Source organism: Rhizobium mongolense subsp. loessense (genome assembly GCF_900099775.1).
Lineage (GTDB): Bacteria > Pseudomonadota > Alphaproteobacteria > Rhizobiales > Rhizobiaceae > Rhizobium > Rhizobium loessense.
Window position 1 is genome coordinate 228,833 of record NZ_FMTM01000004.1, and the last position, 55,919, is coordinate 284,751.

Consider the following 55,919-nt stretch of genomic DNA (forward strand, 5'->3'; position numbering starts at 1 on the left):
GAGTCGTGCTGCTTCCGCCAGTCCCACAGGGACATGTTGCCGGGCTCGCGATTGCCAACGCCCTGATCGAAGACGTCACCATCGAGCTTTGCGCGCTTCGCAACATTTCTATTGTCGCACCGCACACGGCCGAGCAAATTCGTCGCGACTCCGACAAAGCCCAGGTCGTTGCGCGCCATTCGATCTCCTATCTCCTTGAAACGCGGCTTTCGCCTGAGGGGCTCTATGCCCAGCTTATCTATTTTCCCACCGACGAGGTCATTTGGGCCACGCGCTTTGCGATGACATCGGATGCGCTGCCGACACAGAGGCGGCTCATTGCTCAGAGGCTGACCTTTTCGCTTGTGCAGGAGCTGGCGAAGAACGAGCGGGCCAGATTGAACATCGAGGCAGATCCTCAAGCGTACCATTCCTATCTCGTTGGCGCGAGCTTGATGGGCAAACTGACGTTGCCTCACATCCGCAAGGCACGTAGCGCCTTCAAGGAGGCTCTTCGGCACAATTCCAACTTCTCGCCAGCACTTGCCGGCCTTGCCCGCACCTATACGAGCGAGTGGCTGGTGACCGCGCAGGGAAACGAAGAGCTGCTGCGCCTGGCGGAAACGAGCGCTGAGAAGGCCATCGAAGGGGATTCGGTATTTGCCGGCGGACATCGAGAACTGGGGGTCACCAAGCTTTATCTCGGCGACGTCGATCACAGCGTTTCCGCCCTCAGTCTGGCAGAGGAATTGAGTCCGCATTTTGCCGACGTCATCTATAGCCATGCTGACACACTCGTACATGCGTCTCGCCCGGGCGACGCGCTGTCGAAGATCAAAAAGGCGATCTCGCTCAACCCGATATCGCCCGACGCCTATCTCTGGTGCGCGGCAGGGGCATGTTACTTTCTTGAGCAGTATGAAGACGCAATCGATTACGTGGAGGCAATGAAAGACAAAGCACCGGCTCACCGGATCGCGGCGGCGAGCTTTGCGATGATCGGCGATCGAAAGCGGGCACAGTTTTACCGGCAGCGCGCCGAAGCACTGAATCCTGTTTTCGATGTCGAGAAATGGCTCTCTGTCGTTCCTTTCAAGGAACAATGGCAGAAGGACCTTTATCGGGAAGGCCTTTTAAAGGCCGGATTTTAAAACAACCCTTATGGAGAAAATTCATGGAAAAAGCTGTCGTATTCGGTGTTGCGGGACAGGCGGATCTCTGGATTGCGGATCTTGACGCGGGCACGGTGAAGCCGCTTGGATCGCCGGTTGGAGAGCTGGCACAAGTTGTTGCGGATGTCCGCAAGACCGGAGGCACCTTTGTGAAGAAGGTGGACTTCGCCATCGCGGTTTCTTCGGCGCAAGCGGTGTTTTCCGGTCACGTCGACGGTTGAGATGCTGCTCTGACAGCCGCTCAAGTCCTTTCATATTCCGATCGGGCCATCATGCCGTCAGAGACGCTCACTCGTGTCGCGCCGTTTCTGGTTGACTTCGGCGTTACCCGTGTCGCACGTCACACCGGTCTTGATCGTGTCGGCATACCAGTCTGGTGTGCCTATTCTCCCAACGCCCGTTCGATCGTCGTCGCTCAAGGCAAGGGCCTGAGCGACGACGATGCGAAGGTATCGGCCGTCATGGAGGCCCTGGAACGGGCCGTTGCCGGCAATCCTTCCGTCGATACTGTCCAAGCAAGCGCCCGTCGCCTTCAAGGATCCGGCTACAAGGTCGAAAAGCTGAACTGTCTGATTGGTCGCCACAAGAACGACATAGGCGACGACGAAGAGATCGAATGGGCCCTCGGAAGGGAGCTCCTGTCGGGGACCGAGATCTATATTCCTTTCGAGGCTGCGATCCTCGACCGGACACGCGATTGCCGTTTCTGGATGTCCTCCGATGGCTTGGCGTCCGGAAATACGCTCGAGGAGGCAATGCTGCATGGCATTCTCGAGCGCATAGAACGGGATGCCTATGTCCTGTGGCAGATAGGCAATGACAGAGACCGCCACTCGCGTTGCATCGATCCACGCGGTCTCAAGGACCCGGCCCTGGATCAACTGGTCGAAAAGATAAAAACCGCCGGGTTGGCACTTCGGCTTTTCGACATAATGAGCGATATCGCCGTTCCGTGCTTCACCGCAATTTTAGGCCCAGGCAATATTCATGACGACGCAAATGTCCGTTTTGTCGAAGTGACGGCAGGAAGCGGGGCTCATCCGTCGCCCGTTCGCGCGGCCATACGGGCTGTAACCGAAGCAGCTCAATCCCGGTTGACCTATATCAGCGGTGCACGGGATGACATATTGCCCGATACCTTCCTTGCACCTCTCCCGTTGCAGACGCGCACTGCTTTCCAGGCGGTTCCGGCGATGCCGGCGACGATTGCGCCGGCGCATCCGCAATCGCTCTCTCAACATCTCGACTACACACTGAGTGCCTTGCGGGAAAAGCAAATAGATCGGGTCATCGTCCTGGCCCTCAGCGATCCCGCACTTCCTTTTAGCGTCGCGAAAATCTTTATTCCTGCGCTCGAAAATCCGGAGGGAGAACGCGCACGCCGCTTTGGAAACCGGGCGGTTTCAAAGGCCATCATGTCATGAAGGTGATCTTTGTCGGTCCGAGCCTTCCAGATGCGGCATCCTTCGCTGGAGATGAGGTCTTCGTCTGCCCACCGGCTGTTCAGGGCGATGTTCTTGCCGCCGTGAGGCGTGGCGCGAGTGTCATCGGGCTAATCGACGGTGGGTTCGAATATACGGCGCCGGTCTGGCACAAGGAGATCCTCTACGCGCTTTCTCACAATGTAGCTGTGCTGGGCGCTGCCAGCATGGGAGCACTGCGCGCTGCAGAATGCCAGCTCTTTGGAATGGTTGGCATCGGCCGTGTCTTCCGTGAATACGAAAAGGGCGCGACCGTCGATGACGCTGACGTCGCTTTGCTCCACGGCCCGATGGAATATGGATACACACCCCTGACGGTGCCGCTCGTGAATGTCAGGGCCACGCTCGACAAGTTGGAAAGCGAGAAGCGACTTGCATCTGCCATGCGGGCAAGGCTTGAGGAGAGTGCTGCTCGAATCTTCTTCAAGGAACGGACCTGGCAATCGATCATCGCCAGTTGTGGCGTAGCCAACATTGCGGCACCGCGGGAGTTGCTTTCGCTGCTGGTCTCGAACGCCGTCGATCAGAAACGGATTGATGCTCTTGCTCTTCTGGAAGCGGTTCGCGCCATCAGTGACTTCCCCGTTGATAGAGAGATTTCCTGGCATATGAACGAGACATTTGTTTCGCCCATTTAACAAGCGTATGCGCCACTCAGTACAATTACCGATTGTGTCACGCGTTTTTCACGGGCTCTTCGCCGTCATCCCCAATATGGTCTTTAGAGATTTTGGAGATTGACATGAGCGCCACTTCCGCAAGTAATCCAGATGGCTCAAGCCACAATGCAAGATCCATTGAGGAATTGGATGAGCTCATCGCGCTCGCCCGAATGATCACTTACGCCAGATACGCCGCACAGGACGTTGAACTTGTCGACGCGACGCATTGGCTTGACCTGGCCCTGAAGGCCGTTACCCGCGAGATCGGGGATGGGGCCGAAATGGGGCTGCCCGACCTGGCGCTGTCCGTGGACGCCATTAATCTGCACAAGCACTAGCCCGGCCGGCAAGCTCGGCCATGGCTCATTGCTTCATCATCGCGGTTAGCGAAGTCGTTTGGAATAAACGCCAAGCCTGTTCGACGGCTCATACCCGTTACCCGTGTAATAGTCCGCAACGCGGCCGCTCTGCTGGGAAACGAGCCAGATCTGCAGATAACCCATAGTTCGGGCTTCGATTTGGAGGCGGCTCAGCAGACCCGTGCCAACTCCCTTTCTTTGATGCTTGGGCAATACGGCTATCTCAGCAAGGTGCAGGCCGCGGCCTATCACCGAGGTATGCGGAAGGGCAAAGGCGAACCCGATGGCTTCTTTCGCCTCGAACGCTGCCACACCAAGGCAGCCAGGTGTTGTGGCCAATTCATCCAGTCGCCAAGCTGCATTTTCGATCGACCACTTTTCATTCCAAGGCGGCTCGGCGTAAGCCTCAACCATAATGGCTGCGCTTTGCGCGGCTTCGACATGCGTTATCCGTCTGAATTCGATGGGCATCTACACCTGCTATTGAAACGCCGCAGAGAAGAAACCGGCTTGTCGACTAAATCCTGCTTGAAGAGCATCAAGGCTGCATTGCAATCTCATTTCCTTCAATGTTCTCCAAACCGCGAAATGATGCGCTCCATGGCGATCCTGTTTCCATTGGATCCGCTCCATGGCGCCTTCGAGAGAACTAAGCACAGGCTTGCACAAAGATGTCGTGACTTTATCGTGACACTCTCAATGAGGGAATCGCAATGAAAGTATACAATTAAAGGCAGTGAATATGAAAGGGTGCCGTTTCGTGGCGGCTGCACCAGCCGGTTCGAGCCTTGAGGAGCGCTGCAAGTGCAGTCACACCCGCGAGATCTGCGGCGTCCATTGTGCCAGACAGGCGGCAAGCTGATCGCTGTTAGGTGCACCGGTGCGTCCGCCGAAGACCTGACACTTAAGTGCTGCCGCCGCCGATGAGATGCGTATGGCATCTTCGATTTGCAATTGCTGTGCGACGGCAAAGGCAAATGCGCCGTGGAAGATGTCGCCTGCCGCAAGCGTATCGACTGTTTTGGCGGGTCGCGCGGTCATATGCATGACGCAACCGTTGACATCGTCATGCCAATAGGCGCCGGTTTCACCCGCCGTGACGCTGATAAATGCCAGCGGGAAACGCTGCTTGAGCACCCCGATCGCCGCAGCACAATCTTCCGTTCCCGCCAGCTTGCCTGCTGCAGGGTGCGAAAAGACGATGTGGCTCGCTGCCGGCCCCAGCCGCTCGATCACCCCATCGGCGGCGACGTCGCCATCCAAGATCGCCGGCTTGCCCAGGCTCCGCGCCGTTTCCAGGACCTTAAGAGCAAGCTCTGGCCATCGAACATCAACCAAAACAGCGTCGAAAATGGCGATTTCAGTTGTCGAAATGTGCTTGGCGGATCGATGCAGTTCAGGGTCGTAAAAGGGGACAATGAGACGCTCGCCGCCGTCGTCAACCAGGATGGTCGAAATAGCAGATCTTGCGCCTTGCACGATTTGCATTCCGCTCATGTCGATGCCGGCCAGAGAGAGATCCGCGATAATGCGCTTGCCTGTTTCGTCATCCCCAACAGCGCCCCACAGGCTTGCTTTGCCCCCAAGCCTGACAACAGCGTAAGCCGCACTCGAGGCCATGCCCTCGGCTATCTGCAGCATGTCATATGGCAGAATCTTGCCTTGTCCCGCCGGCATTTTACGGACGCGAAACAGAGTATCCAGCACAGCTGCGCCAACGCACAAGACGTGCGGCTGTCGGTCTTTTGCCTTTGAAACCCTCTCCCTCGTCAAAACAGCATGCCCACCACTCAGCTGCCTTTGACGGCGCCGGCCGTCAAACCAGCAACGATCTGCTTCTGGGCAAACATTGTCAGCACCAGCACCGGCAACGTGACGATCAGCGCTGCTGCCGCAAGCGGTCCCCAACTGACCTGCTCGAAGGAAAGCATGTTGTAGACTGCCACCGGCAACGTCCGGGTTTCGCGGCTCGCAAGCACGATACCGAACACGAAATTGTTCCACGAGAAGATCACGGAGAGGATGAAGGCAACGACAATGCCGGGCTTGGCGATCGGCAGTGCCACCAGGCGGAAGACCTGCCATGGCGTTGCCCCGTCGATACTTGCCGCCTCTTCGAGCTCCATCGGCGTCGTTTCGAAATAGCCGATCATGATCCAGACGACGATCGGCACGGTCACGACCAGATGGATGATGATCTGTGGCCAGAGCGTGCCGAGGAGATTCAGCCATTGGAACAGCAAGAAGAGCGGGATCAGAAAGGAAAGCCCTGGTGTCATTCGCGCGATCATGATGACCATTGCCGAACGCTCGGCCTTGAGCCGGGCAATTCCATAGCCTGCCGGCACGCCAATCAGAAGCGCCAGAAATGTCGCCGTCCCCGTCACAAGGATGGAATTCCAGAAATACAGGAAGAAATTGTTTTCCTCGAAGACTTTGACGTAGTTCGACCAGGCAAATCGCTCTGGGATGAAGATCGGCGGATAGGCTCCATTGTCGATTTCGTATTTGAGGGACAGCGAGATCATCCACAGAAAGAACAGGATGACCGGCGAGACCATCACCAGGGCGACGAAGAAAAGGCCGATGCGATCGAGCGTCTTGCGCTTCATCAGCGTGTCTCCGTGTCTGACCAGTTCGTCCGCGCGCGCACCATCATCAAGACGAAGGAGAGCGCGACGATGACGACGAAGAAGACGACGGCCATCGCAGATCCGTAGCCGATGTCGTAATAGGAAAAGGCCGTATTGTAGAGATAGATATTGATCGTCTCCGAGGCCGTTCCCGGTCCGCCTTGCGTCATCGCATAAATGATGTCGAAGCTCTTTACGGCGTCGATGCTGCGGATGATGACGCCGACCATCAGGAAGGGGGCAATCATCGGCAGCGTGAGATACCGAAACTTCTGCCAGGTATTGGCGCCATCGATTTCGGCGCTTTCATACGGCTCGCGCGGCAGAGCCGCAAGGCCGCCAAGCACGATCAGCATGATCAGCGGCGTCCACTGCCAGGTTTCCACCAGAACCAGAGAGGGAATGACGCTCGTCTGATTGTAGATCCACTCCTGAGGCGAAATTCCGACCAGTGAGAGAAGATAATTGAGGACGCCGAGCTGCGGATGAAACATCATCGTCCAGACGAGCGCGATGGCAACAGGTGTCGCCATCATCGGCATGACGAATATGCCGCGCAGGAGTCCGCGCAGGGGGAACTGCGCGTCAAATATGAGGGCGGCAAGCGTTCCCAGAAACAGAGGTCCGATCACCGCAAGCACGGTATAAAGGACGGTGTGCCAAAGGGAATCCCAAAAACGCGTGTCGGTCGCGAGACGGAGATAGTTGTCCCAGCCTGAAAAGGCCTGTGCCTGGCCGAGCGTCCAGCTGTTCACGCTCATCCACAGGGTGAAGACCCATGGAAAAACGATGACGGCAGCGATTACGATCAGCGCAGGAACGACGAAGGGCCAGTAGTTCGGAGCAAGCCCACTGGGCTTGCTCCTTGGACTGGTTGCCGTCGCTTTCGCGGCTTCAATGCTCACCGAAGACATCATCCCTCGCTTCGGGCCAGCACTGGCTCGAACTGAGCCGTGGCGGACTTGAGTTCGGCGGCCGGATCTGCGCCGCCGATCATGTTCGTCAGGCCGACGCCATAGATGTCCCGGAATTCGGTGACCGGGATGATGACCGGCAGGGCGAGCTTCGAAATCTTGCCGGAGCCGACGACCGCGTCGACCCATGCACTCGGCATGGTAACGCCTTCGCGCACCTTGGGATCTTCAAGGACAGACTGGCGGAAGGGAACGCCGGCACCGGCCTGCAGGAGCCGGGCGCCCATGTCATGGGAAACCACCCATTGGCAGAAAAGATAGGCCGCTTCCTTGTTCTTGCTTGCTGCCGTTACGCCGATACCGTCGCCAAATGTTGCGGCGGCCTGCGCTTTCGGGCCCTTCGGCATGATCCCGTAACCCACCTGGCCCACGACGCGGGATTTTTCTGGGTTTTCGATCGGCGGCGCAAAGCCGACGCCATCGAGCCACATGCCGACCTTTCCCTGCAGGAATGCCGATTGCGCTTCTGCCCAATTGAATCCGGAGACGCCGACAGGTGCTGCCTTCGTCATCAGTCGCTGGTAGAGCGTTGCCGCCTGGACGGCCTCATCGGAGGTGGTGCGCAGTTTGCCGTCAGGCCCGAGGGGCGTCATGCCGTAACCGAGCATGAGGGCCGTCCAGACGGGGACATTGGCGTTTTTCAGTCCGCGGGCAACGAAGCCGTAGGTGTTGCTCGACGCGTCGGTCAGGGCCTCTGCGGCGTTCGCCATCTCGTCGAAGGTTGTGGGATACGAAAGGCCTTTCTTCTCGAAGAGCTGCTTGTTCCAGTAGACGATCCAGTAGTCGACGGAGAAGGGCAGGGAGCGCAGGAGGCCGTCGGAATCCTTGGCGAATTGCAGGCCCGCATCGGCGAAATCACCCTCGACCAGAGACGGATCGGTAAGGGACGGATCCTTGAGAAATCCGCTTATATCGGCAAGCCAGCCGCCCTTTTCGAACTGCCGTTTCTGCACGTGATAGCTCATGTGAACGACGTCGAAGCTCGGCTTTCCGGAGCTGAGTTCGATCGTTGTCTTTTGGCGCTGCTGCTGTTCGGGCGTCGCCTCGGCATTGACCTTTATACCGGTCAGCTCCTCGAACTCGCCGAGATATTTGAGGATGATCTCACTGCGTGGGCTCTTGACGAGATTGACTTCGAGCGTCGTGCCGGCAAACCGTTTCCAGTCAACGGCGGCCGATGCCGCCCGGACGCCAAGAAAGCCGGCGGCGCCAAGAGCGGCGGAACCAGCCAGAAAGCTCCGGCGAGTTGGATTCCAAATTGAAGATGACATTCCATTCCTCCTCTTCTTGCCGGAGATCTCCTCACCGCCGGCTTGCTTTGCCTATAATCTGAGTGCGCGGTCCCTCGCGTGATGGATATGTGCGACGAGCGCGCTGACCGCATCTTCCGCAGACCTTCGCTCGATGGCTTCGAGAACCTTCAGATGCTCTCCCATGACCGGTCCGACACGGCCGTCGATACGAAAGCGTTCCTGGCTTATAAGGCGCATCTTGATCGAATTCACCCGGTAGACATTCGAGATGATGGTGTTGCCGAGCGCGTCGATGAAGGCGTCATGCATTCCCCAGTCCACGGCCTGGGCGTGAAGCTCAAGATCATGCGAATTGTTGCCGCCATTGATGGCGTCGGCGATGTCCCGGTGCATTTTCAGGAGGCCCGCGATCGTTTCGTCGGAAGCCGATCGGGTAAAAAGCGCAACTGCTTCCTTCTCCAGGAACACGCGAAGCTGGAAGGCTTCACGGATCAGGTTGAGATCGATATGAGCAATCTGCAGGCCGCGCTGTGGCACCGTCTTGATAAGGCCTTCGGCTTCGAGCCTTGGAATGAGTTCACGGATTGCGCCGAGCGTCAGCCCGGTCAGTTCGACGAGACGGCGTTGGGAGACGAACTGACCGGGGCGGACATCGCGCGCCAGCAGATGTCGGGTAAAGCTTTCATAAGCTCTTTCCCGCAAGGTCGGCTGTTCGTCCAGTCCATCCATGGATCCCCCTTCGTACATGACGATTAAGCGGCCTTTTTTCGAAACAGGGCGTCGAAGGCGAGGGCAAGCTTATTGCATCCTTCGCCGGTTATTGAAACGAGCGGTGGGCGGACCGCAAGCCACATTTCATCGCCGCTCAGATGCGCGATCATCGCCTTTACGGCGGGGGTCACGGGATACTTCAGGAGCTCGGCCACGAAAGCGACCACGCGCGGATCATCCTTTCCCTCTTCGGCCATGCGCTTGATCTCGGGGGCGATGAAATTCGCCATGCCGGAGATTGCGCCCTGGCCGCCCAGGCGCGTGCCTTGTGCCAGATGACGCTCATCGCCGATCAGGATGATGAGATCGTGATGGGCCTCGAGCAGCTTTTCGGTAAAGGCCCAATCGCCGGAGGAATCCTTGACGCCCGTTACAATTGCCGGAAAGGCCTGACGTAGGCGGCCGATCAGCGCAACGCTCAAGGGCACCATCGTGACGGAGGGAATGTTATAGACGATGATGTCACGGGCTTGGTGCCCGAGAATGCGGAATACGCCATAAAACCAGCGGAAAATGCCTTCGTCACTGACATTCTTGAAATAGCAAGGCGGGGCCAGGAGAACGTTTCGGACACCCATGGACAGGGCATGGCCCGTCTGGGCGGCAGCATCCTCGGCGGCATCGACCAGGACGCCCACGACGATTCGGGAGGGATCAATACCGGCTTCGATGAATGCGGCAAGCACCCTCTGGCGCTCAGCGCTGCCGATCGACGATCCTTCGCCAGTCGTCCCAAACAGCGTGACGCTTGAGCAGCCGGCCGCAAAGCTGCGCTTTGCCTGCGCGATCATCGCGGAAACTGCAATGTTATCGTCGCCGTCGAAAGGTGTCGCCAGCGCGACCGATAATCCAAAACGCCCCACGAACCTGCATCCCACAATCTGACTGTTCAGTATCGATTGACTAACATGTTAGTTGTGACTCAGCAAGTGGAATCCTGGCCTTGTGCAGCCATGGCTTGTCAAAGACCGATCTGCCTCGAAGGCAGCGTCATGCGTAGGTGCGGGGGCGCTACTGCCAAAACCAGGATTTCGACGCTTCGGCCGGGCCGCTTCTGGCGTGACGCCGATATCGTTCAGCTGCGCGGCTGTCAGTTCCAGGAGGCTGCGCCACGTCTTGCGCTTTTCGAAATAGCGCACAAAGGCATTCTGCCGAGGAAGCAATGATGCCTCATCGAGACGGCCTCTCGGGCCGGATCCGTATCGGCAGCGGAGGCACTGCATCCATTCATTTGCTGCCGAAGGCAATCGCAGTCGTCAAGCGACGAATGCCCGACCTCGATATCACCGTTCGTATCGGCAATACGCAGGACATCCTCCGCGATCGCGAATCAAACCTCCTCGACCTGGCGGTCGTCACATTGCCTGCGTCCGGTCGCGCATTCGAGGTTGAATCATTCTATCGGGACGAATTGCTGGCGGTCGCTCCGAAGGGGAAGCGAACTGCCCGATGGCGGCCCGGATGCCGCATTTCTGGCGGAGCAGACGCTGCTTTTCTACGAAGGCGGCAATAGGCGCCGTGCAACGGACGATTGGATGGCGGCAGCAGGACACAAGGCGCGGCCGGCCATGGAATTTGGGAGCGTCGAAGCAATCAAGGAACTGGTCGCAGCCGGCCTTGGATGGTCGATTCTTCCGGGGCTCGCCTTGAAGCGTGATCGCGCCGATCGCATTGCTGTGTCATCTCTCAGCCCGCGCCTCGAACGCGAGCTTGGGATGGTCCTTCGCCGAGACAAGCATCTGACGCGCGGGCTTCGGGAAGTGATGAAGTGCCTCAGGGACACCCAAGGATAAGGGAGCAGGCTCCGGTCAAAGGAGTGTAGTTCCGTCGAGCCACGGCGTGCGTCGGCATCGGAAAACGCAGGATTTAATCTGGCTGCATTTGTCGCCGGTTATTCTCAAAGACGCGCCGGAGAGCGTTTCAGACCTGCAGTCTCGTCGCTGCCGAGGCTTTGACGCTCATGCCCTTGCACTCTTCAGTGGCAACGACATCATGACCGTTTTTGGTGCGGGTAAGTGACGAATGGTTGTTAAGCGGTTCAGGCCAGTTTCCCGCCTGCGCAATCAGGTTCGTGGGTCGGGCGCAGGCAGCTTCGAGGCGGTGATGATGCTTAAGGCAGCGCCGCACGCCCTCTTCGATACCGATCTTCGGCGTCAGTCCGAACGACTTTTGAAGCGCAACGTCGCCGCAGCGGAAGAATACTCCCTCTGGACGGCTTGCCGTTCCTCGCACCTGCGGTGTCCAGCCGAGCTCGCGGCTGACAAGCTCGGCAAGCGCAATGAAAGAGGTTGCCTTGCCCGTCGAGAGGTTGAGGCTTGCGCCTGATGCCAGCACGTCCATCGTTTTCCAGATGAAATCGACGCAATCGGAAATGTGGATGAAGTCGCGGCATTGGTGTCCGCTCCCCCAGACAGAGACTTCCGGCGCGCCGCGCTCCTTGATAAGCCTGCTGCAGATGGCCGGGAGGGGATAGGCGAGGTCCTGGTCCTCGCCATAGCCGCTGAATGGCCGGTAGGCAACGGCCCGGCCGCCATAGCGCTCGACATAGAGCTTCATCAAGTACTCGCCGGTAAGCTTGGTCCAGCCGTAGCTGAGGTCGGGCACACCGAGCGGGCGCTCGAAAGAGATCATGTCTTCGCAGAGCCTCGTCTGCATCGCCTCAGTCTGCAACGCCACGGGATAGGCCGCACTGGAGCTGAAATAGACGACGGTTCCGGGGCGGCATTCGCCTGCCCACCGCCAGAGCGCTGCGTCGACGGCGAGATCTTCGGCAACGAGCAGCGTCTGGTTCTCGAGCGTCATGCGCCCGCCGACGAGCGCGGCGAGGTGAAACACATAGTCGAAATGCTCGTGGGCGCTTTCGAAAAATGCCCGGCAATCCTGCTCGTTCAAGGTGAACTGACGATGCAAGCGCTGCCTTGAAACCGGTGGCCTTGCGCCCGTTCCCGGTTTCATCAAATCGACGCAGACCACATCGAAGCCCTCGGCCAAAAGCCGGTCACAGAGATGCCGGCCGACAAAGCCGCATCCGCCAGTCACGAGTGCACGCGTCATGATCCCCCCTAAGCAGCGAGAAATGCAGTCTCCCCCGTATAGATCGCGATCATCCGGCGTTCCCATTCCGGGCGGCTGGGCGCAATCTTCTTGCCAAAGGCGCGGGCGCCTTCGGCGAGCTTTTGCACAAGGCTGTCGCTCTTGACCTTCAGCAGCGCTTCGGCGAGTGAGGCGGCATCGCCGCTCTTGAACACCAGCCCTGCGCCGTTTTGCTCAACCTCGTCAGCAATGAGGGCGTTGCTGCTTATGATTACCGGGATTCCGCTCATGATCGCCTCTGCGGCCACCAGCCCGTAAGGCTCCGGCATCCTAGACGGCATCACGAATATCCGTGCCTGGTCGGCAAGCTCGGACACGCTCGCATCATCGAGCCAGCCGGGGACCCAGCAATGGGGAAGCGTCACCCGCATTTCTTCGAGAAGCGGCCCGCGGCCGATCAGCGTTGCTGCCTGACCGGTCATGCGCAGCGCTTCGCAAAGCGTACGCACGCCCTTTTCCCAGGTCATGCGGCCGAGGAACATGATGCGTTCGCGCCGCCAAGGTTCCGTCGGCCGCCACGTGAAAGGCTCGGTGGGTGTGCGCAAAGTCTGGAAGTTCCTGATTGGCCCGGGGGTCAAATAGGCTTCCATTTTCTCATGCGCGAGGATCACCTCGATGCGCTCCCAGAAGGCGTCGCCCACGCCAATCTGCCCCAGCATGCGCCGGAAGCGCCAGAGCTTGTGCAGATAGTTGCGCTTATCGCAGTTGGTTGCCAGGCACTCGAATGACATCGGTTTGACCGGGCAGATTTCGCCGCTCTTGTAATTGAGCCGGCCACCATTCGGGCAGTTCAGGAAAAAGTCGTGGGCTGTTACAATGACGCGGGCCCGGTTCTCGGCCAATGCATGGAAAATCGAAGGCGACAGGATCTGGTTCCAGCCGTGCACATGAACCACGGTCTCTTCGCAGGATTGCCCCAACAGCATCGCTAGCGCCTCGTATGCCCGCTTATTGAAGTGACGGTCGAAGACATTGGCAATGACAGGCCCGTCTCGAAGCGGCTTCTCGCCAAGCGCGATCGTGGGTACGCGTAGGCCGCACTCTTCCAGGCCGGTCCCGTCGTCGCCGACCAAGAAAGTGCAATCCACGGCGGCCCGTACACAAGCCTGCAGACACTGGATCGCGACTTTCGTGGCTCCACCTCGGACAACGGAAACGTCGTTCACAACAACAAGGCGCATGGTCGAACCCCAAATTACGCAAGGGCCAAGCGGGGACCAGTATCGGCAGGTAAACACAAAATCCCCGCTTTCAATGAGGCGATTTATCACGTCCGATTGCAATTCATCCAATGGTATTAGTCCGGAGAAAGCGAGGCGGAATTGCTATTTAAAAACAATCTGCTGGTGCGCGACCAATAAGTTATTAACCTCCTGTCGGACGTTTTCTTCAACCCGCCGACCGGAATTGCTGGCGGCCGGCGGTGGACAAAAGCAACGTTTCGTAGACTGCAGGCTGACCGACATGACACGCAAGTTGTGACTGCGCGCCGCATCCGGCGCGTCACAGTGTGAAGTGACTTCGAGCCCTGTCGGATGTACGCTATTTGATAGCGCGCAATTGCGAGAGCAAAGGGTGCAAGATGACCATTGGAACTGTTCTGCTTCTTGAGGACGAGCCGATCATCGCTCTCGACGTCGAGAAGCTTCTGCAGGAAAACGGCGCCGACAAGGTAGTCACCCTGTCGACCTGCGCCGAGGCTGTCGGGTGGCTGGATGTCAACACCCCGAATATCGCGATCGTCGATCCGCGCCTCAGCGATGGAGTCTGCTCGTTTGCCGTGAAGACCCTTGCAGAGCGCAGTGTCCCCTTCATTCTCTATTCTGGCGAACCAGATGCGGCAATCGAGAGCGAACCCGCCTTCTCGGCAGGCCAGCTGCTTTATAAGCCATGTGAGCCCGACAGACTGATCGCCGCTCTCTCGCGGGCTGCTATGAGGTCGTTTGAACACTCCGCCCGCAAGCGTTAACCCACTCTGTTGAGACACCAACCGGACCACCGGTTTATGATGACGCGGCTAGCCGAACCCAAGTACAACCACCGTGCTTTGCGATGAGTTGGGACCTTAGTCCAAGTTGACGGCAAGCCCCTCCAAGCTAAACTAGGCTTACTCGTCCACTCTGCGGCGATTTCGCATTTCTCAATGCCCCGCCGCTTGCGGGGCATTTTTCTACGCGGTCGCACTGGAGTTTGCCGCAGGTGGCTGGAATACCTTGTTTCCGGGATCGGCATAGCGCGGCTGTATGGCATCCTTCGCCTTGGACGGATACCGGACTGACTGCGCACCGGCACCGCTCAAGCTACCTACGTGCCGTAGATTTACCTGCTGCGGCGCGAGATGCGACGGGGCTCGCCCCGACCCCCAGACCCTCAGGGGCGAGCCCTTGTCGCATCGCACGAACTGGGTGTCCGCCCAACGGAGTGGCAAGAGGGACAACTGCTCGCTTGAACGGACCTGTCCCGCTTGCGAAAACACCATTCGTCACTCGGCCGACCCGCTCGCGCAAATTCCTCGCGGGGGTAAAACGACTACCTCAAAGCGTCGATTGGCTTGCTGGAGGCTGGCCGGTAATAAGCTGCTGTCGCAAAAGAATGGGCCGCTGGTAGTTGCGGCCCATGAGATGTGAAGGTGTGAACCTCCAGAGGGGAACAGCTGGCGGCACCGGGAGGAACGGGTACACGCGGCAGCTGTTTCTATATAGGGTCAAGACAGGCATTTAGCAACCCGGGATTGCTTAGCCGGAAACTTCGGGATAGGCCCTGTTCTTCCGGCTCTTCATTGAAGACCTGCTCAAGCCGCTCAAAGTACGCAGCACGGTGGGGCTAACGGGATGCGGGACCCGGGCGATCTTGCTCACTTGCAGCGGAGGAATGCCGTCAGGGCAAGCATCACCCGGGAAGATTTGGCGGACTGCTGCGCTCGAACGCCTCAGAAACCAGATTGAAGCCACGACCCGGTATGTGATTGATGCTGTAGCCGGGCGGGGAGAACAATGTGCCTCGGTTCTGCTTCCCGTCTGAAATCTACTTGACCGGTACGACGAGTGGCGTCCCTTTCTTGACGATATATGTGGCGAGTTCCGAGGCCTTGCCGCTGCCGACATTTTTCGCCGTGTGGGCCACTCCGGCGGGAATGAACAAAGTTTCGCCGGCCTTGAGCGTGACGGGTGTCCTATCCCCGAGCTGGTATTCCAGCGAGCCTTCCAGGACAAAGGCGATCTCTTCGCCGGGATGAGAATGCTTGGCGGCAACTGCGCCAGGTTCGAAGTCGACGCGCACCTGAACAAGTTCGCGTCCGGGCACGTCGAGATCGTGCTGCAGAAGATCGGTGCGCTGAATTCCCAGTTGTTGAGCCTGCGCCATGTGCGGCGTCATTCCGCTCCCGGCGATCAGCAGGGCAGCTGCTAGGAGTTTGATCGTTTTCATATGGTCATCCTTTCGTGCTGAGACCGAGCCGTCACCTTCCAGGACGGTACTGCCAATTTAAGCGAGAGCATGTATCGTCGATGTGTCCGCGGGGCTGCGGGTTTGTAACGCCATGTAGAGGAACAAGGGGCTTTCATGTCGAGGGACGGCAGCGCCATTCTTCATGAGGCAACGGCTCGCCGCCTGCTCCCGGACCATGTATTCGGCGTACACAGGTAGCCAGTCCTGGTGGCCGAGCTCGACGAACGCAGCGATCTCAATCGTGTCGTGCGTTCCTGGGCGAATCCGACCCTCACGTGCGAAGCTCCCTGCCGGCGGCTCAGGATTTTGCTGCCGCGGCCCGCATGCCGCGATACTCTACGGTCGGAAGGCCACCCCAGCCCCAATTGTCGAGATCGACCTCCTCGATCACCACGTAGGTCGACTCAAGGGGTTTGTTCAGCACGTTGAGCAGCACTTCGCTGACGCCCTTGATAATGGCGGCCTTTTCCTCGGCGGTGACCGAATTGCGGTCAGGAGTGGTCCCCTCGCGGGTAACCTGTACGGTGACGATAGGCATTGTGGTCTTCCTTCGAGAAGGTTACCAGCGACCGGCGTTCTGGCCGCCATCGACGTGGAGGATCTCGCCGGTCACGAAACCAGCGGTTTCGAGGTAAAGGACGGCATCGACGATGTCGCGGATTTCACCCATTCGGCCAACTGGATGCAATTCGGCGAGCGCCGAGTGCGTCTCCACCGGATGCATCGGCGTCTTGATCACGCCTGGAGACACCGCGTTGACGCGAACGCCGCTCTTCGAGAACTCCATCGCCAGAGACCGGGTCACGGCGTTCAGGCCGCCCTTGGTCAAGGAGGCGAGCGCCGAGGGCATCCCGACCATTGGCTGATCGGCAAGGCTCGTCGTGATGCTGACGATATGGCCCGAACCCTGTTTCAGCATCTCGGCGGCTGCGCGCTGGGTAATGTGAAAGAAGCCGGCCACATTGACCCCGAGGTTGAGGTCATAGTCTTCCTGGGTCATTTCGATGAAGGGCTTGGCGAGGAAGACGCCGGCATTGTTGACCAGTGAATCGATGCGGCCAAAGCGCTCAATCCCTTCGCGCACGATCCGTTCTGCAGTCGCCGGCTGACTGATGTCGCCGGGCACGGCGTGAACATCCGGGTCTGGGCTGGGCTTGATCGAGCGGGAAGTGGCGATGACACGGAAGTTCCGGTCGCGGTAGGCGCGAACCAATTCAGCGCCGATACCTTGTGAAGCGCCGGTGATGATGACGACATTTCGGTCAGTATTCATGGACCTGGATCCTTTTTGATTGCAGCTGGCGCTTTATCTGCGCCCAGCCCTTCGCCCTCGGCGTTGGTGCAATTGATTTAGATCCATCCGGACAACGGGAGAATTGCCGGCGTTTGGGTGACACTCGTTCGGAAATCGGCATAATCACCCGAGCGTATTTGCCTGCGCTGCCAAGCGTGCAAATTCCGAGCGCAGACGCGGCGTCGCGAAATCGACAAAGGCGCGGACCTTCGGCACGGACATGCGGCCCTGTGGTGCGAGGAGATGAACCGGCAGCGGTGGGTGTTCGGCATCTGCGAGCACGATCGTCAGCCGACCGTCCCTGACATAGTCCGCGACATGATACGAATAGAGCCTGGTCAAACCGCGCCCCGCAGCGGCCGAAGCGGCCGCAGCCCGCACGCTGTTGACGACGCACCTCGGTGTGAAATGGACTGTTCGGGGAATGGATGAGCCTTGTGCCGGTGTGAAGTTCCACGAGTCGAGACCGAAATTCGTAAACGCGACGATTTGGTGCTTCGTGAGATCTGCGAGTTCTTCGACGCGGGGATGAGTGGCAAGATAGCTGGGAGATGCAACGACTACGCGCCGCACATCGCCGCCGATCCGGGTGGAGATGTGCGATGAATCGGCGAGATGGCCGATGCGCAAGGCAATGTCGACACCTTCGTCCACCAGATTGACGAACCGGTCCAGCAGGAGAAGCCGCACTGACACGGCCGGGTGTAGGTCAAGGAAATCGTCCAGAATGGGACGCACGACTTCTTCCCCGACGATTGGCGGCGCCGAAATCGTCAGCATCCCACGAGGGGCGGAACGCTCACCGCCGGCGAGTATGTCAGCCTCCTCGAGATCGACGAGGACCCGCCGGCAGGCTGCGGCGTAACGCTGACCCGCGTCGCTCAGCTTGAGGGTGCGGGTCGTTCGATGCAGCAGTTCAACGCCGACATGGGCTTCCAGGAAGCTCAGCGCCCGGCTGACCGCAGTCGGCGATCGCTTTAGCCGCCGGGCGGCACCTGCCAGGCTGCCTTCGTCGATTGCGGTGACGAACACTTTCATTGCATCGATACGATCCATTTTTGTTCTGCCGATCTTCGGGATAGTGAAGGCCAATCGGCAAGTGTTCACCCGGAAATAGCAGGAAGTAAACAGCCGACGTCACCGGGACAGGTTGAAGAAACCCACTTCCGACCAGAAGTCCTCGAATGGTGCCGCTCTACAAGCGGCGAAAGGAGACAGTCAAAAGCACCTTCGCCGATGCCAATCAGCTTCGTTGGAACCCCTATGCCCGCTTTCGAAGTTGCATCCGGGTCCGATGCCAGTGCCTCATGGCCGCGCCGCCCAAGACCGCAGGGGCAATCCGCCAATGCCCCCAACCAAGCCCCGTATGAGGAGACGCGCCCGTCTGCACCCATTCACCACCGAAATCTAAACGCATGCCAAAGGATCAATACAAAACCCCGCCAGATCTTGACCGTGTTTTAGAGGTTGAGCCGGCCAAACGCCGAGTTTTTTCTTACCGCTGCACAAGTATAAACGACGTGGCGTCCGCACCTCGCGCCGCAGGAACTTCTCCATTCCCGAAGTGCTGGAGCTGCGCTCTTTCTGCACACCAATCTTTGAGGACCGGCTCGGCCAACCAAGCTTTGGAGTTTTGTCGCAAACTTTGGGTGGCCAGGGCGCTCGCGGGCGAATGCCTCCCTCACATCTACGATGTGGTCCCGCCGATTAATCGCACTTGTCTTGCTCAGCCTTCGCAGCAGCGGTTTTATCGCCATGTTGCTGCGCCACCACGTCCTGTTCAGATGTCGCAAGATTTGGGCTCTTAGCCAACGGCAATGTTCCACCCTCTTTCTGAGGTGCATTGGCGCCAGCCTTGTTCATTTGCGCTTGCGTGGTTTCACTGCCTTCCATCGGAGCATGAGTACCATCTTTGGCGATGCCGCTACGGTCCTCCGTCTTTGTGGACCCGGTAATGTCCACGCAGTCGGCAAAGCTCGGTTGGGATGTCAAAGCTGCCATGCCAATGGCAACCAGAGCCAACGACGTGAGTTTCATGACGCTTCTCCTATTGTTGTTATTGATTAATCCTAACGAGGCAGCACACTCGAGGTTCCCACGTATCCTCCCTGAAGTAATCGGAGATCGCGTGGCAAGGCCCGAAAGGTCCAGATCATAGCCAGCGCCGTCCCGAACGATGCGATCAGCAGGTGGTCCGAAGGGCCGGCGGCGGCAGACCGCGACGTCGGATATTCCCCAATCTTCGGCATCACGGCCTCTACCCGACAAGCGGTGCACATCGGCTTGGCGCAGAATGATATCCAGCCAGAAGGGCAGCTACCTGGGAGGCCGGCGTCATGGGCCCGCCTCCAAAGAAGGAAGAGGCAAGCCCTTGGCCGCACATGCTGCTGGATATGTTGCCTTCCAATCTGCAGCATTAACGCGGTCGGTGGCTTCAACTACCAGAGCGATAAAAAAGTTCCTCTACCAGCAAAATTGCCGAGGACGCTGACCATCGACCCTTACTGGAGGGGCTCGCCGACAAACCTCGCCGTGTCAATTCACGACCGGCAGGTCTTCCTTGCGAAGGTCGTCGATGGCATCTATCGCTTCCTCGGCGGACCAACCTGCACGGAGTGCTGCGGCAACTAGGCGTACTTCGGCCTCCTGCTGAAGTTTCAGATAAAGCCCCTCGAGCGCCTCTCTTGCTGTGACGACATGTTCATCGTGGAGCGGAATGGCTGGAATTCTATCTAGCTCGGGCATTTTCATCTCCCCTGTTAACGATGGTTTTTTCTCGGGGCGTCGCCATTCGAGCTGCGCGAAGGCGTTCTTCGTCGATGATATTCTTCGCTGTCTGCGTCGTGCGCTCGGCACGGTCCATGCGTTCTTGCTGGAGCACTTGCCATCCTTTCGGTGTTGATGCGCCCGGACTGCAGCTAGCGTTTGCGCTCGATGCGTCAACCCCGAGTGTCAGCAGAGGAACGACCAAGTGCGGGTCTGGGGTAACAGCTACCCAAGTTGTCAGGCCCCAATCAACAAACCGACAGTGCGCCGCATTGCAGCTCGTCGGTTCCCGGGCCATGAACATTGACCGCCCGCAAAAAAAGAACACTGCCGACATATTCATGCGTGCCCGCGAGAGAAACGACGTCGATGCGCAGAGGAACCGCAACGCTTCCCGGCCGTTTATGGGAACGATCAGCGTGGAGGTAGCAAATGGCGTCCAGGTTCTTTTCCAAGTTCGCAACAGGAGTGGCCGACCTTTCCGGCCGACCGGGGACCTTCATTCTTGCAGTATCTTTAGTTCTGATTTGGGCGATGTCCGGCCCGTTCTTCAACTTCTCGGAGACGTGGCAGCTCGTCATCAACACATCCACCACCATAATCACTTTCCTGATGGTCTTCGTCCTGCAGAACTCGCAAAATCGCGACGGGAAAGCTCTTCAGGCGAAGCTCGATGAACTCATCTTGACATCCCAGGCACAGAATAAATTCGTCGGAATTGAAAAACTTGGCGAGAACGAGCTTCGAGCAATGAGCAAGATGCTGGCGGAAAAAGCCGAGTGCGTCGATCGGAAGGCGGAGGAGAAGACGGCAGTTCAGCAGGACACTCCGGGCGTCGACTGACCAGCGTGGTGAGGAAAGCGCTCATGCGCACCCCAGTAGCCTATCAGCTCGTTGGTCGCCTGTCGGATCACTGCGCACGTATCGTCGGAAGCAGGCTTGCCCTGATGGGGGTTGCCGCAGTCATCGCAGTCTGGGTCATGTTCGGTTTGGCGACGGGTCCAACCAAGCAATGGCTAATGGCCACAAACATGCTGGGAACGCTGGCAACCTGCCTCATCCTCGTTCTTCTCCAGCATTCCCAGAACCGGGACATGCGGGCGCTTCAGACCAAACTCGAAGAACTCATCAGGTCGAGTGGCGCGCCAAACCACATGATTGGTGTGGAACGCTGGAAAGGGACGAGGACGCTCCGGTTGTGGGAGGGTGATCCTGGTCGCGGCCCGCAGACGAACCGCGCCAGAACGACGACGGCCGCTGCGAGCAAAGTACTTGGCAAGCTAGAATCTCTCCTGCGTTTCCTCTTCCGGCAAACCGGGTCCGCATTGCGCCCACCGCAGGCGGCTTTCGACGCCATAGTGCCCCGCCGGTCGAACCCCCTCGGGATGATCGAGAGACCCGGCGGTAAGCCGTATCAATTCGTCCCCGTCGTACTGGAGAAAGAGCGGCGTCCCGCAGTTGGCACAGAATCCACGCGTTGCAATCGGCGAAGACCTGTAGACGGATGGCTTTCCGGTCGTCCAAACCAAACCCGAAAGCCTCGCCTGGACAAGAACCGCGAACGGGCCGCCCGTTGCCCGCTTGCACATGTTGCAATGGCAATAGCCTGAACGGGGCGGATCGCCCTGGAACTCATACCGGCATCCTCCACAGAGGCATCCGCCCGTCCATTTTACTTGGTTGCTCATAATTTGCGAACTGCGATCAGCAAAGTTTGTTCCAGTGTGGGCTTTCGAGGCCATGTGGCCGATCGCAGTTCGGTAAGGCAGGACGAACATTTCGAGCTCCGATTTCGGCCGGCCAGCACTGGTTGCACGCACGAGTCTGCGTAATTCAGCTTCAAATCGTCCGGGACCCGATGAACTGCGGCGCAGCCTCACGCACGTAAAGGTTCATGCCCCCGGGGGGGTGCCACGATCGACTGACACAGCCAGGGCCACGAACTGTTGCCCGGTGCGGACAGAACGCGCGAAGGTCGGTCGTTGGATCGCCGGAACATTGAACAGGCGTCAGCGTTAAGTCTCCGCAATAACTTCAAAACCTCAGGATCGGAGGCAACGCCATGGGTCGCGGTATTCTTCTTTGGCTTCTCGGCATTCCACTGCCAATCGTCATTCTCCTTGTTCTCTTCATGCGATAGGAGGTGTCCATGTCCATGACAAGTCCAGACGTCGCGGCCACTCCTGTCGAATCGTCCAAGTCCGCGATGTCGTGGGGACCGATCCTCGGTGGCGCTTTTGCCGCCACAGGCGTTACCCTGATCCTTCTGCTTCTCGGATCTGGTGTCGGGCTGACGATGATATCTCCCTGGACGGGACAGAGCGCTTCGGCAGAATCCATTGGCGTAACCGCTGCGATTTGGCTTGTGGTCGTGCAGTGGTTGTCGGCAGCGTTAGGGGGCTACCTCACGGGCCGGCTGCGCACCAGATGGGCAGCTGTTCACACCGACGAGGTCTTCTTCCGGGACACCGCTCATGGTTTGATCAGTTGGGCGGTTGCCACGATTTTCGTGGTGGGTTTCCTGACGTCATCTTTGACCTCGCTTGCTGGGGCCGGCGCGCAGGCAGTCGGCCAGGCGGCGACCACTGCAAGCCTTGCTGGCGCTGTCGCAGCAGGATCTTCCCAGTCGCCGGCGATCGATCTCACAGCGTCCTATTTCACCGATGCTTTGCTTCGACCAGACCGAAACCGCGCGCAGGCCACGACCGACCAGGGTGCAGCCACGGCTGAAGTCTCGAGAATTCTTCTTCAGGGCGCCGCTCAAGGCGGAATCCCAGATGAGGACAAAAACTATCTCGCAACGATCGTGGCATCGCATGCAGGCCTTTCGGAGGCCGATGCCAAGACGCGTGTTGAGGCCATCTTAAAGCGTGTGGAGGATGCCAAGGTCGCTGCTCAAAGAGCTGCAGACGAGGCACGTGAGGCAGCGGCAACGACAGCGATGCTCGGCGCTCTTTCTCTCTTGATAGGTGCTTTCATTGCCTCTGCTGCCGCAGCTCTCGGAGGCCGACAGCGGGACGAGGAAGAAGATGTAATCCTGAATCGGACGTGAGACCGACATCCGCCGCATGCCCGTCAAATGCTCTGCAGTCCTGGACCTCTGGCGGCTTTGAGGTAGAGAGTCCAAGACGAGAGCATGCGCAATAGACAGTGCTAGGATTACCGTGGCGTTTGTGACCTCGTCGGCAGGTGATGAGCGCTTTGGTATTCGTCGAGAACTGCCCGCACCGCGTCGATCAGCAACGCCTGCGGTTCAAGCGGCTTTCCGGCGTACCTCACCAAAGCGGGCAGATGCTGCCGCAAGAGAGGTGCGGGGATGATCCGGCCGTCGAGCGCGTTTGTGAGCCGCGAGACCGCCGCCTCTGCCGCGGGGTGATTCCAGTAGTAGCGAATACGATCGGAATAGGAGTAGTGCCGCAGGATATGCTGCTTGGCCAGCGAACCCTGATAATGGCCTCTCCAGTGGCCTGGGTGCTCCCTCATCAACCCCTCCATCACGGCCATGAGGTTTCGGCTCGGATAACCGGGGATGGAGTCGCTTGCGATCAGGTCGAGTCCGTAGAGCGCTTCTCGAAGTGCGAAGGTCAATTCCGGCCCGACCTTGAGGATAGCGAACCCGTCCTCGACGAGTTCGCGAAGCGCTTCCGCGCCCTGATAGTCCGTCGAATGGGCCTCATAGACAAGGGCGGGCTCCTCGTCGAGCAGCGCGGAAAGGGTTTGTGCTCTTGCCCGGTCGTAGACAACGACATTTTCATTGCCGAACTCGACTCCGGGCTGGACGACAAGCGCCAGCACGCGGTCGAAGGCCTTGCTAAGGCCCGCTTCGTCAAACCGGGTCCGGTGCAGTGCAATCGTCTTGCGCGCCGCGTCGACGCCCGTCGGTTCGAGCGTGGTGATCACATGATGCGCGCCGCCAGGCGGCGGCACTTCGGTTCCGATGACATAGACCGGTGGCTCGCCGCCTGATGAGGCCGCGCACCGTTCCGCCACAGCCGCCAGCCTCACCGCCCGCCCGGCTGTCGTCGCGTCGTCGAGCGCGACCGGTTCACCCGCGCAGCCCATGGACGTATCGAGATGGAGCTTGCGGAAGCCAGCCTCGACAAAGGCGGCGATCATGTCTTCCGCTTTGGTCATGGCGACCTCGGCAGGTTCTGCGCGCCATGGATTGGGGCCTAGATGATCGCCCCCGAGGATGACCTTGTTTCGCGCCAGACGCTCTTCGCCGGCGATCTTTTCCACCAGCGCCACAAAATCACGGGGCTTCAAGCCCGTGTACCCACCGAACTGGTTGACCTGGTTGCAGGTCGCCTCGATCAATACCGGACCATCGCATGCCACGGCATGTCGAAGGGCAGCGCGGATCACGATGGGATGACCCGAGCAAACGGAAGTGATGCCGGCCATGCCGCCCGTGCGTCGGCTGCGAGCCAGGCTGTCGAGTACGGATGTCATGTGCTGCGCCCCGGTGTCATCGCAATGAAGGCGTCAAGTTCGGCGCGGGTACCGGCCCCCTCCATCGGCCCCTTGGCCGTGACATTGCGGGCGCCGGCCGCATTGGCATAGGTGAGCGCCTGTTCGATCGGCATACCGAGCCGGCGGCACGCGACATAGGCGCCTCCGAAGCAGTCTCCGGCGCCTGTCGGATCGATTTCTTCGACTGCGAAGGCCGGGCAGTCGATGCGTCTGCCTTCCCGTGTGAAGACGGTCGAGCCATTGGCGCCGCGCTTGAGTGCCACTTCGCTGGCGTTGCGGGCAAAGAGCGCATGGACCGCCTCGCTTTCGCCCGCAACGCCAGCTGCTACGAACAGCTCTTCTCCGGATGGGAGGATCAGGTCGGCGATATCGACAAGCCTTGCGAAGCGGGCGCGGGTTTCAGATTGCCCGAGCAACTCCTTGCGGACGTTCGGGTCGAAGGAGATGCTGCCGCCGCGAGCCTTGATCGCCGCAATCGCGTGTTCGATGATCTCGATCGCGCCAGGTATTGCAAACGCGGTTCCCATGACATGCAGGTGGCCCGATCGGGAAATGAGCGCGCGCGCCGCGGCGGTAAGGTCAATCTGGGCGGCGGCGGATCTTGCTATGTTGAACACGAAATCGCGCGAACCGTCTTTCCGGTAGCGCACGAAGGCGCTGCCGGTTGGAAACTCTGGGCTGGTCGAAATAGCCGAGACGTCGGCGCCGTCTGCGCGCAGCCGCTCGACATTGACGCGGCCGAAGTCGTCGTCGCCCACGCAGGCGATGATGCCGGCCGAACCGCCCAGTCTGGCGCATTGATCGATGAAGATCGCCGGAGCCCCGCTGGGGTAAGGGCCGATGAGAGTGATCGGCTCGAGAAAGCCCGTGCCGCGATCCGTAGCCATGATCTCGACGAGGATCTCGCCGATCGTTATTGTTGGTCCAAGGGCATCAGGAGCTAAGCCGGTCGGTGTCATGCAGCATCCTCGGCAGGGCGCGCGCTGTCGGTCAGGAGAAAGCGCTGGTGAAGCATGCAGGCAGCGCCGAAGGCCGGCCCCACCGTCTCATCGTCATTTGTTTCGATCAAGGGCAGCGGAAAGCTTTCCTCCTGCATCGAGCGAATGTGATGCAGGACGCGCGCGGCCATCAGCGGATAGAGCGCGGCGACCGAACCGCCAAGGACGACCCTGTCGGCATCGATGATCCTGCAGGCCTGAATCAGGCCGTAAGCCAGCGCACGCGCCCAGTCTTCCGCTATGGCGACGGCGCCGGGCACGCGGTCGCGCACATCGGCCAGAAAAGTCGCGAAGTTCGGTCGTGGCTGCATCGAGACGGAACGATAGATGCTCAAGATGCACTCCAGACCGAGGACGCTTTCAAGGCTGCGGCCGGGCGCATCGGCACCATCGACGCGCAGATGCCCGATTTCGCCGGCAAGTCCCCGCGCGCCGCGAAGCACGATCCCGTCGACGACGATGCCGCCGCCAACGCCGCTTTCCATGACGAGATAGAGCGTGACCCCCGAATGGACCTCCCGAGCGCCGTAGCTTGCTCCGGTCGCGAAGGCGTTTGCGTCATTCTCCACAATGACCGGCATTTGTGCCGGCACGGCGGCTCGCACGAGATCGGCAAGCTGTATGTTCTGCCAGCCGAGCAGGGGGGCAGTGTTGATCAACCCCTTTTTGTCCATTTGCGCCGGCACGGCGACGCCGAGCCCCTCGCAGCGGCCGCGGTGTTCGGCCGGCAATGTGTCGAAGGCGATCGCGATCGCGCGCGAAACAGCAGTCTCGACATCGACGGATGGGCCGTCGAAAGGCTCCATGCGGTTGTTGACGATGCGGCAGGCGAGATCGACCTCAACCACCGTGATATGTTCGACGCCGATCTCGATGCCGAGAAAAAAGGCGGCTTCGGGCATAAGTTCGAGCATGATGCCCGGCCGCCCCGCGTGGGTCGTCTGTGCCTGCTCGGCGGTTCCCACCTCGCGCACGAGGCCATCGGCGGTTAGTCCGGTGATGATATGGCCGGAAGAGGAGCGATTGAGGCCTAAGATGCGCGCAAGCTCCGCCCGGCTCAATCGGCCGTGGCGATAGAGCGCCCGCATCGCCGCGAGTTCATTGCGCTGGCGGATCCCGCTCGGAGACGCGATTGGACCCACTTCAACCACGGGCGATTCTCCCTGCCTCTCTTTTTCGACCACTGACACAACATCACGGGGCCGCAAACACCCGGTTTTTACTGACCGGGCCTTTCCCCCATGTTTCGCCGCTACGGCCGCGCAACGGTCGCGCGACGGCGTTTCGCCTCGTCCATCTTGAGGTCGATGAATTGCTTTGCATGCTGCGCGAGCGGCATGTTTTCGGTCCAGGTGTCGCGCCAGATCGCGCAGGCAAGCGACAGACCTTCATCGACGACAGCGCCCGAGAAGGATTCGAAAGTGATGTCACGCCCGTAGTCGATGTCGAGCAATGCATCGAAGATCAAATCGAAATTGATGACGCCGTCGCCGAGATAGCCGCGATTGCTTTCGCCGATATGAAAATAGCCGATCTTATCGCCTGCAAGCCGGATGGCCGCCGCCGGGTTCGCTTCCTCGATGTTCATGTGGAAGGTGTCGAGGTGCAGCCGCACCTGTTCGGAGCCTACCTGCTCGATGAAGGCGAGGCCCTGGGCGGTGGTGTTGAGAAGATTGGTCTCGAAACGATTTACCACTTCGAGAACAAGGTCGATCCCTGCAGACTGGGCAAGGCCAGCGGTCTTGGCGATGGCAGCGACGCTGCTGTCCCATCCCTTTCTGGTCGGCATCCGGGAGTATTTCGCGTGGGCGGAATAAAGGATGCCACCGAGCTTGCTCCCGCCTATGTCGCGCACGGCGCGCACGGCGTCGGCCAGCATGTCTTCGCCCGCTCGCACCGCCTGCGCATCTTCGCTCGACACGTCGTGGCTGACCGGAAGGCCCATGGTGACAGCAATATCGAGTTTAAGCGCCGCAGCTCGCTTGGCGAGTGCGTCGAGGTCGAATTTCTCCGGTCGCAGGTAGGCGAACTCGATGAGGTTGTAACCGCAGGAGGCGGATTTCTCCATGGCTTCCTCAAGCATCGACTGGGTTTGGCCGCCCGTCCACACGAAAGAATGAATACCTAACCGGCCCATGTCTCCCCCTATCAAAAAGTATGTTGCATTGCGCAACAAATAAAGCTTCATTTGCGCCTGTCAAGCGGATTTCCAGATCGATGGTGGTCGAGCATTCGATGTCAAAATGAGCAAATGCTTTTTCAGGCGTGCAAATGCCGCAATTATGAACTGCACCTGCTGGGAACTCGGCGCCGATGAGATAGGTGTTGACAGCTTTCTCAAATGAACTAATTTGTTTTTTCAGACAACATATAAGGCGAAAACCAGCGCCAACGGAAGGCGGACGTGCAGGGTGAACCAATGGCTCGCTTGCTCTTGAGCTGCGGCTGGCCAAGGGAGCCGAACGACGAAAAGCTCTTTTGGCGTGCATGCCGATATAGCCGCCTGGGGAACCACGGCTTGCCTGTCGGGAGGAGGTTATTTCCATGAAAGCCGATTTGCGGATCGTACCCGATTTCGAGATGATCATCTGCCCGCCAGCAGAGTCCTTTCGCTGGAACACGCATGACTACCCCTATTTCCGGGCAAAGTGGCACTATCATCCTGAATACGAACTGCATCTCACCCGCACGACGTCGGGCGTCATGATGGTGGGCGACTATATCGGCGAATTCGAGCCTGGCTGCCTGGTGCTGACTGGTCCGAACGTGCCGCACAATTGGGTCAGCGATATCGAGCCCGGCAAGCTGATCCGCAATCGCGACGTGCTGATCCAATTCACCCCCGAATGGGCCGATCGCGTCGCTTCATTTTGTCCCGAGCTCGGCACGATAAAGCCGCTTTATGAGGATGCGATCTACGGCGTGCAATTCTTGGGTACCACGGCGCTTGAAGGCCGGCGGCTGCTAGCGCAGATGGGCTCCGCCCACGGCGCCGAGCGCGTCGTGCTCTTCCTGCAACTGATGATCGCGCTGGCACGCAATCCCGCCGAACGGCGCAGGCTGTCGCGGCTGGCGCCAGCCTCTTCGCAGATGGAACTGCCCCATGAGCTGGACGTCGCCATGCGCTATGTGCTGGAGCACTACAGCGACGACATCGATCTGGCCGCGGTCGCAAAAGTCTGCGGTCTCGAGCCGCAAGCCTTCTCGCGCTTTTTCAAGCGCCAGACCGGTCATACCTTCGCGCGCTACGTCATCCTTGCGCGCATCTATGCCGCCTGCTCGTTGCTCACCCAGACCTATCGTCCGATTACCGAGATTTGTTTTGAGGTCGGCTTCAACAACATCGCCAATTTCAACAGGCAGTTCTTCAAGATCTGCGGGCGCACGCCCTCGGATTACCGGCGCAACGCACACAAGATCGGAACGCAAGCGCGAAGCGATCCCTTTCGGGAAATCCGTGCCTATTCGGCCATGGCAGTCGGCGAAAAAGTATAGGTCGCCAGCAAACCACGCGTGGCGGAGCAAAAGACCGCGCACTAAGCTCTTCTCGCGCCAATAGGAACGAAGCCGGGAAAGCAGCCGGGTCGCGATCCTGTGAAGGCGAACCTTAATCTGGAAGCCGGGAGGAGCCGTGCTGCCGGAACCTGGGAGGAGCCGACCCCAGTCGGTCGTGGGAACGCACTTGCCGGCCAGCGCCCGCAAGTGGTGCAAAGGCACAAGGAGGAGGAATTATGATCAGGAAAAGTGGAATTGGAATCGCCGCGCTTGCGATCGGTGTTCTTGCGAGCGTCATGCCCGCAAGGGCCGATTTCTGGTCGGATGCCGGCGCGAAATACAAGGGTGTTGTCCTGCACGGCGTGACCGAAAGCACGCCGCCGTCCAACTACATCAAGGACGTGCTTGCGCCAGAATTCGAAAAAAAGACCGGTATCAAGGTCCAGATCGAGACCACCTCCTGGGACCAGATGTACGACAAGGCCATCAAGGACATGGAAGCCAAGACCGGCATCTATGACATGGTCTATATCGAGCAGGACATCATCTACGCCTATCTGGCGCGCAGCTTCCTGATCGACATTTCGAAATCGCTGAAGGACGATCCGTCGCTGAAGGCGCCCGAATTCGATGAAACCCATTTCACGACATTCGCCAACTACTTCAAGAACGCCGACGGCGATCTCTTCGGTATTCCGATGGAAGCCTTCATCAAGGTCTATCTCTATCGCACCGACCTCTTCAATGATCCGAAAATCCAGGAAGCTTTCAAGAAGGAGACCGGCAAGGATCTGGCTCCGGCCAAGACCCATGAGGAATATACGCAGATTGCTGAGTTCTTCACCAAGTACGGCAAGGACAACGGGATGGAGCTTTGGGGAACGACGGCCCAGGCGCACACAGGTCACCCGGCCTCCTGGTACGAATTCTTCGAGTCGATCGCTCCGACATTCGGCGTCTACAACTGGGGTATCGACGCCAACAACAACTATGCCGCCTCCGTCGAGAATGGCGGCCAGATGAACAGCGACAAGGCCAAGGCCGCCATCAAGTACTGGCTGCATCTGCGGGACATCGCTCCGCCTGAATCTGCTGCTTCAACCTGGACGGAAGTCGGCACGACATTCGCCGCCGGCCGCGTCGCACAGGGTCTGGTTTATGGCGAGAACGCCGCCTGGATCGCGTCGGATGCAGAAAAGTCCAAGGTAGTCGGCAATGTCGGCGTCGCGCTTCCGCCCACCGAACCCGATGTCCTCAAGGAGGTCGAGGGCGGCAAAGGCTATCTCGGCTACTATGACGGCGGTGCCTTCGGCTTGCCGGTGACGTCGAAGAACAAGGAAGCGTCCTTGCTCTTCCTGCAGTTCATCGGCCAGGACTCTGTGCAGCCCGACTGGGCGATTGCCGCACCCCGCATCACCAATACGGCGACCTATGACGATCCCAAGGTCCTCGACATGGATAAGAAGCTGAATGGCTACTACACCATGCTCAAGGACCAGGGAAAGCTCTTCGCCGGCGCGCCGCCTTTCCCCTTCCATGCGCAGGTGCGTGAAGCCACGGCGCCGATCTTCTACAAGATCCTCTTAGGCGAAGTAGGTCCGGACGAGGGCCTCGACCAGATGGCGGCGGCGGCCGAAGCAGAGCTGAAGAATCTCGGCTATCGCAAATAACACCGACAAGAGCCTGCGTCCGGGTGGCCTCTCCCAGGACCGCCACCCGGGCGCAGTTGCCGGTTAGTGCAGGCTGTTGATCTGCACGGATATCTTTCGGGAGCACGAATTCATGCGTTCAAATACTGTCGGCTGGCTGATGCTCGCCCCGACGATCGCGATCCTCGGCATCTTCGGCATCATTCCTTTCATATACGTGCTTTACGTGGCATTCCACCAGTGGAACCCGTTCGGCGCCAGCCCCGACATGATCTATAACGGCGCCAACAATTTCCGCCGCCTTGTCTTCGACGCCGAATTCCTGACCTCCATCGCCTTTACCATGAAATTCGCATTCTTCGCCGTGCTGAGCGAGATCGCGCTGGGCTATCTCCTCGCCCAGCTCTTCATGAAGGAATTTCCCGGACGTGGCTTCTTCCGCACGATCCACACACTGCCCCTGATCGTCGCGCCCATCGTCGTCGGCTCGGTCTGGCGCCTGATGACGACGCCGAGCATCGGCATCATCCCCTATCTCCTGAGAAACTGGTTCGGCTACGATCTCAACATCGGCCGCGACGCCACCACCGCTTTCACCCTGACCGTCATCATGGACATCTGGCATTGGACGCCGCTGGTGACGCTGACACTGCTTGCCGCACTGCTCGCCCTGCCGAAAGAGCCGTTCGAACAGGCGCAGATCGATGGCGCCAACCGCCGCCAGATCTTCTGGCACGTCACACTGCCAATGATCCGACCGGCAATACTCGCAACGGTCTTTATCCGCCTGATGGATGCGCTGCGCACCGTCGACGAAGTCTGGATGCTGACCTCCGGCGGGCCGGGCGCCGCAACCCGTTATGTCGGGCTGCACATCTGGAAGATCGTCTTTCCAAAGACCGACTACGGCTATGGCGCCGCGATCTCGGTGATCGTCCTCTACCTCACCCTAGTGATGTGCTGGCTGCTCTATGTCGCCCTCGTGGCTCGACGCGAACGGAAGAGGACATTCTGATGCAGGGCCGCAATCCCCTTCTTTACCTGGCGCTTTGGCTGTTCCTGAGCCTGCTGACGCTTTTCCCGATCTATTGGCTTTTCGTCATTTCGGTGAAGCCGGCGGTCGATCTCTTCACGACGCCGAGCCTGTTTCTCGACGCGATCTACTGGAAAAATTACGTCAACGTCTTGGGCAATGAGACGCTGCGCGGCTACATGCTCAATTCGATGATCATATCCAGCGGCAACGCTGTGCTGGTCACAGTGCTGGCTTTCATGGCTTGCTATGCGCTGTCGCGCTTCGACCTTGCAGGCAAGGAGAACATCTTCTTCTGGACGATCACCAACCGCATGGCGCCGGCGGCGGTGTTTCTTTTGCCGTTCTTCCTGCTCTTCACCCAGATCATCACGTTCGGCGACTGGAAGCTTTACGACACCAAGATCGGCATGATCCTGCTCTATTGCACGTTCAACCTGCCTTTCGCGATCTGGACGCTGAGGCCGACCATCGACGGAATTCCCAAGGAACTCGATGAGGCCGCAACCGTCGATGGTGCCTCGACATGGCAGGTTATCCACGAAGTCATCTTCCCGCTTGCACGGCCGGGCCTTGCCGTCACGCTGATCCTCACCTGGGTCTTCGCCTGGAACGAGTTCCTGCTCGCCGCGACCCTGACCAGCTTCAACGCGCGCACCATCACCACAGGCCTTTCGGAATATGTGACGACAACCGGAACCGAATGGGGAGCGATGGCGGCGATCGCCGTGATCACGCTCATCCCCGCGCTCATCATATTCGCAGTGGTCCAGAGGCATATCGTGGCGGGTCTCACCTTCGGCGCAGTCAAGGAGTAGAGCGATGCAAGAGCCATTCGACCCCGGGCAGATCGATGCCGAACCGGAAGTGGCGGGCCGCCGCAAAACCGAGCGGACAGGCTTCCTGCCGATCACCACCAACTGGTTCGACCGCGTCTTCGTCGGCATCTACCTGTTCGTCGCGCTCGAACTCTTCTGGATGCGATTCCTCGAACAATCGATTCCGCTAACCGTTTGCCACGTCCTTGCCATCGGGCTCGGGGTCCTGATCGTATGGCGCGGCTGATGCTTCTTCAGACAATAGGACAGAGACGATGAAAGCGCTGGTACTGGAAGAGAAGATGAAGCTGTCGCTGCGCGATTTCCCGATCGAGCGTGACGAGGTGCTCGGCCCACGCGACGTGCGCATCAAGCTCCACACCGTGGGCATCTGCGGCTCCGACGTGCATTACTATACACATGGCGGCACCGGCGTATTCCAAGTGAAAGCGCCGATGATCCTCGGCCACGAGGCGTCCGGCACCGTGATCGAGACCGGTGCCGAGGTCACGTCGCTCAAGGTGGGCGATCGGGTCTGCATGGAGCCGGGCATTCCCGATCCCAATAGCCGTGCGACGCGCCTGGGCCTTTACAATATTGATCCGGCAGTCCGCTTTTGGGCGACGCCGCCCATCCATGGCGTACTCAGGCCGACGGTCGTCCACCCGGCCGACTTCTCCTACAAACTGCCCGACAACGTGTCCTTCGCCGAAGCCGCCATGGTCGAACCGCTGGCAGTGGGTGTGCATGCGGCCACCAAGGCGCAGGTCAGGCCAGGCGACATAGCGTTGGTGATCGGCGCTGGTCCGATCGGCCTGGTGACAGCGCTGTCGGCTGTCGCGGCCGGCTGCGCGCGGGTGTTCGTGAGCGATATCGATGACGCCAAGCTGGAGCTTGCCGCAAAGCTCGGTCCAATCTCGCCCGTCAACGTTGCGCGGCAGGAACTGGCCAGGGAGATCCTTGCCGCCACCGGCGGCTGGGGCGTGGAGATCGTTTTCGAGTGCTCGGGCCATCCCGGAGGGGCCGAGGGCGTATTTGACCCGCTGGCACCCGGCGGTCGTGTGGTCTTCATCGGTTCGCAGGTCCATCCGATCCACTACGATGTCGGCAAGGCCATGGTGCGCGAAGCGCGCGTGGAGCATGTCTTCCGCTATGCGCATGTCTTTCCGCGCTGCGTGGCCATGCTGTCATCGGGCGCGATCGATGTGAAACCGCTCATCACGCGCACATTCGATTTCGACGAAAGCGTTCGGGCTTTCGAGATCGCGGCTTCGGCTGCCAAGGGCGAAGTCAAGATGCAGATCGCACTGCCGCAATAGAGGAACTCATATGGCACACGTCACCGTCACGAACGTTACAAAGAATTATGGTGCGCTGCCGGTCATTCACGGTGTCGGCATCGACATCGCCGATGGCGAATTCGTCGTGCTGGTCGGGCCGTCCGGCTGCGGCAAGTCTACTCTGCTTCGGATGATCGCGGGGCTTGAGACGATTTCCGGCGGCACGGTCGCCATCGGCGGCAGGGTCGTCAACGACGTCCTTCCAAAGGACCGTGACATCGCCATGGTGTTTCAGAACTACGCGCTCTATCCGCACAAGACCGTGGCGGACAATATGGGTTTTCCTCTCAAGCTCAAGGGCGCGCCGAAAAGCGAGATCGAAGCGAAGGTCCGCAGGGCGGCCGAAATCCTCGATCTCGGTAAATTGCTTGATCGCTACCCGAAGCAGCTCTCTGGCGGCCAGCGCCAGCGCGTCGCCATGGGACGCGCGATCGTCCGTGATCCGCAGGTCTTCCTGTTCGACGAGCCGCTTTCCAATCTCGACGCCAAGCTACGCGTGACCATGCGCGTCGAGATCAAGGAACTTCACCAGCGGCTGAAGACGACCACCATCTATGTCACGCATGACCAGATCGAGGCCATGACCATGGCCGACAAGATCGTCGTGATGCGCGACGGACGGGTGGAGCAGATCGGCGCGCCGCTCGATCTCTATGATCGTCCGGCCAATATCTTCGTGGCAGGTTTCATCGGCTCGCCGTCGATGAACTTCGTTCCCGGCAGATTGTCGACGGAAAGCGGCCGGCTCGCCTTTGTCAGCGACAAGGGCACCGTGCTGCCGGTGCCAGAGGGAACGCCGAGCCACAGCCAGCCTGTCATCTACGGCATCCGTCCAGAACATATCGATGTGCGGCCCGACGGAATGCCTGCGACGATCTCGGTGCTCGAACCCACCGGTTCGGAAACACAGATCTTTGCACATCTCGGCGGCGATGCCATCATGGCGGCCGTCCGCGACCGCATCGACGCGCCGCCGGGCGAGGCTATCTCGCTGCGGATCGACCTCGCCCGGGTGCATCTGTTTGATGCAAAGGGCGGCCGGCGTCTCTAATTCTGCATCGCCACGGAGCAAGACATGTTCTTCGAGAAATTCCGGATGGATGGCCAAACCGCTGTGGTGACCGGCGGCGGACGGGGTATTGGCCTTGCCTGCGCCGAAGCGCTTGGCGAGGCGGGCGCTCGAATCGTCATCCTCGATCGCGACGAAGCGGTGGCCGAATCGGGCAGGCAGGTCTTGGCCGGCAAGGGTGTCGAAGCCGATGCGCTGATCCTCGATGTCACTCATTCCGCGGCCGTCGAAAAAGCGGCTGCGGATATCTTCGCAAAGCTGGGTCGCATCGATGCGCTGGTCGCCAACGCAGGCATTGCCCGGACCGGCACGGCCGCAGAGGATACGCCGGACGAACTCTGGCTCAATGTCAACGATGTGAACTACAACGGCGTCTTCTGGTGCAATCGCGCCTTCGGCCGCTACATGCTGAAGGCCGGCCGTGGTGCAATCGTCAATATCGGATCGATGTCCGGCTATATCGTCAACCGTCCACAGCTGCAGACCTATTACAACGCCTCGAAGGCCGCCGTCCACCACCTGACCGCGTCACTCGCCGTGGAATGGGCCGAGCGTGGCGTTCGCGTCAACGCCGTCGCACCAACCTACATCGAAACCGAAATGACGAAGACTGTGGTCGACAAGAAGATGATGGACATCTGGATCCGTGACACACCGATGGGCCGGATGGGCCAGCCCCATGAGATTGCGTCGGTGGTGCATTTTCTCGCCTGCGACGCATCGAGCCTGATCACTGGCGCGACCGTCAAGGCTGACGGCGGCTTCACTTGCTGGTAGGAGGTATTGGCGATGGATTTCTCGAACAGGCATGTGGTGGTGACCGGCGCCGGCAAGGGTATCGGGCGGGCGACCGCCGTCATGCTGGCGCAGCGTGGGGCCAAGGTGACCGCGCTATCGCGCTCGGCGGCCGATCTTGAGGAACTGAAGAATGAAATCGGATGTATCCCAATTGCAGTCGATCTTGCCGATCCGGACGCGACGCGCGCTGCAGCCCTTAAGGCCCTACCGGCCGATTTTCTGATCAATTGTGCGGGTACGACCGAGCTTGAGTCCTTTCTCGAACTCAAGGTCGAGAACTTCGATCTGCTCTACGCCGTCAATACGAGGGCACCGATGATCATGTCGCAGGAATATGCCCGCGACATGGTGAAGAACAGCCGCAAAGGCGCAATCGTCAACGTCTCGAGCGTCGCCGCCTTTGTCGGTATTCCCGATCACGCGGCCTATTGCGCTTCCAAGTCCGCGCTCGACGGGCTGACCCGGGTAATGGCCAAGGAGCTTGCGCCAAAGGGCATCCGCGTCAACGGCGTGCATCCCACCGTGACGCTCACGCCCATGGCCATCAAGGCCTGGAGCGATCCAGAAAAGGCAGCCGGCATGCTCAACCGCATTCCGGTCGGCCGTTTCGCCGAACCCCAAGACATTGCCGAGGTCATTCTTTTCCTGCTCTCTGACGAGGCAGCAATGGTCAACGGCCTGTCGATGCCTGTGGATGGTGGCTACATGATCGCCTGACGGCTTTGCGAGGCAGATGCCTCAAATTGTAACCTTCCCGCCGCCGGTCTGGCGGCCTCATAGATTTTCAAGGATCAGCGCATGACACGCTTTGACGCAAAAATCGCCAAGATCAGGGCCGGCAACTACAAGCGAACGGATTTCATCATCGCGGACGCGAAGGACGGCGACATGGGGCCAAGCATTCCATCCTGCGGCCCGAAGCTCGAGAAGGACTGCTCCTACACACGCTACCGGACGCGGGCGGAATTCCTCGACCAGATCAAGGCCGTGATCACCCAAGACATCATCGATATCATGCTGACTTCCGCCTCCAATCTTGAACTGCTGACGGAAAGCGGCGCTTACGCAGGCAGCAATGTAAAACCCGCAATTCGAGCCAATGATGCGACGGATATCTGGGTGGGGCGCGGCGCGACCTATGCCTCTCAGCCGTCACGGCCTTATCGCACTGCTTCTCTGTCGGTCAACCGGCGCCATACCGATCTCGGCCTGTATTCGATCACCTTTAACAACGATCTCGACGCGGACTACAATTCGCTGCTCGCCTTTTTGGATTTCGTAGAGGACGCGCACGACAACGGCTTCAATTATTTCCTCGAAGTCTTCAATCCGAACGTCGACACCGGTATTTTGCCCGACCTCCAGCCACATTTCGTAAATGATTGCATATGCCGGGCGCTGGCGGGGCTGACACGTGCGCAGCGGCCGCAATTTCTGAAGATTCCCTTCAATGGCCCGAAGGCGCTGGAGGAACTCACGTCCTACGACCCGAGCCTGATCGTCGGCGTGCTGGGCGGCGGTGCGGGTACGGCGCGCGATACGTTCGAACTCATCCACCAGGCGGAGAAATACGGCGCCCGCGTGGCGCTTTTCGGTCGCAAGATCAATCTCGCCGAAGACCCGCTCGCCATGGTGAAATTCATGCGTGCCGTAGCGGATGGTGATCTCAGACCAGAGGAGGCGGTCAAGGCCTATCACGGCGCGCTGCAGGCAGGCGGGCAGACGCCGATGCGGACACTCTCCGACGACACGGTCATCACCGAAAAGGTTCTGATGAATTGACACCGCCAAGGGAGGAGAGCATGGCCGGAACGAGCAGGCGCGGCTTCATCGCCGGCGGGACCTGGTGCCTCGACCGAAATCGCAGGATAGACGCATGGCCTAGGGAAGACAGCGTCGGTATCGCCTGGGGGCTCGAGGAACGTGGCGGCGGCCCGGCCTGCAATCTTGCCATCGACATCAAGAGGCTCGACCCGGCAATCCCGGTCGAAACCATCGGATTGGTGGGCGATGACGAGGCCGGGCGAAAGCTCATCGCCGAAGCCGAGCGTGCTGGCCTCGACCATCGGCAGATGCATGTCAGCGACCAGGCGACCACTCATACGACCGAGGCCTTCATCTCGCAGGCAAGTGGCCTGCGCACGCATATTTCCGAGATCGGCGTTTCGGCGCTGCTTTCGCCGGATCATTTCGATTTTTCCGGAACCACCGCGCGCTTCTTGCATCTCGGACTTCCCGGCATCCATCCCACGATGGATGCACCTTGGGGCGACAATGCCAACGGCTGGGTGGCAGTGCTCAAAGCCGCTCGCGCCGCTCGTCTTGAGACCAATCTCGAACTTTGCACGGTCACGCCGGAACGCCTGCGCGGCCTGATCCTGCCTTGTCTACCGCATCTCGATACGCTCATTGTCAACGACAAAGAGATCGGGGCGCTTGCCGAGATGGAAACCACTCGGGACGGCAGGACTGACGTTGATGCCTGCGCGGCGGCCCCGGCCGTCATTCTCCCACAGGGCGCGATGCGGCTTATCGCCATCCACTTTCCGGAAGGCGCGATCACCGTCACGCGCTCAGGAGAGAAGATCTTCGTGCCCTCCTTCAAAATACCTCGAAATGCGATTGTCGGACCGAACGGTGCCGGCGATGCCTTCGCGGCAGGCTTCATGTACGGCCTGCACGAAGACTGGGCAGTCAAGGACTGTCTTTGGCTCGGCCATGCCGCGGCCGCCTGTTCGCTGCGCAGCGCGGGCACGACTGACGGTGTCGTTGAGTGGAAGCAATGCCTCGAAACGGCACGCCGGTGGGGAAGCCATTGAGTCAGGTGGCGGCCGGATTTGCAGAATTTGATCTGACGCAGAAGGAGACGAGCATGGTCAAGCAATTAGAAGGCATGGTGGCGGCGGTCACGGGTGCGGCCTCCGGCATCGGACTGGCGAGCACGAGGGCAATGGTTGCGGAGGGCGCGCGCGTGGTGCTCGTCGATCGCGACCAGAAGGCTCTGGACGCAGTTTGTGCGGAACTCGGCAATGTCGCAATCCCCCTGGTGATCGATCTTCTCGATCCCGCCAGTTGCGCGACCCTGATGCCGTCTATCGAGAAATTAACCGGCCAGCTCGATATTTTTCATGCCAATGCCGGCACCTACATCGGGGGTGACCTGATCGAGGCCGACACTGCCGTCATCGACCGGATGCTCAACCTCAACATCAACGCAGTCATGAAGAACGTCCATGATGTTCTGCCGCACATGATCGCGCGCGGCTCGGGAGACATTATCGTCACAAGTTCAGTGGCGGGGCATTATCCCGTTCCATGGGAGCCTGTCTATTCGGCGTCGAAATGGGCCATGACCTGCTTCGTTCAGACCGTGCGGCGCCAGGTCAACAAGCAGGGCATCCGCGTGGGCTCGGTTTCGCCCGGACCGGTGATCAGCGGGCTGCTTGCCGACTGGCCAGAAGAAAATCTCCAAAAGGCGAAGGAATCGGGAAGCCTCATCGAACCGTCGGAGGTGGCCGATGCCATCATCTTCATGCTGACCAGGCCGCGAAATGTCACAATTCGCGATGTCGTTGTGCTGCCGACCAATTTCGATATCTGACTGCGCGGTTTAGGGAGATAGTTCGCGCGATGAGACCCCGCCCAGGATGCCGAAGCTCGAACCGGGACCGGGTTGATTTCCAGTCCTATCCGGGGCTTTCTGCATCGCTCGACGGCTCGAACAAGTCGTTGACGCGTCTCACGCCGACGGGCGCGATAGCGACGCGCGTCCGGTGGAACTGCGTCATGCCAGCCATTGAGGAGGAGACCGGCGTCGGCAATGTCGTCGCCTGACCTCCGTTCAGGTCTCTGTCAGGTTCTTCAGCCACTAGGCGCAACCCACTCTGGAAGCGCGATGCCTGAACTCCTTAGCACGAAAGTCCAATCTCTTGCATCGCGCCAGGACATTAAGCGCGTTGGATGCACTAGGATGAACAAAGTCTTGCATACCTATCGGCCCACGGTCGGAAGCGTGACAATTTGCGCGGTCACGACCCTTTATCTGCTTCTTGTCACGAACTCGACATTCTGGACCAAGGCGTTTGGCTATTTGGCAAAGGATCACTTTGCGTTCATTCTTTTTGCCGTTGGCATCTCGGCGATGAGCATGGCCATCATCACGGCCTTTTCTGCGAAATACGTAACCAGGATATTCTTAATCTTCTTTATCATCACCGCGTCTGCGGCGTCCTGGTTCACCGATCAGTTCGGTGTGGTCTTTGATCGCGAGATGATCCGAAACGCCGCCGTCTCAACGGGTGCTGAAGCGGGGCACCTCTTAACCTTGCGCTTCGCCACACATCTCCTTCTGACCGGAATCCTTCCATCGCTGGTCGTCGTTTGGGTAAGGGTCGCGCATCGCCCATTCTTGGCGAAACTGGCGCACAACAGCGCAATCATCGTCGGATGCATCGGGATCTGCGCTCTGGCGGCCGCCTGCGACTATCGAACCTTTGCCGGGGTCGGCCGGGCGCACCGGGACATCCTCGATCCACTCAACCCCTTCTTTCCGATATCGAGCGCCGTTCGGTTCATAATAGACGCGACCCAGAACGGCGAGGTTACCGCGCACCCACTGGGAGTGGACGCACATCCCACCGGGTTGGGGCAAAAGCCGCGGGTGACGGTCATCGTCGCAGGAGAAACCGCTCGGGCAGACGATTTTTCGTTAGGCGGATATGTCCGGGATACGAATCCGGAGCTCCGCGAGCGCGGCGTCGTCTACTTTCCAAACACCACGAGTTGCGGCACGTCCACGGCTGTCTCGATACCGTGTATGTTTTCGGTCTATCCGCGCCGCGCCTACACACATCGCAAGGGCCTTGAGACAGAGAACGTACTCGACGTCCTAACGCATGCAAACGTATCAGTGTCATGGTTTGACAATGATACCGGCAGTTATCACGTTACCGACCGCGTCGCTTACCAATTCCTCCCGAGTTCTGCCGATCCAAGGTTTTGCAAGGACGGCGAATGCCTGGACGCCATTCTTCTCGATCGCATGGATTCCTGGCTTAGCACCGTCAAGGGCGATAGTCTTTTGGTCCTGCATCAGCTGGGAAGCCACGGCCCGGCCTATTTCTCGAGATATCCAAACGATTTCAGGCACTTTGTGCCAGATTGCCGGGCAAATGACTTCGGCGCTTGCTCCGCGCAGGAAATCAAGAACGCCTATGACAATTCGATCCTTTATACCGATCACATCGTGTCGCAGGTCATCGATAAACTGAAGGCGCGCTCCTCCACGATTGCCGGATCGGTCATCTATCTTTCAGATCACGGCGAGTCGCTTGGCGAGCACGGCCTTTATTTGCACGGCGCGCCATATATGTTCGCGCCGTCGCAGCAAACCCATGTCCCATTCCTTGTCTGGATTGCGGATGACCTGCAGCGCTCGGGTGGGTTTGACATGGGGTGCCTGGATCGCAGGGCAGCGCTCCCCAACTCTCATGACAATTTGTTTCACAGTGTTCTCGGTCTCATGGACGTGTCGACGAAGATTTATGATCCCGCACTCGACATCTTCGCGAAATGTCGTCGACCAGGCACCAACCTCGCTGATGTACGGTGGGTTTCCATGGCCGGGTAAGAGGGAGATTTAGATCAAGAGCGTAGCGCAACGGTCGGGGCAGAACCGCAATGCGACAAGGGCTCGCCTTAAGCCGTGGAGGAAGAGCCCTTCTTGCCTTTTTTTGGCGACGCCGCCACGAATAACTCGATTTCGTCCTGGGTCAGGATAACGGGCATGCTTTCGGAATTTCCCGGATGTTTTCGGACGGGTGGCCGAACGCAGTGTAGGCAAGAGCCTCGACGTCCAGCCGACACTTAAAATACGGCCCGGCTACAAGTTCAACGTGCTGGTCGACCAGGACATTGTCTTTTCTGGCGTTTACCACGACTGACTTTCCTGGCGAGCCAATTGCGGGACGCGATGACGATCCCCATCTTCGATGTTCCTGGTCATGTGAACTCGGGGGCGTCACGGACGTCGGCCTAATTGATGTGGCAGATCTACTGGTGTCGATAGACGGACGTCCAGGAGACGACGAAACATTCATATCTTGCCATAAAGGATGCTTTGTATGATCGCGAGGCGCAGCTTCTCGCCGCTCGATTGGACGCTCGCCTTGGACAAAAGCGGCAATTGTCGGAACGCATCCTGCAGATGATGAACCAGGTTTCAGGTCTTAGCATTCAAGCGGAGGCCAAGGGTCGCGAAAGGGACTGGTGTCGGCAGAACTCGACAACCTCCGCTCGCTGCTCCGTCGCGGAGGTGCGGGGCCGAATTGCAGAGACAGAGTTGCAGCTTTTGAACATCGATCAAATGGCCGTGGCCGAGGCCAGCAAGGAACTGGCCGAGATACTCGGCAAGATCAATCAACTGCGAGAAAAGCGTATCGAAGCCGACGACATATTGGCTCCTGTGAGGATCAAGGCCCCGCTATCCGGCTTCTTGCATGAGCTTGCTGTCCACACCAACGGTGGGGTTGTGGCTGCAGGCGAGGTGCTGATGATGCTCGTTCCGGAATTCGCTCAGTTGAATGTTGAACTTCGCGTCGGTCCGCAGGAGGTCGACTCGCTTCATGTGGGCGATAGAGCGCTTGTCAGGATTGTCGGGCTTAACTATGTCACGACGCCTGACCTTGAGGCAACGGTCGAGATGATCGGTGCCGATCTTGTGCAGGACAAGACAAATCATGCCACCTATTATCCCGTTCGGGTTCGTTTCGTTGCGGGTGAATTGCAACGTTTGAGCGACATACGGCTCGTGCCCGGCATGCCTGTCGACGCCTTCGTGACAACTTCTACGCGGACGTTCCTGACCGATCTCTGGGAGCCTATCCGAGATCGAATGGCTCGTGCCGTCCGCGAGAAGTAGGCTGGCATGTTGGCACTCGGCAAAGCGGCGTTTGACAACCTTTGGAAGGGCGGAGCTTCGGATTGGCAAAATTTCTGTCATGTCGACCGGGGTAGTGCCTCTATCGCCTATCTGGAGTTGGCTATCGTAGTACGGTTCGGCGAGCGGATTTCAATTGCCCCCGGTCTGCCCCAGAGGTGGAAATATTTATTCAAATATTTTTGAAAGAATCTTTCTTGGGTATCATATTGAGTTCATTGCGAAAAATGGCTCTCTCTACGAGAGTCGAACTCGTCTTTTCAGAATGAGAATCTGTCATCCTGACCGATAGACGAAGGCGCGTGCCGCGAGGCGGCAACGAGCCTCCTTGAAAAAAAACTTATGAATGCTATGTTGGACGGAATCTAATTTTGTCGGACATAAAGCGAGTCCCACGTCATGAGAAAGCACAGCAGCTCCAAAAAGCCGGCGTCAGGGGACAACGGTCTTCTGACAAAGGTGGGGCGCCACGTGAAGACTGCAAAGTTCGTTGCCGTTAGCAAAGCACGCTTTGATGCCGTGATGAAAGCCGCCGAACATTCCGGCTTGCTCGGGGAAAAAAGCAAGCGAATCGGTGGCCGCATCAGTCCCGCGCTCATCGAGCAGGCGAAGAAGCACACAGGCATTGAAACCGATACCGACCTCATCGAATTCGCCCTGGCGAACGTAGCTCTCGATGACAATTTTGGATCGACTTTCCGGAAGACGCAGGGGACCGTCGATCCTGATTTGAAGCTCGGGTTCTGACGTGTCCGATTTCGACTTCGACGCGGCCCTCCGCTGGGCACGGTTCGATCCGCGAAAAACCTTGGCGCGGCGCGATGATGACAAGCTGCCGTTTCTAAGCGATATGGCAGAGGCCGGGCAAGAGCTCCTTCTCGACACGTGCGTCTACATAGATGGTTTGCAAGGACGTGCCCCTGACATCGTTGCGAACCTGCTCGACATCCGCCATAGCAATCATTCGACGATCGCTGTCCAGGAGCTGATGCACACGGTTGGCGTGCTTGATCCCGAGCATCCCGGCACGAAGGCGGCGGTTCGGCAGATCAGGACGATGATTCGTGAAATGCCGGCGCACCGCATCTTCGTGCCGGATGCTGACACACTGGGACGCGCAGCTCTCCTGTCTGGGATTCTATGTCGATTGCAGGGTTACCAGCGAGATGCCCGCCTACGTGCCCTTCACGACTGCGTCCTCTTCTTGCAGGCGCAAAAGCTCGGCCTCACCGTTCTCACGGCCAATGTGAGTGACTTTGACTATCTGCTTCAGTTGATGCCGACAGGTCGGAGCCTGTTCTATCGCTCAAGCGATTAGCCTGGCGAATAACTCGATTTCGTCCTGCGTCAGGATAACGGGCATGCTTTCGGATGCAACAGCGACGACATCGTCTGGCTCGGTCCAGAAGCCATTGGATCTGTCCGCGAGCCAGCCGAGGTCGCGCCGGCAGTCGTCAGCAAGTGCTAATGGGCTTTGGTAGATGTCATGGAGCGCTCCATGGATGTCGGTCCATCGTAAAGAGCGATCAAGTGGGCTGTCAGATCTTCGACGGAACCATGACCCTGGTTGAAGAGGTCGATCACCGAACTACACAGCAAGGCCGAGCATCGCGGTTCGGGTGCCAAGCCAAAGTGTCCGTACCATGCCTGGACCGCGCCGGACATCAAGCGCAGGTCACTTTCCTTGAATGAAACCCCCAGCACTTAACCGCCCCCGGTCATTTCCGCCCAGGCAATTTAGCCGCGATTGAAATGCCGTCAACTTGGACTAAGGTCCGAACTCCTTTGTCGAGCGGCAGGCTCAAGAGGGCCTGACGCGTGGCCTCCGGCATGTTCATCTGACAACGAACCTCGCCGCATGCAAGAGGAGCCAGATCTCAGCTCCCGACCCAAGTGCATTCATACGCAAGCGTTGTGGCGGAGGAGGAAGCGGAGGATCATCCAGCGGGGACGGTGACTGCGGATGTGATGGAGGCGGATGTGGCGGGGGTGACTGACTGGACGATGATTGCCCGCCGCCATGGCGAAGCCTCAAGCGGAGTCTGCACGGAGCTGGTACGCCATCCTCCCCTTGGTATTCCTGGACCTGCGCTCAGCCAAATTCTGCGCTCATGCGGGCAAGGTCGTCCCACAGGCTTTCGGCAAATCCTCTCAGGACGATAATCTCGAATGTGTCGGCATCGACACAGGTGATATGGGCCGCGATATGTCCGATCAAGGTCGTTGCGGATTGTCCGAGGGGGAATGAGCCGGGCGCAAGATCGACCGCCGTGCCTTTCGAAAGCACGCGCCTGGCCAGCTTGCCGCTGATCCGGATACGCACGCGTCCATGGCTCTGGTCGACGCCGGTTGCGAGCGGTTCGAGCCCGTCGAACAGATCCTTCATGTCCTGATGTGCCATCGGTTCTTCGCCAACAATGAACCACTGTCCGGGCGAAACAGAACGGACGGCGAGGGCGGCCCCTTTGGCAAGGCCGTCGAGGAAGGACGCTACATCGCGTTCGCCGGGCCGGGCGAGCACATGAATGATGACGCCTTCGGGAAGCGGAGAGAGGCTGACGGCAGTAGAAGAGATCACCGGTTTGGCGCCGAGCGCCGGGCGAAGGGTCGGGCGGAAATCAGACATGGAGCCTCTCGTTCTGCGGATCGAAGAAAACCGGGTTGCACAGGCGCGCGGGGGTGAATTCGTTGCGCAGGCCGTTCCAAACCACCACCTCTTCGCCGTGCCGCTCGGATCCGCGCGTGACGAGGGCAAGACCGATGGTGGATCCGACATGGGGTGAAAACGCGCTTGAAGTGACGTAGCCCTGGTCGTTTTCGAGCGTTGCAGCCGCATCCTTGCAGAGAATGTGGGAACCCGTGCGGAACGATTGGTTGGGATCGAGCGGCACAACACCAACCAGGCGCGGCCGGTCGCCAGCCGCAAGACCGTCACGCCCCACCATGGCCTTGCCGATGAAATCGGCCTTTGCGGCCGAAACCATTCTTGCAAAACCGAGATCGGCCGGAACGACGGTGCCGTTGATCTCGTTGTGTGTGACATGGCCCTTTTCGATGCGCATGACGCCTAGCGCTTCGACGCCATAGGGCATGATGCCATCGACTTTCCCGGCGTCCATCAGGGCATCGGCAACGCTTTCGCCGTAACCGGCCGGCACCGCAAGCTCATAGGCAAGTTCGCCCGAGAAGGAAATCCGGAAGAGGCGGCCGTGAAGCGTCCCGTTGAAAAGTGAGATCTCCTTCGCTGCGAGGAAGGGGAAGGCAACGTCGCAGATGTCGTCGTCGACGATCTTTTGGAGAATAGAGCGGGCTTTTGGCCCGGCGATCGCCATCTGCGCCCACTGGTCGGTGACCGACGCGAGGCGAACGTCGAGATCCGGCCACAGCGCCTGCGCGCAGAACTCCAGGTGGTTCATGACGCCTGCGGCATAGGCCGTCGTCGTCGTCATGAAGAAGCGGTCTTCCTCAAGGCGGCTCGTCGTGCCGTCGTCGTAGATCATGCCGTCTTCGCGCAGCATCAGGCCATAGCGGGCCTTGCCGACCGGCAAATTTAGGAAGCCATTGGAATAGATCCGGTTGAGAAATTGTGCCGCGTCTTTGCCGCAGATCTCGATCTTGCCGAGCGTTGAGACGTCGCACAGCCCTGCATTCCGCCGCACGTTCAGCACTTCACGGTCGACGCTTTCGCGCCATGTATTTTCGCCCTTTTGCGGGAACCAGGAGGAGCGATACCATAGGCCGGTCTCGACGAAGACGGCGCCGTTCTTTTCCGCCCAGCCGTGCAGCGGCGACTTGCGCACCGGCTGGAAATGATGTCCGTGATAGGCGCCTGTCAGCGCGCCGAAGGAGACAGGCGTATAGAAAGGCCGGAAGGTCGTCGTGCCGACATCTGCCGGCGAGACGCCGCGCGCTTCAGCCAGAAGTCCGATGGCATTGATATTTGAAAGCTTGCCCTGATCCGTCGCCATACCATTGGTGGTGTAGCGCTTGGCAAGCTCTACATGGCCATAGCCCTCGCTGACGGCAAGGCAGAAATCCTTGCGATGCACGTCATTCTGGAAATCGACAAAGGCCTTGCCCTTGACGCCGGCTATGGACCAGACCGCCTTTTCAGGCGGGGCGACGATATCGTTTTTCACCGCGCCGAATTCAAAAGGTACAGCCTTTAAGCCGAGCCCCACTGCCATGGCTGCGCCTTGCCGCGCGCCGTCCGCAAGGCAGGCGGCAAGGCCGCTAACGGCGCAAGCGGAGCCGGCGAGTGCCATCCCGTTCAGATTGCCCGGTGCGAGGAAGGCTGAATGGTCATCCGACCAGACCGGCTTGCCGCCGCGGTGGCAGGCAAGGTGGATGATCGGGCTGAAACCGCCTGCCATTGCCAGGGCATCAACATTCAGCCGTTCCGTGCGGCCGTTCGAGCGGATATCGATTGCGCTCAACGCCTTGCCGCCCTTGGCATCCGACACCACGGCACCCCTGATGATGCGCGCCGGGCCAAAGTAGCCGCTGCCGCCGTGCTCGCGGGTGTCGACAATGGCGGCAAGATGAATGCCGTGCGCTTCGAGATCGCGGGCCAGTGCATAGCCGCTGTCATTGGTGGTGAAGATCGCTGTCGCCTTGCCGGGGGCAACAGCATAACGGTTAAGATAGTGGCGCATGGCGCTCGCCATCATCACGCCCGGAATGTCGTTGCCGCCAAACACTACCGGACGCTCTTCCGCTCCCGAAGCCAGAACGCTGCGTTTGGCGACAATGCGCCAGAGGCGTTCTACGGGTACGTTGGGTTGCGGTTCAGACACATGCTTTTGCACCCGCTCGATGGCGCCGAAGACATTGCCGTCATACCAGCCGAAGACGGTGGTGCGGGTCAGAAGGGTGACATTCGGCAAGGATTCGAGTTCGCCGACGCAGTCGGCTGCGAACTCGGCTGCCGCCTTGCTGCCGATCGATGCGGTCTCGCTCAAAAGCGCGCCGCCGGCAACCGAGTGCTCGTCGATGAGAATGACGCAGGCTCCGGCACGGCCGGCACTGATCGCGGCAGCCAGGCCCGCCGGGCCGGCACCGATGACGAGCAGGTCGCAATGCGCCCAGCACTTATCATAGGCGTCCGGATCGGCTTCATATGTTGCTTTGCCCAGTCCGGCCGCCTTGCGAATGAAGGGTTCGTAGATCTTTTCCCAGAACGGGGCAGGCCACATGAAGGTCTTGTAGTAGAAACCGGCACCGAGGAAGGGCGACAGCAGGCTGTTCAGTGCGCCGATGTCGACGTCGAGCGACGGCCAGCGGTTTTGGCTTTTCGCTTCGAGTCCGGCATAGAGTTCTTGCATGGTGGCGCGCGTGTTTGGCTCGGTGCGGCCGCCGCGGCCGATGGTCATCAGCGCATTCGGCTCGGCTGCGCCGGCAGTCAGGATGCCGCGCGGCCGGTGATATTTGAAACTCCGGCCGACCAACTGGCGGCCGTTGGCAAGCAGTGCAGAGGCTAGGCTGTCGCCCTCAAGGCCCTGCATCGCCTTGCCGTCGAAGGTGAAAGACAGCGGTTTGGAGCGGTCGATCAGCCCGCCCTTTTGCAAACGGAAGGATGTCATGCGCCAGTACCTTCCTTCTCGCCAGAGGAGGCGTCGCGGCATGCGGCGATCTCATGGGTCACCGTATCGCGGGCGACGACCAGCCACCGCCGGCAGCCGGACGTGTGATGCCAATATTCCTCGTAGGCACCGCGGGGATTGTCGCGCAGATAGACGTAGCCGAACCAATCGTCAGGGCCGGCATCGGGCTTCGGTCGCGCAAGGGCAGCGCCCTTGATGGTGAATTCCTCTTTGGGTCTTCGCCCGCAATGCGGGCAGGGCACGAGACTTGCCATTTCGAATGTCCTTGATCCGCGAAATCAATGAAGGTTGGGCTGGGCGCCTTGGCCCTTTTCGTCGATGAGATAACCGCGCTGAAAGCGGTCGAGGCGGAAGGCCATCGCCGTCTCCTGCGGGACGCCGCGGGCGAGAAGATGGGCAAAGCAAAAGCCCGACGCCGGAGTGGCCTTGAAACCGCCATAACACCAGCCGGCATTCAGGTAGAGATTATCGATATGGGTCCGGTCGATGATCGGCGAACCGTCCATCGACATGTCCATGATGCCGCCCCAGGAGCGCAGCACCCGGACGCGCGACAGCGCCGGGATCATTGCCTTTCCGGCTTCCGCCACATGTTCGACCGTCGCCAGATTGCCGCGCTGGGCATAGGAATTGTAGCCGTCTATGTCGCCGCCGAAGACGAGGCCGCCCTTGTCGGATTGCGAAACGTAGAAGTGCCCGGCGCCGAAGGTGACCACTCCGTCGATGAAAGGCTTCAGGCCTTCCGAGACGAAGGCCTGAAGCACATGGCTTTCGAGCGGCAGTCTGAGGCCAGCCATTCGGGCGACCTGCGAGGAATTGCCGGCTGCTGCGAGCGCCAGCTTGCCGCAGCCAATGAAGCCCCGACTGGTTTCGACGCCGGTTACCTGCCCGTTGCTTAAACGGATGCCGGTCACCTCGCAGCCCTGGATGATGTCAACGCCGCGCTGATCGGCACCGCGCGCATAGCCCCAGGCGACCGCGTCATGGCGAACGGTGCCGCCGCGCTTCTGCAGCAGGCCGCCCTGGATCGGGAAACGGGCATTGTCGTAGTCGAGAAAGGGCAGCAGCTTCTCGACCGAAGCGCGGTCGAGAAGCTCGGCGTCGACGCCGTGCAGCCGCATGGCGTTGCCGCGGCGGGTATAGGCGTCGCGCTGCCCGTCCGAGTGGTAGAGATTGAGCACGCCGCGCTGCGACACCATGGCGTTGAAGTTGAAATCGCGCTCGAGCCCCTCCCACAGCTTCATGGAAAGCTCGTAGAACGGATTGTTGCCCGCCAGCAGGTAGTTGGAGCGGATGATCGTCGTATTGCGGCCGACATTGCCGGAACCGACATAGTTCTTCTCCAGCACCGCCACATTGGTGATGCCGAATTCCTTGGCGAGGTAGTAGGCCGTAGCAAGACCGTGTCCGCCACCGCCGACGATGATCACGTCGTAATGCGGCTTGGGCTCGGGCTGCCGCCAGGCGGGCGCCCAGTTCCTGTTTCCAAAAAGCCCGTTTAAGAAGATGGACAGTGCCGAGTAGCGCATCGATGCCGCTTTCCAAGAAAGACCTGTTGCCGGTCTCATAGCACGGGAAAGTGGTTGGGCGTTGCATTCATGGGACATTATAATGTAATTTTAGGACATGAACGCTGGCGACCAGAAGAACCTACAGCGGATCGGCTTCGTCCTCGTGCCGAACTTCGCGCTGATGTCCTACGCCTCGGCGACCGAGCCGTTGCGGGCGGCAAACCTGATTGCCGGGAGTGCTCTTTACGAAGCGATCCCGTTATCGGCAGATGGTCTTCCGGTCTGCAGCTCGTCCGGCCTGACGATCAGTTGCAACAGCCTTTCGGAGGCCGGCGGCGCCTGTCATACGATCTATGTCTGTGCCGGCGGCGATCCGCAAGACTGGGACGCAACTGCCTCCCTGCGTGCGCCGCTGAGGAAGTTCGCGCGAAACGGCGTGCGGATCGGCGGCATATCGAGCGGCTCCTACGTGCTGGCATCGGCGGGCCTGCTCGACAACAGCGACTTTACGATCCACTGGGAACATGCCCCCGTTCTGAAAGAGGCATTCCCGCACCTTTCCCCGCGCCAGGCGCGGTTCGTCATCGATGGTGCACGCGTGACCTGTGGCGGAGGGGTGGCGCCGCTCGACATGATGCACGCCGTCATTTCCGAGCGGATGGGCGCCGATTTTGCCCGCCGGGTGAGCGATTGGTACCTGCATACTGCCGTCGCCGAGCCGAGCGATCCGCAGCGGGCATCGGCTGCCAAGCGCTTCGGGACCAATCACCCGGCGCTTCTAACCGTGTTGGAGAAGATGGAGACTGCGATCGAAAATCCGCTCAGCCGTGCAGAGATGGCGAGACTGGCCGGTATCAGCGCGCGCCATCTCGATCGCCTCTTTCTCAAGCATCGCGGCATGACCTTCCTCGATACTTACCGGCAGATGCGCCTGCGGCACGGCCGCCGGCTGCTGGAGCAAAGCCCGCTGTCGATTTCGGAGATCGCCTTTGCCACCGGCTTTTCGAGTCCCGGCCATTTCTCCAGATCCTTCAAAGCGACGTTCGGTGAAAACCCGACGGATGCGCGGCGGTAAGATAACAGGAGACCGTTCGCGCATATTGCGGTCAGTCCCAAGCGGTCGGCTGCGAAATATCTAGCACCCACCCGAGCGCGTTTTTCTCCTGTAAGTCGGGCCTGTTTTGGGGGCATCCAAACACGGGTCTTTCGCATGCCCATTGAGAACGGGCGTCGGTTTTTCCTTTGAATCGTGAAAGGTTTCCTGAGAGGATAAGTTTTGCTTTCTCCGGAGACATCATGCCTTCCAAGACACAGATCGAAAACGCCGTGGCGCTGGATCAGAATCCGCACGCGGTTCGCGAACCGCGCGTCAACAATCTGGAGATGGCGATCGGACACGAAGTCCGCAATTTCCGCAAGAAGCTCGGCATCACCGTCACCGACCTGTCTGCGGCGACTGGCATTTCGCTCGGTATGCTGTCGAAGATCGAGAACGGCAATATTTCGCCGTCGTTGACGACACTGCAAACGCTCTCCAGGGCGCTCGGCGTTCCGATGACTGCCTTCTTTCGTCGCTTCGAGGAGCCACGGAATGCAACCTTCGTCAAGGCGGGTGAAGGGGTGAATATCGAGCGTCGCGGCACGCGTGCCGGACATCAATACAGCCTGCTCGGCCATATAGACAACAATACCAGCGGCGTCACGGTCGAGCCCTATCTGATCACCCTGACTGCCGAATCCGACGTCTTTCCCACCTTCCAGCACGACGGAATGGAGTTTCTCTATCTTTTGGAGGGGGAGGTGGTCTACCGCCATTCTGATGCCCTTTACCGGATGCAACCCGGCGACAGCCTGTTCTTCGACGCGGATGCGCCACATGGGCCGGAGGAGCTCGTCAAACTTCCCTGCCGCTATCTTTCGATCATTTCCTATCCGCAGCAGAAGGCCGTCAGCGACTAGTTTATTGCCTTAAAAGAAAAAATTATTCTTCGTAGTTGATTATCGCCAAGCCCTCTGGTAGCACTCGTTCAGACACGAACGGAGGTTGCCAGGTCATGTGCGGCATTGTTGGACTGTTTCTCAAAGACCGGAGCCTCGAGCCCCAGCTGGGCCAGCTGCTCTCGGAAATGTTGATCACCATGACGGATCGCGGTCCGGACTCTGCCGGAATCGCAATCTACGGCTCGGCTGCCGAGGGAAAAGCGAAGGTGACGATCCAGTCGGCCAAGCCGGAGGCGGATTTCGCCGGACTGGAAAATGACTTGGCGGAAGCCGGAATACCGGCGAACGTCAGCATCAAGAGCACCCATGCCGTCATTGCGATCGCTGCCGACAAACTTACGGCGATCCGGCCGCTTCTAACCGCGCTTCGGCCCGATGTGCGTGTCATGGGCTCCGGCGATAGCGTCGAGATATACAAGGAAACCGGCCTGCCGAAGGATGTCGTCGCCCGTTTCAGCGTCCGCTCCATGGGCGGCACGCACGGCATTGGCCATACCCGCATGGCGACGGAATCGGCGGTCACGACGCTCGGTGCGCACCCGTTTTCGACCGGTTCCGATCAATGCCTGGTGCACAACGGTTCGCTGTCGAACCACAACAACCTGCGCCGCGAGCTGGTGCGGGAGGGCATGACCTTCGAAACCCAGAACGACTCGGAAGTTGCAGCGGCCTACCTCACCTCCGAAATGGCCAAGGGCAAGGATCTCGGGCAGGCGCTGACCGGTGCGCTCGACGACCTCGACGGCTTCTTCACCTTTGTGGTTGGCACCAAATCCGGCTTCGGCGTCGTGCGCGATCCGATTGCCTGCAAGCCCGCTGTCATGGCCGAAACGGACCAGTACGTCGCTTTCGGTTCCGAATACCGGGCGCTCGTCAAGCTGCCGGGTATCGAAACGGCGCGCATCTGGGAGCCTGAGCCTGCAACCGTCTATTTCTGGGATCACCAGAAAGCTGCCTGAGCGGCAGCTCCTGCGCATTCTCCAAGGGTTTTTGAAAACATGCCTGTCATTGATCTCGCCGTCACCCCTTTGCGTGACCTCAACAGCGCCCTGCACAGCATCCAGCAGGGTTCGAACGATCTTTCCTTCGAGGTCGTCAATCCGCGCGGCAGCCATTCGGTTGCCGTAGGCATCGATACGCCTGTCACGGTCGATGTGAAGGGGTCCGTCGGCTATTACTGCGCCGGAATGAACGACGGCGGAGCCGTTACCGTTCATGGTTCGGCAGGCCCGGGCGTGGCGGAAAACATGATGTCGGGCACAGTCGTGATCGAAGGCGACGCTTCCCAGTATGCGGGCGCAACGGGCCGTGGCGGTCTGCTGGTCATCAAGGGCAATGCAGCGTCGCGCTGCGGCATCTCGATGAAAGGCATCGACATTGTCGTTCACGGCAATATCGGCCACATGTCCGCCTTCATGGGCCAATCCGGTCACCTGGTGGTCCTCGGCGATGCCGGCGATGCGCTGGGCGATTCGCTTTACGAGGCGAAGCTTTTCGTACGCGGCTCGGTCAAGAGCCTTGGGGCGGACTGCATCGAAAAGGAGCTGCGGCCCGAGCATCTGACGAAGCTGGCCGAACTCCTGGAAAAGGCAGGCGCAACCGGCGTGAGGCCCGAGGAATTCAAGCGCTACGGCTCGGCCCGCAATCTTTACAATTTCAATATTGACAACGCCGACGCGTATTAAGGCGAGGGACCATCATGAGCTATCACAACCCCTATACCCCGCCGCGCAAGTCTGCGACCTTCGACGATTATACGCTGGCGGAAATCCGCCGCGCTGCGGCGACCGGCATCTACGATATTCGTGGCGCAGGCACCAAACGCAAGGTTCCACATTTCGATGACCTGCTGTTTCTCGGCGCGTCGATCTCGCGCTATCCGCTCGAAGGTTACCGCGAGAAGTGCGACACGTCGGTCGTCCTCGGCACGCGCTTCGCCAAGAAGCCCATTCACCTGAAGACGCCGATCACCATTGCCGGCATGAGCTTCGGCGCCCTTTCGGGCAATGCCAAGGAAGCGCTCGGACGCGGTGCGACGATCGCCGGGACCTCCACCACCACCGGAGACGGCGGGATGACCGATGAAGAGCGCGGCCATTCACAGATATTGGTCTACCAGTATCTGCCGTCGCGTTACGGCATGAATCCCAAGGATCTGCGACGTGCCGATGCCATTGAAGTGGTTGTCGGCCAAGGCGCAAAGCCCGGCGGCGGCGGCATGCTGCTTGGCCAGAAGATCTCCGATCGCGTCGCCCACATGCGCAACCTTCCCAAGGGCATAGACCAGCGTTCGGCGTGCCGCCATCCGGACTGGACCGGCCCGGACGACCTTGAGATCAAGATCATGGAACTGCGCGAGATCACCGATTGGGAAAAGCCCATCTACGTGAAGGTCGGCGGCGCGCGTCCCTATTACGATACGGCTTTGGCGGTGAAGGCCGGCGCGGATGTCGTTGTCCTCGACGGCATGCAGGGTGGCACTGCAGCCACGCAGGACGTTTTCATCGAACATGTCGGCATGCCGATCCTCGCCTGTATCCGCCCCGCAGTTCAGGCGCTGCAGGATCTCGCAATGCATCGCAAGGTGCAACTGATTGTTTCGGGCGGCATCCGCTCCGGTGCGGACGTCGCAAAGGCTCTGGCGCTCGGTGCCGACGCCGTTGCAATCGGTACGGCGGCGCTGGTTGCACTTGGCGATAACGACCCGAGATGGGAAGACGAATACCGAAAGCTCGGTACCACAGCCGGCGCATATGATGACTGGCACGAAGGCAGGGATCCGGCTGGCATTACGACACAGGATCCGGAACTGGCGGCTCGCCTGGATCCGATTGCCGCCGGCCGCCGCCTCGCCAACTATCTGAAGGTCATGACGCTCGAAGCCCAGACCATCGCTCGTGCCTGCGGCAAGAACCACCTGCACAACCTGGAGCCGGAAGATCTTTGCGCGCTGACCATGGAGGCGGCTGCCATGGCGCAGATCCCGCTCGCTGGGACGAGCTGGTATCCGGGCAAGGGTGGCTTCTGAAACCGCATCGAAACAGCGAGCCGCATTTGGGAGGATGCGGCTCGTTTCCGTTGAGTGTCTGAATACAAAAAGGGGAATGACATGACACTGGATCTCTCGACATATGCCGCGGACAACGGCATCAAATATTTCATGATCAGCTTTACCGATCTGTTTGGAGGCCAGCGCGCCAAACTCGTGCCGGCCGAAGCGATCGCAGACATGCAAAAAGACGGCGCGGGTTTTGCGGGCTTTGCCACCTGGCTCGATCTGACGCCTGCCCATCCCGATCTTTTCGCCATTCCGGACGCATCCTCGGTCATCCAGCTCCCCTGGAAAAAAGATGTGGCCTGGGTCGCAGCCGACTGCGTCATGGAAGATCAACCTGTCGAGCAGGCTCCCCGCGTTCTCCTCAAGAGACTGATTGGCGAAGCTGAAAAGGCGGGCCTGCGCGTCAAGACCGGTGTCGAGCCGGAATTCTTCCTGATCTCGCCAGACGGTTCGAAGATTTCCGACGAGTTCGATAATGCCGAAAAGCCCTGCTATGATCAGCAGGCTGTCATGCGCCGCTACGACGTCATCGCCGAGATCTGCGACTGCATGCTGAAACTGGGCTGGAAGCCCTATCAGAACGATCATGAGGATGCCAACGGCCAGTTCGAGATGAACTGGGAATATGACGATGCGCTGCAGACGGCAGACAAGCATTCCTTCTTCAAATTCATGGTGAAGTCGGTTGCCGAGAAACACGGTCTTCGCGCCACCTTCATGCCGAAGCCTTTCAAGGGCCTGACTGGCAACGGCTGCCATGCCCATATCTCGGTCTGGGACCTCGAGGGTAGAAACAATGCGTTTGCCGACAAGGCGATGCCGTTTGGTCTTTCCGCCAAAGGCAAGACCTTCCTCGGAGGCATCATGAAACATGCCTCGGCGCTGGCCGCGGTGACCAATCCGACCGTCAATTCGTATAAGCGCATCAACGCGCCGCGGACGATCTCCGGTGCGACCTGGGCGCCGAACACGGTGACTTGGACCGGCAACAACCGCACGCATATGGTGCGCGTGCCGGGCCCTGGCCGCTTCGAATTGCGGCTGCCCGACGGTGCGGTCAATCCTTATCTGCTGCAGGCAATCATCATCGCGGCGGGACTTTCTGGTCTTCGCAGCAACGCCGATCCGGGGCCGCATCACGACATCGACATGTACCGCGACGGACATACTGTGACCGATGCCCCTAAACTACCGCTCAATCTGTTGGATGCACTTCGCGAGTACGAGAAAGACACCGAACTGCAAGCCGCCC

At 59.6% G+C, this 55,919-nt stretch carries 57 protein-coding genes and 3 pseudogenes (2 of these 60 running past the window's edge); 34 read left to right on the forward strand and 26 right to left on the reverse strand.

What is annotated here, in order from left to right; translation table 11 throughout:
• The 5 genes from BLP23_RS16010 to BLP23_RS16030 all read left to right on the forward strand — a co-directional run.
• On the forward strand, nt 1–1,130 hold the 3' portion of the coding sequence (locus tag BLP23_RS16010) for a peptide antibiotic resistance protein (RefSeq protein WP_092586108.1). It extends 715 nt beyond the left edge of the window; only the last 1,130 of its 1,845 coding nucleotides appear in the window; its start codon lies beyond the left edge, outside the window; its stop codon occupies nt 1,128–1,130.
• A 23-nt stretch (nt 1,131–1,153) separates the two neighbouring features.
• Entirely contained in the window at nt 1,154–1,372 is a 219-nt protein-coding gene (locus tag BLP23_RS16015) for a hypothetical protein (protein ID WP_092585780.1), read from the forward strand.
• Between the two features lie 48 nt (nt 1,373–1,420).
• Complete coding sequence (locus tag BLP23_RS16020; RefSeq protein WP_208603164.1) at nt 1,421–2,575, forward strand: YcaO-like family protein; 1,155 nt, start codon at nt 1,421–1,423, stop codon at nt 2,573–2,575.
• Nucleotides 2,572–3,270 (forward strand): TfuA-like protein, encoded by a 699-nt coding sequence (locus tag BLP23_RS16025; RefSeq protein ID WP_092585782.1) that lies wholly within the window; start codon nt 2,572–2,574, stop codon nt 3,268–3,270. Before BLP23_RS16020 ends, BLP23_RS16025 begins: the two co-directional genes overlap by 4 nt.
• 104 nt (nt 3,271–3,374) lie before the next feature.
• Entirely contained in the window at nt 3,375–3,632 is a 258-nt protein-coding gene (locus BLP23_RS16030; protein ID WP_092585783.1) for a hypothetical protein, read from the forward strand.
• Nucleotides 3,633–3,677: 45 nt separating this feature from the next.
• Here the strand turns inward: BLP23_RS16030 and BLP23_RS16035 are convergent, their stop codons facing one another.
• The 8 genes from BLP23_RS16035 to BLP23_RS35305 form a co-directional block, all read right to left on the reverse strand.
• A complete protein-coding gene (locus BLP23_RS16035; protein WP_092585784.1) occupies nt 3,678–4,124 on the reverse strand; it encodes a GNAT family N-acetyltransferase in 447 nt (148 codons plus the stop codon).
• A gap of 339 nt (nt 4,125–4,463) precedes the next feature.
• Complete coding sequence (locus BLP23_RS16040; protein WP_092585785.1) at nt 4,464–5,426, reverse strand: PfkB family carbohydrate kinase; 963 nt, start codon at nt 5,424–5,426, stop codon at nt 4,464–4,466.
• A gap of 17 nt (nt 5,427–5,443) precedes the next feature.
• The gene (locus BLP23_RS16045) at nt 5,444–6,265 is read right to left on the reverse strand and encodes a carbohydrate ABC transporter permease (protein ID WP_092585786.1); all 822 of its coding nucleotides are present in this window, start codon (nt 6,263–6,265) and stop codon (nt 5,444–5,446) included.
• A complete protein-coding gene (locus BLP23_RS16050) occupies nt 6,265–7,200 on the reverse strand; it encodes a carbohydrate ABC transporter permease (RefSeq protein ID WP_092586109.1) in 936 nt (311 codons plus the stop codon). Before BLP23_RS16050 ends, BLP23_RS16045 begins: the two co-directional genes overlap by 1 nt.
• Complete coding sequence (locus BLP23_RS16055; RefSeq protein WP_092585787.1) at nt 7,200–8,531, reverse strand: ABC transporter substrate-binding protein; 1,332 nt, start codon at nt 8,529–8,531, stop codon at nt 7,200–7,202. Before BLP23_RS16055 ends, BLP23_RS16050 begins: the two co-directional genes overlap by 1 nt.
• A gap of 51 nt (nt 8,532–8,582) precedes the next feature.
• Nucleotides 8,583–9,242, reverse strand: a complete 660-nt coding sequence (locus BLP23_RS16060) for a GntR family transcriptional regulator (protein WP_033419551.1) — start codon at nt 9,240–9,242, stop codon at nt 8,583–8,585.
• A gap of 23 nt (nt 9,243–9,265) precedes the next feature.
• Nucleotides 9,266–10,147, reverse strand: a complete 882-nt coding sequence (locus BLP23_RS16065; RefSeq protein WP_092585788.1) for a dihydrodipicolinate synthase family protein — start codon at nt 10,145–10,147, stop codon at nt 9,266–9,268.
• A gap of 48 nt (nt 10,148–10,195) precedes the next feature.
• Nucleotides 10,196–10,507: a DUF1127 domain-containing protein gene (locus tag BLP23_RS35305; protein WP_092586110.1), complete on the reverse strand. Its 312-nt coding sequence runs from the start codon at nt 10,505–10,507 to the stop codon at nt 10,196–10,198.
• Between BLP23_RS35305 and BLP23_RS16075 the strand changes: the two are divergent.
• Nucleotides 10,450–11,077 (forward strand): annotated as a pseudogene (locus BLP23_RS16075) (LysR family transcriptional regulator substrate-binding protein). The gene BLP23_RS35305 and the pseudogene BLP23_RS16075 overlap by 58 nt on opposite strands.
• A gap of 127 nt (nt 11,078–11,204) precedes the next feature.
• Here the strand turns inward: BLP23_RS16075 and BLP23_RS16080 are convergent.
• Entirely contained in the window at nt 11,205–12,338 is a 1,134-nt protein-coding gene (locus BLP23_RS16080; protein WP_092585789.1) for an NAD-dependent epimerase/dehydratase family protein, read from the reverse strand.
• An 8-nt stretch (nt 12,339–12,346) separates the two neighbouring features.
• On the reverse strand, nt 12,347–13,558 hold the full coding sequence (locus tag BLP23_RS16085) for a glycosyltransferase family 4 protein (RefSeq protein ID WP_092585790.1): 1,212 nt from the start codon (nt 13,556–13,558) through the stop codon (nt 12,347–12,349).
• Nucleotides 13,559–13,959: 401 nt separating this feature from the next.
• On the opposite strand from BLP23_RS16085, the gene BLP23_RS16090 reads away from it, so the two are divergent.
• Complete coding sequence (locus tag BLP23_RS16090; RefSeq protein WP_233426722.1) at nt 13,960–14,346, forward strand: response regulator; 387 nt, start codon at nt 13,960–13,962, stop codon at nt 14,344–14,346.
• Nucleotides 14,347–15,401: 1,055 nt separating this feature from the next.
• Here the strand turns inward: BLP23_RS16090 and BLP23_RS16095 are convergent.
• The 6 genes from BLP23_RS16095 to BLP23_RS16120 all read right to left on the reverse strand — a co-directional run bounded on the left by BLP23_RS16095 (nt 15,402) and on the right by BLP23_RS16120 (nt 19,863).
• Complete coding sequence (locus tag BLP23_RS16095; RefSeq protein WP_092585791.1) at nt 15,402–15,803, reverse strand: cupin domain-containing protein; 402 nt, start codon at nt 15,801–15,803, stop codon at nt 15,402–15,404.
• 319 nt (nt 15,804–16,122) lie between these two features.
• A complete protein-coding gene (locus BLP23_RS16100; protein ID WP_092585792.1) occupies nt 16,123–16,362 on the reverse strand; it encodes a tautomerase family protein in 240 nt (79 codons plus the stop codon).
• Between the two features lie 21 nt (nt 16,363–16,383).
• On the reverse strand, nt 16,384–17,097 hold the full coding sequence (locus BLP23_RS16105) for an SDR family NAD(P)-dependent oxidoreductase (protein WP_092585793.1): 714 nt from the start codon (nt 17,095–17,097) through the stop codon (nt 16,384–16,386).
• A 144-nt stretch (nt 17,098–17,241) separates the two neighbouring features.
• Entirely contained in the window at nt 17,242–18,174 is a 933-nt protein-coding gene (locus BLP23_RS16110; RefSeq protein WP_092585794.1) for a LysR family transcriptional regulator, read from the reverse strand.
• Between the two features lie 651 nt (nt 18,175–18,825).
• Nucleotides 18,826–19,155 (reverse strand): hypothetical protein, encoded by a 330-nt coding sequence (locus BLP23_RS16115; protein WP_092585795.1) that lies wholly within the window; start codon nt 19,153–19,155, stop codon nt 18,826–18,828.
• Between the two features lie 498 nt (nt 19,156–19,653).
• Nucleotides 19,654–19,863, reverse strand: a complete 210-nt coding sequence (locus tag BLP23_RS16120; protein ID WP_092585796.1) for a hypothetical protein — start codon at nt 19,861–19,863, stop codon at nt 19,654–19,656.
• Between the two features lie 453 nt (nt 19,864–20,316).
• On the opposite strand from BLP23_RS16120, the gene BLP23_RS16125 reads away from it, so the two are divergent.
• Both BLP23_RS16125 and BLP23_RS34965 read left to right on the forward strand, forming a co-directional pair.
• Nucleotides 20,317–20,727: a low affinity iron permease family protein gene (locus BLP23_RS16125; protein WP_092585797.1), complete on the forward strand. Its 411-nt coding sequence runs from the start codon at nt 20,317–20,319 to the stop codon at nt 20,725–20,727.
• 23 nt (nt 20,728–20,750) lie between these two features.
• A pseudogene (locus BLP23_RS34965) lies at nt 20,751–21,050 on the forward strand (low affinity iron permease family protein); the annotation flags it as partial.
• A 114-nt stretch (nt 21,051–21,164) separates the two neighbouring features.
• Here the strand turns inward: BLP23_RS34965 and BLP23_RS35115 are convergent.
• On the reverse strand, nt 21,165–21,662 hold the full coding sequence (locus BLP23_RS35115; RefSeq protein ID WP_324613746.1) for a GFA family protein: 498 nt from the start codon (nt 21,660–21,662) through the stop codon (nt 21,165–21,167).
• 365 nt (nt 21,663–22,027) lie between these two features.
• On the opposite strand from BLP23_RS35115, the gene BLP23_RS16140 reads away from it, so the two are divergent.
• Nucleotides 22,028–22,936, forward strand: a complete 909-nt coding sequence (locus BLP23_RS16140; RefSeq protein WP_092585798.1) for a hypothetical protein — start codon at nt 22,028–22,030, stop codon at nt 22,934–22,936.
• Between the two features lie 107 nt (nt 22,937–23,043).
• Here BLP23_RS16140 and BLP23_RS16145 read toward each other — a convergent pair whose 3' ends face one another.
• The 5 genes from BLP23_RS16145 to BLP23_RS33710 form a co-directional block, all read right to left on the reverse strand.
• Nucleotides 23,044–24,336 carry a D-tagatose-bisphosphate aldolase, class II, non-catalytic subunit gene (locus tag BLP23_RS16145; protein WP_092585799.1) on the reverse strand — a complete coding sequence of 431 codons (1,293 nt, stop codon included), beginning with the start codon at nt 24,334–24,336 and terminating at the stop codon, nt 23,044–23,046.
• A complete protein-coding gene (locus tag BLP23_RS16150) occupies nt 24,333–25,316 on the reverse strand; it encodes a tagatose kinase (protein WP_092585800.1) in 984 nt (327 codons plus the stop codon). The genes BLP23_RS16145 and BLP23_RS16150 overlap by 4 nt, the downstream gene beginning before the upstream one ends.
• Entirely contained in the window at nt 25,313–26,506 is a 1,194-nt protein-coding gene (locus BLP23_RS16155; protein WP_233426723.1) for an ROK family transcriptional regulator, read from the reverse strand. The genes BLP23_RS16150 and BLP23_RS16155 overlap by 4 nt, the downstream gene beginning before the upstream one ends.
• A gap of 101 nt (nt 26,507–26,607) precedes the next feature.
• Nucleotides 26,608–27,492, reverse strand: coding sequence for a sugar phosphate isomerase/epimerase family protein (locus BLP23_RS16160; protein WP_092586114.1), 885 nt, complete (start codon nt 27,490–27,492; stop codon nt 26,608–26,610).
• Nucleotides 27,431–27,901, reverse strand: coding sequence for a hypothetical protein (locus tag BLP23_RS33710; RefSeq protein WP_167363909.1), 471 nt, complete (start codon nt 27,899–27,901; stop codon nt 27,431–27,433). The genes BLP23_RS16160 and BLP23_RS33710 overlap by 62 nt, the downstream gene beginning before the upstream one ends.
• On the opposite strand from BLP23_RS33710, the gene BLP23_RS16165 reads away from it, so the two are divergent.
• From BLP23_RS16165 to BLP23_RS16255, 18 genes and pseudogenes are all read left to right on the forward strand, one after another.
• Nucleotides 27,900–28,850 (forward strand): helix-turn-helix domain-containing protein, encoded by a 951-nt coding sequence (locus tag BLP23_RS16165; RefSeq protein WP_092585801.1) that lies wholly within the window; start codon nt 27,900–27,902, stop codon nt 28,848–28,850. The genes BLP23_RS33710 and BLP23_RS16165 overlap by 2 nt on opposite strands.
• Before the next feature lie 296 nt (nt 28,851–29,146).
• A complete protein-coding gene (locus BLP23_RS16170; RefSeq protein WP_407691797.1) occupies nt 29,147–30,520 on the forward strand; it encodes an extracellular solute-binding protein in 1,374 nt (457 codons plus the stop codon).
• Between the two features lie 112 nt (nt 30,521–30,632).
• Nucleotides 30,633–31,514: a carbohydrate ABC transporter permease gene (locus BLP23_RS16175; RefSeq protein WP_022712687.1), complete on the forward strand. Its 882-nt coding sequence runs from the start codon at nt 30,633–30,635 to the stop codon at nt 31,512–31,514.
• The gene (locus BLP23_RS16180) at nt 31,514–32,350 is read left to right on the forward strand and encodes a carbohydrate ABC transporter permease (RefSeq protein WP_092585803.1); all 837 of its coding nucleotides are present in this window, start codon (nt 31,514–31,516) and stop codon (nt 32,348–32,350) included. The genes BLP23_RS16175 and BLP23_RS16180 overlap by 1 nt, the downstream gene beginning before the upstream one ends.
• A gap of 4 nt (nt 32,351–32,354) precedes the next feature.
• Nucleotides 32,355–32,597, forward strand: coding sequence for a DUF2160 family membrane protein (locus BLP23_RS16185; RefSeq protein ID WP_233426724.1), 243 nt, complete (start codon nt 32,355–32,357; stop codon nt 32,595–32,597).
• Nucleotides 32,598–32,625: 28 nt separating this feature from the next.
• Nucleotides 32,626–33,669, forward strand: a complete 1,044-nt coding sequence (locus BLP23_RS16190) for an NAD(P)-dependent alcohol dehydrogenase (protein ID WP_092585804.1) — start codon at nt 32,626–32,628, stop codon at nt 33,667–33,669.
• A 10-nt stretch (nt 33,670–33,679) separates the two neighbouring features.
• The gene (locus tag BLP23_RS16195; protein WP_092585805.1) at nt 33,680–34,741 is read left to right on the forward strand and encodes an ABC transporter ATP-binding protein; all 1,062 of its coding nucleotides are present in this window, start codon (nt 33,680–33,682) and stop codon (nt 34,739–34,741) included.
• A gap of 24 nt (nt 34,742–34,765) precedes the next feature.
• Nucleotides 34,766–35,536, forward strand: coding sequence for an SDR family NAD(P)-dependent oxidoreductase (locus BLP23_RS16200; RefSeq protein ID WP_092585806.1), 771 nt, complete (start codon nt 34,766–34,768; stop codon nt 35,534–35,536).
• A 12-nt stretch (nt 35,537–35,548) separates the two neighbouring features.
• Complete coding sequence (locus BLP23_RS16205) at nt 35,549–36,274, forward strand: SDR family oxidoreductase (protein WP_092585807.1); 726 nt, start codon at nt 35,549–35,551, stop codon at nt 36,272–36,274.
• Nucleotides 36,275–36,355: 81 nt separating this feature from the next.
• Nucleotides 36,356–37,339 (forward strand): beta/alpha barrel domain-containing protein, encoded by a 984-nt coding sequence (locus BLP23_RS16210; protein ID WP_092585808.1) that lies wholly within the window; start codon nt 36,356–36,358, stop codon nt 37,337–37,339.
• 20 nt (nt 37,340–37,359) lie between these two features.
• Nucleotides 37,360–38,376, forward strand: a complete 1,017-nt coding sequence (locus BLP23_RS16215) for a carbohydrate kinase family protein (RefSeq protein WP_092585809.1) — start codon at nt 37,360–37,362, stop codon at nt 38,374–38,376.
• 53 nt (nt 38,377–38,429) lie between these two features.
• Nucleotides 38,430–39,158, forward strand: coding sequence for an SDR family oxidoreductase (locus BLP23_RS16220; RefSeq protein WP_092586116.1), 729 nt, complete (start codon nt 38,430–38,432; stop codon nt 39,156–39,158).
• A gap of 29 nt (nt 39,159–39,187) precedes the next feature.
• The gene (locus tag BLP23_RS16225; protein ID WP_092585810.1) at nt 39,188–39,391 is read left to right on the forward strand and encodes a hypothetical protein; all 204 of its coding nucleotides are present in this window, start codon (nt 39,188–39,190) and stop codon (nt 39,389–39,391) included.
• A gap of 136 nt (nt 39,392–39,527) precedes the next feature.
• Nucleotides 39,528–41,186: a phosphoethanolamine transferase gene (locus tag BLP23_RS16230; RefSeq protein ID WP_208603160.1), complete on the forward strand. Its 1,659-nt coding sequence runs from the start codon at nt 39,528–39,530 to the stop codon at nt 41,184–41,186.
• A 154-nt stretch (nt 41,187–41,340) separates the two neighbouring features.
• A pseudogene (locus BLP23_RS16235) lies at nt 41,341–41,499 on the forward strand (IncP-type conjugal transfer protein TrbI); the annotation flags it as partial.
• A gap of 398 nt (nt 41,500–41,897) precedes the next feature.
• Complete coding sequence (locus BLP23_RS16240; RefSeq protein WP_208603161.1) at nt 41,898–42,476, forward strand: beta-barrel domain-containing protein; 579 nt, start codon at nt 41,898–41,900, stop codon at nt 42,474–42,476.
• 489 nt (nt 42,477–42,965) lie between these two features.
• Nucleotides 42,966–43,241 carry a hypothetical protein gene (locus BLP23_RS16250; RefSeq protein WP_233426725.1) on the forward strand — a complete coding sequence of 92 codons (276 nt, stop codon included), beginning with the start codon at nt 42,966–42,968 and terminating at the stop codon, nt 43,239–43,241.
• Between the two features lies 1 nt (nt 43,242).
• Nucleotides 43,243–43,812, forward strand: coding sequence for a type II toxin-antitoxin system VapC family toxin (locus tag BLP23_RS16255; RefSeq protein WP_092585815.1), 570 nt, complete (start codon nt 43,243–43,245; stop codon nt 43,810–43,812).
• A 774-nt stretch (nt 43,813–44,586) separates the two neighbouring features.
• Here the strand turns inward: BLP23_RS16255 and BLP23_RS16265 are convergent.
• From BLP23_RS16265 to BLP23_RS16280, 4 genes are read right to left on the reverse strand one after another with little or no spacing between them, the layout of a single operon-like run.
• A complete protein-coding gene (locus BLP23_RS16265) occupies nt 44,587–45,120 on the reverse strand; it encodes a sarcosine oxidase subunit gamma family protein (protein ID WP_092585816.1) in 534 nt (177 codons plus the stop codon).
• Nucleotides 45,113–48,076: a sarcosine oxidase subunit alpha gene (locus BLP23_RS16270; protein WP_092585817.1), complete on the reverse strand. Its 2,964-nt coding sequence runs from the start codon at nt 48,074–48,076 to the stop codon at nt 45,113–45,115. Before BLP23_RS16270 ends, BLP23_RS16265 begins: the two co-directional genes overlap by 8 nt.
• Nucleotides 48,073–48,351, reverse strand: a complete 279-nt coding sequence (locus BLP23_RS16275; RefSeq protein WP_092585818.1) for a sarcosine oxidase subunit delta — start codon at nt 48,349–48,351, stop codon at nt 48,073–48,075. Before BLP23_RS16275 ends, BLP23_RS16270 begins: the two co-directional genes overlap by 4 nt.
• Nucleotides 48,352–48,375: 24 nt before the next feature.
• Complete coding sequence (locus BLP23_RS16280; protein WP_092585819.1) at nt 48,376–49,626, reverse strand: sarcosine oxidase subunit beta family protein; 1,251 nt, start codon at nt 49,624–49,626, stop codon at nt 48,376–48,378.
• A 97-nt stretch (nt 49,627–49,723) separates the two neighbouring features.
• On the opposite strand from BLP23_RS16280, the gene BLP23_RS16285 reads away from it, so the two are divergent.
• The 6 genes from BLP23_RS16285 to glnT all read left to right on the forward strand — a co-directional run.
• On the forward strand, nt 49,724–50,683 hold the full coding sequence (locus tag BLP23_RS16285; RefSeq protein WP_092585820.1) for a GlxA family transcriptional regulator: 960 nt from the start codon (nt 49,724–49,726) through the stop codon (nt 50,681–50,683).
• A 221-nt stretch (nt 50,684–50,904) separates the two neighbouring features.
• Nucleotides 50,905–51,567: a helix-turn-helix domain-containing protein gene (locus BLP23_RS16290; protein WP_167363910.1), complete on the forward strand. Its 663-nt coding sequence runs from the start codon at nt 50,905–50,907 to the stop codon at nt 51,565–51,567.
• Nucleotides 51,568–51,662: 95 nt separating this feature from the next.
• Nucleotides 51,663–52,568, forward strand: a complete 906-nt coding sequence (locus tag BLP23_RS16295; protein WP_092585821.1) for a class II glutamine amidotransferase — start codon at nt 51,663–51,665, stop codon at nt 52,566–52,568.
• 39 nt (nt 52,569–52,607) lie between these two features.
• Entirely contained in the window at nt 52,608–53,294 is a 687-nt protein-coding gene (locus BLP23_RS16300; RefSeq protein ID WP_092585822.1) for a GltB/FmdC/FwdC-like GXGXG domain-containing protein, read from the forward strand.
• 14 nt (nt 53,295–53,308) lie between these two features.
• Nucleotides 53,309–54,637 carry an FMN-binding glutamate synthase family protein gene (locus tag BLP23_RS16305; RefSeq protein ID WP_092585823.1) on the forward strand — a complete coding sequence of 443 codons (1,329 nt, stop codon included), beginning with the start codon at nt 53,309–53,311 and terminating at the stop codon, nt 54,635–54,637.
• Between the two features lie 81 nt (nt 54,638–54,718).
• Nucleotides 54,719–55,919, forward strand: the 5' portion of a protein-coding gene (glnT, locus tag BLP23_RS16310; RefSeq protein WP_092586120.1) for a type III glutamate--ammonia ligase. The gene runs 107 nt beyond the window's last position; the window shows 1,201 of its 1,308 coding nt (coding positions 1–1,201); the start codon lies at nt 54,719–54,721; its stop codon lies beyond the right edge, outside the window.

What these genes read in the sequence shown, in the direction of transcription:
- BLP23_RS16080 (WP_092585789.1), bottom strand. Translation starts at nt 12,338, where the DNA reads ATGACGCGTGCACTCGTGACTGGCGGATGCGGCTTTGTCGGCCGGCAT.
- BLP23_RS16100 (WP_092585792.1), bottom strand. Translation starts at nt 16,362, where the DNA reads ATGCCTATCGTCACCGTACAGGTTACCCGCGAGGGGACCACTCCTGAC.
- BLP23_RS16285 (WP_092585820.1), top strand. Translation starts at nt 49,724, where the DNA reads ATGAACGCTGGCGACCAGAAGAACCTACAGCGGATCGGCTTCGTCCTC.
- BLP23_RS16025 (WP_092585782.1), top strand. Translation starts at nt 2,572, where the DNA reads ATGAAGGTGATCTTTGTCGGTCCGAGCCTTCCAGATGCGGCATCCTTC.
- BLP23_RS16225 (WP_092585810.1), top strand. Translation starts at nt 39,188, where the DNA reads ATGAGACCCCGCCCAGGATGCCGAAGCTCGAACCGGGACCGGGTTGAT.
- BLP23_RS16015 (WP_092585780.1), top strand. Translation starts at nt 1,154, where the DNA reads ATGGAAAAAGCTGTCGTATTCGGTGTTGCGGGACAGGCGGATCTCTGG.
- BLP23_RS16195 (WP_092585805.1), top strand. Translation starts at nt 33,680, where the DNA reads ATGGCACACGTCACCGTCACGAACGTTACAAAGAATTATGGTGCGCTG.
- BLP23_RS16190 (WP_092585804.1), top strand. Translation starts at nt 32,626, where the DNA reads ATGAAAGCGCTGGTACTGGAAGAGAAGATGAAGCTGTCGCTGCGCGAT.
- BLP23_RS16170 (WP_407691797.1), top strand. Translation starts at nt 29,147, where the DNA reads ATGCCCGCAAGGGCCGATTTCTGGTCGGATGCCGGCGCGAAATACAAG.
- BLP23_RS16290 (WP_167363910.1), top strand. Translation starts at nt 50,905, where the DNA reads ATGCCTTCCAAGACACAGATCGAAAACGCCGTGGCGCTGGATCAGAAT.
- BLP23_RS16180 (WP_092585803.1), top strand. Translation starts at nt 31,514, where the DNA reads ATGCAGGGCCGCAATCCCCTTCTTTACCTGGCGCTTTGGCTGTTCCTG.
- BLP23_RS16205 (WP_092585807.1), top strand. Translation starts at nt 35,549, where the DNA reads ATGGATTTCTCGAACAGGCATGTGGTGGTGACCGGCGCCGGCAAGGGT.
- BLP23_RS16055 (WP_092585787.1), bottom strand. Translation starts at nt 8,531, where the DNA reads ATGTCATCTTCAATTTGGAATCCAACTCGCCGGAGCTTTCTGGCTGGT.
- BLP23_RS16300 (WP_092585822.1), top strand. Translation starts at nt 52,608, where the DNA reads ATGCCTGTCATTGATCTCGCCGTCACCCCTTTGCGTGACCTCAACAGC.
- BLP23_RS16085 (WP_092585790.1), bottom strand. Translation starts at nt 13,558, where the DNA reads ATGCGCCTTGTTGTTGTGAACGACGTTTCCGTTGTCCGAGGTGGAGCC.
- BLP23_RS16215 (WP_092585809.1), top strand. Translation starts at nt 37,360, where the DNA reads ATGGCCGGAACGAGCAGGCGCGGCTTCATCGCCGGCGGGACCTGGTGC.
- BLP23_RS16165 (WP_092585801.1), top strand. Translation starts at nt 27,900, where the DNA reads ATGAAAGCCGATTTGCGGATCGTACCCGATTTCGAGATGATCATCTGC.
- BLP23_RS16200 (WP_092585806.1), top strand. Translation starts at nt 34,766, where the DNA reads ATGTTCTTCGAGAAATTCCGGATGGATGGCCAAACCGCTGTGGTGACC.
- BLP23_RS35305 (WP_092586110.1), bottom strand. Translation starts at nt 10,507, where the DNA reads ATGCAGTGCCTCCGCTGCCGATACGGATCCGGCCCGAGAGGCCGTCTC.
- BLP23_RS16120 (WP_092585796.1), bottom strand. Translation starts at nt 19,863, where the DNA reads ATGCCCGAGCTAGATAGAATTCCAGCCATTCCGCTCCACGATGAACAT.
- BLP23_RS33710 (WP_167363909.1), bottom strand. Translation starts at nt 27,901, where the DNA reads ATGGAAATAACCTCCTCCCGACAGGCAAGCCGTGGTTCCCCAGGCGGC.
- BLP23_RS16230 (WP_208603160.1), top strand. Translation starts at nt 39,528, where the DNA reads ATGAACAAAGTCTTGCATACCTATCGGCCCACGGTCGGAAGCGTGACA.
- BLP23_RS16105 (WP_092585793.1), bottom strand. Translation starts at nt 17,097, where the DNA reads ATGAATACTGACCGAAATGTCGTCATCATCACCGGCGCTTCACAAGGT.
- BLP23_RS16110 (WP_092585794.1), bottom strand. Translation starts at nt 18,174, where the DNA reads ATGGATCGTATCGATGCAATGAAAGTGTTCGTCACCGCAATCGACGAA.
- BLP23_RS16035 (WP_092585784.1), bottom strand. Translation starts at nt 4,124, where the DNA reads ATGCCCATCGAATTCAGACGGATAACGCATGTCGAAGCCGCGCAAAGC.
- BLP23_RS16160 (WP_092586114.1), bottom strand. Translation starts at nt 27,492, where the DNA reads ATGGGCCGGTTAGGTATTCATTCTTTCGTGTGGACGGGCGGCCAAACC.
- BLP23_RS16295 (WP_092585821.1), top strand. Translation starts at nt 51,663, where the DNA reads ATGTGCGGCATTGTTGGACTGTTTCTCAAAGACCGGAGCCTCGAGCCC.
- BLP23_RS16050 (WP_092586109.1), bottom strand. Translation starts at nt 7,200, where the DNA reads ATGTCTTCGGTGAGCATTGAAGCCGCGAAAGCGACGGCAACCAGTCCA.
- BLP23_RS16280 (WP_092585819.1), bottom strand. Translation starts at nt 49,626, where the DNA reads ATGCGCTACTCGGCACTGTCCATCTTCTTAAACGGGCTTTTTGGAAAC.
- BLP23_RS16210 (WP_092585808.1), top strand. Translation starts at nt 36,356, where the DNA reads ATGACACGCTTTGACGCAAAAATCGCCAAGATCAGGGCCGGCAACTAC.
- BLP23_RS16060 (WP_033419551.1), bottom strand. Translation starts at nt 9,242, where the DNA reads ATGGATGGACTGGACGAACAGCCGACCTTGCGGGAAAGAGCTTATGAA.
- BLP23_RS16175 (WP_022712687.1), top strand. Translation starts at nt 30,633, where the DNA reads ATGCGTTCAAATACTGTCGGCTGGCTGATGCTCGCCCCGACGATCGCG.
- BLP23_RS16305 (WP_092585823.1), top strand. Translation starts at nt 53,309, where the DNA reads ATGAGCTATCACAACCCCTATACCCCGCCGCGCAAGTCTGCGACCTTC.
- BLP23_RS16045 (WP_092585786.1), bottom strand. Translation starts at nt 6,265, where the DNA reads ATGAAGCGCAAGACGCTCGATCGCATCGGCCTTTTCTTCGTCGCCCTG.
- BLP23_RS16030 (WP_092585783.1), top strand. Translation starts at nt 3,375, where the DNA reads ATGAGCGCCACTTCCGCAAGTAATCCAGATGGCTCAAGCCACAATGCA.
- BLP23_RS16145 (WP_092585799.1), bottom strand. Translation starts at nt 24,336, where the DNA reads ATGACATCCGTACTCGACAGCCTGGCTCGCAGCCGACGCACGGGCGGC.
- BLP23_RS16265 (WP_092585816.1), bottom strand. Translation starts at nt 45,120, where the DNA reads ATGTCTGATTTCCGCCCGACCCTTCGCCCGGCGCTCGGCGCCAAACCG.
- BLP23_RS16220 (WP_092586116.1), top strand. Translation starts at nt 38,430, where the DNA reads ATGGTCAAGCAATTAGAAGGCATGGTGGCGGCGGTCACGGGTGCGGCC.
- BLP23_RS16090 (WP_233426722.1), top strand. Translation starts at nt 13,960, where the DNA reads ATGACCATTGGAACTGTTCTGCTTCTTGAGGACGAGCCGATCATCGCT.
- BLP23_RS16095 (WP_092585791.1), bottom strand. Translation starts at nt 15,803, where the DNA reads ATGAAAACGATCAAACTCCTAGCAGCTGCCCTGCTGATCGCCGGGAGC.
- BLP23_RS35115 (WP_324613746.1), bottom strand. Translation starts at nt 21,662, where the DNA reads ATGTTCGTCCTGCCTTACCGAACTGCGATCGGCCACATGGCCTCGAAA.
- BLP23_RS16125 (WP_092585797.1), top strand. Translation starts at nt 20,317, where the DNA reads ATGGCGTCCAGGTTCTTTTCCAAGTTCGCAACAGGAGTGGCCGACCTT.
- BLP23_RS16115 (WP_092585795.1), bottom strand. Translation starts at nt 19,155, where the DNA reads ATGAAACTCACGTCGTTGGCTCTGGTTGCCATTGGCATGGCAGCTTTG.
- BLP23_RS16275 (WP_092585818.1), bottom strand. Translation starts at nt 48,351, where the DNA reads ATGGCAAGTCTCGTGCCCTGCCCGCATTGCGGGCGAAGACCCAAAGAG.
- BLP23_RS16270 (WP_092585817.1), bottom strand. Translation starts at nt 48,076, where the DNA reads ATGACATCCTTCCGTTTGCAAAAGGGCGGGCTGATCGACCGCTCCAAA.
- BLP23_RS16185 (WP_233426724.1), top strand. Translation starts at nt 32,355, where the DNA reads ATGCAAGAGCCATTCGACCCCGGGCAGATCGATGCCGAACCGGAAGTG.
- BLP23_RS16150 (WP_092585800.1), bottom strand. Translation starts at nt 25,316, where the DNA reads ATGACACCGACCGGCTTAGCTCCTGATGCCCTTGGACCAACAATAACG.